Annotated in this window: 53 protein-coding genes, 1 tRNA gene and 2 pseudogenes (1 of these 56 running past the window's edge); 27 read left to right on the top strand and 29 right to left on the bottom strand. The window is 59.7% G+C overall.

Going from position 1 to position 56,144, the window contains the following annotated elements:
* Positions 1-709, bottom strand: partial view of an IS481 family transposase gene (locus tag ABIN98_RS01570; RefSeq protein WP_346906782.1) — the 5' portion only. 485 nt of this gene lie to the left of the window's left edge; 709 of the gene's 1,194 nt are visible here — the first part of the coding sequence; it begins with the start codon at positions 707-709; its stop codon lies off the left edge, out of view.
* Positions 710-885: 176 nt separating this feature from the next.
* Positions 886-2,067 (bottom strand): DNA recombination protein RmuC, encoded by a 1,182-nt coding sequence (locus ABIN98_RS01565; protein ID WP_346906780.1) that lies wholly within the window; start codon positions 2,065-2,067, stop codon positions 886-888.
* Between the two features lie 125 nt (positions 2,068-2,192).
* On the opposite strand from ABIN98_RS01565, the gene def reads away from it, so the two are divergent.
* Genes def through truA form a run of 5 tightly spaced genes read left to right on the top strand, consistent with a single transcriptional unit; the run spans position 2,193 to position 5,736 of the window.
* Complete coding sequence (gene def / locus ABIN98_RS01560; RefSeq protein ID WP_346906779.1) at positions 2,193-2,711, top strand: peptide deformylase; 519 nt, start codon at positions 2,193-2,195, stop codon at positions 2,709-2,711.
* A gap of 24 nt (positions 2,712-2,735) precedes the next feature.
* Complete coding sequence (locus tag ABIN98_RS01555; RefSeq protein WP_346906778.1) at positions 2,736-3,368, top strand: MarC family protein; 633 nt, start codon at positions 2,736-2,738, stop codon at positions 3,366-3,368.
* A 41-nt stretch (positions 3,369-3,409) separates the two neighbouring features.
* Positions 3,410-4,348: a methionyl-tRNA formyltransferase gene (gene fmt, locus ABIN98_RS01550; protein WP_346906777.1), complete on the top strand. Its 939-nt coding sequence runs from the start codon at positions 3,410-3,412 to the stop codon at positions 4,346-4,348.
* Between the two features lie 31 nt (positions 4,349-4,379).
* Positions 4,380-4,919, top strand: a complete 540-nt coding sequence (locus ABIN98_RS01545) for an N-acetyltransferase (protein WP_346906776.1) — start codon at positions 4,380-4,382, stop codon at positions 4,917-4,919.
* Positions 4,920-4,926: 7 nt separating this feature from the next.
* Positions 4,927-5,736 carry a tRNA pseudouridine(38-40) synthase TruA gene (gene truA, locus ABIN98_RS01540; RefSeq protein WP_346906775.1) on the top strand — a complete coding sequence of 270 codons (810 nt, stop codon included), beginning with the start codon at positions 4,927-4,929 and terminating at the stop codon, positions 5,734-5,736.
* A gap of 255 nt (positions 5,737-5,991) precedes the next feature.
* On the opposite strand, the pseudogene ABIN98_RS01535 reads toward truA, so the two are convergent.
* Positions 5,992-6,812 (bottom strand): annotated as a pseudogene (locus ABIN98_RS01535) (DUF2189 domain-containing protein).
* Positions 6,813-7,030: 218 nt separating this feature from the next.
* Between ABIN98_RS01535 and ABIN98_RS01530 the strand changes: the two are divergent.
* From ABIN98_RS01530 to ABIN98_RS01520, 3 genes are read left to right on the top strand one after another with little or no spacing between them, the layout of a single operon-like run.
* Positions 7,031-7,459, top strand: a complete 429-nt coding sequence (locus tag ABIN98_RS01530) for a DUF805 domain-containing protein (protein ID WP_394701396.1) — start codon at positions 7,031-7,033, stop codon at positions 7,457-7,459.
* Between the two features lie 37 nt (positions 7,460-7,496).
* Positions 7,497-8,678 carry a succinyl-diaminopimelate desuccinylase gene (gene dapE / locus ABIN98_RS01525; RefSeq protein WP_346906773.1) on the top strand — a complete coding sequence of 394 codons (1,182 nt, stop codon included), beginning with the start codon at positions 7,497-7,499 and terminating at the stop codon, positions 8,676-8,678.
* A gap of 3 nt (positions 8,679-8,681) precedes the next feature.
* Entirely contained in the window at positions 8,682-9,272 is a 591-nt protein-coding gene (locus tag ABIN98_RS01520) for a hypothetical protein (protein WP_346906772.1), read from the top strand.
* On the opposite strand, the gene ABIN98_RS01515 is transcribed toward ABIN98_RS01520, so the two are convergent.
* Positions 9,261-10,118: a LysR family transcriptional regulator gene (locus ABIN98_RS01515; RefSeq protein ID WP_346906771.1), complete on the bottom strand. Its 858-nt coding sequence runs from the start codon at positions 10,116-10,118 to the stop codon at positions 9,261-9,263. The genes ABIN98_RS01520 and ABIN98_RS01515 overlap by 12 nt on opposite strands.
* A gap of 92 nt (positions 10,119-10,210) precedes the next feature.
* Here ABIN98_RS01515 and ABIN98_RS01510 point away from each other — a divergent pair, with 92 nt between their 5' ends.
* Positions 10,211-10,822: a cysteine hydrolase family protein gene (locus ABIN98_RS01510; RefSeq protein ID WP_346906770.1), complete on the top strand. Its 612-nt coding sequence runs from the start codon at positions 10,211-10,213 to the stop codon at positions 10,820-10,822.
* Between the two features lie 54 nt (positions 10,823-10,876).
* On the opposite strand, the gene dapD is transcribed toward ABIN98_RS01510, so the two are convergent.
* Complete coding sequence (dapD, locus tag ABIN98_RS01505) at positions 10,877-11,725, bottom strand: 2,3,4,5-tetrahydropyridine-2,6-dicarboxylate N-succinyltransferase (protein WP_346906769.1); 849 nt, start codon at positions 11,723-11,725, stop codon at positions 10,877-10,879.
* A 222-nt stretch (positions 11,726-11,947) separates the two neighbouring features.
* On the opposite strand from dapD, the gene ABIN98_RS01500 reads away from it, so the two are divergent.
* The gene (locus ABIN98_RS01500) at positions 11,948-12,853 is read left to right on the top strand and encodes an EamA family transporter (protein WP_346906767.1); all 906 of its coding nucleotides are present in this window, start codon (positions 11,948-11,950) and stop codon (positions 12,851-12,853) included.
* A 10-nt stretch (positions 12,854-12,863) separates the two neighbouring features.
* Here ABIN98_RS01500 and ABIN98_RS01495 read toward each other — a convergent pair whose 3' ends face one another.
* From ABIN98_RS01495 to rpmH, 10 genes are all read right to left on the bottom strand, one after another.
* On the bottom strand, positions 12,864-13,199 hold the full coding sequence (locus tag ABIN98_RS01495; protein WP_346906765.1) for a hypothetical protein: 336 nt from the start codon (positions 13,197-13,199) through the stop codon (positions 12,864-12,866).
* A gap of 155 nt (positions 13,200-13,354) precedes the next feature.
* The gene (locus ABIN98_RS01490; protein WP_346906764.1) at positions 13,355-14,242 is read right to left on the bottom strand and encodes a LysR substrate-binding domain-containing protein; all 888 of its coding nucleotides are present in this window, start codon (positions 14,240-14,242) and stop codon (positions 13,355-13,357) included.
* Positions 14,243-14,374: 132 nt separating this feature from the next.
* Positions 14,375-15,280 carry a DUF817 domain-containing protein gene (locus ABIN98_RS01485; protein ID WP_394701395.1) on the bottom strand — a complete coding sequence of 302 codons (906 nt, stop codon included), beginning with the start codon at positions 15,278-15,280 and terminating at the stop codon, positions 14,375-14,377.
* Between the two features lie 21 nt (positions 15,281-15,301).
* Entirely contained in the window at positions 15,302-16,045 is a 744-nt protein-coding gene (locus tag ABIN98_RS01480) for a pyrimidine 5'-nucleotidase (RefSeq protein WP_394701394.1), read from the bottom strand.
* Positions 16,042-16,929, bottom strand: a complete 888-nt coding sequence (gene argB / locus ABIN98_RS01475) for an acetylglutamate kinase (protein WP_346906763.1) — start codon at positions 16,927-16,929, stop codon at positions 16,042-16,044. Before argB ends, ABIN98_RS01480 begins: the two co-directional genes overlap by 4 nt.
* A gap of 88 nt (positions 16,930-17,017) precedes the next feature.
* Complete coding sequence (gene yihA / locus ABIN98_RS01470) at positions 17,018-17,665, bottom strand: ribosome biogenesis GTP-binding protein YihA/YsxC (RefSeq protein ID WP_346906762.1); 648 nt, start codon at positions 17,663-17,665, stop codon at positions 17,018-17,020.
* A gap of 41 nt (positions 17,666-17,706) precedes the next feature.
* Positions 17,707-18,360, bottom strand: a complete 654-nt coding sequence (locus tag ABIN98_RS01465; protein ID WP_346906760.1) for a CatB-related O-acetyltransferase — start codon at positions 18,358-18,360, stop codon at positions 17,707-17,709.
* Positions 18,361-18,428: 68 nt separating this feature from the next.
* Positions 18,429-20,264, bottom strand: a complete 1,836-nt coding sequence (gene yidC, locus ABIN98_RS01460) for a membrane protein insertase YidC (protein WP_346906758.1) — start codon at positions 20,262-20,264, stop codon at positions 18,429-18,431.
* 5 nt (positions 20,265-20,269) lie between these two features.
* Positions 20,270-20,677, bottom strand: coding sequence for a ribonuclease P protein component (gene rnpA, locus ABIN98_RS01455; protein WP_394701393.1), 408 nt, complete (start codon positions 20,675-20,677; stop codon positions 20,270-20,272).
* A gap of 65 nt (positions 20,678-20,742) precedes the next feature.
* A complete protein-coding gene (gene rpmH, locus ABIN98_RS01450) occupies positions 20,743-20,877 on the bottom strand; it encodes a 50S ribosomal protein L34 (protein ID WP_067220180.1) in 135 nt (44 codons plus the stop codon).
* Positions 20,878-21,253: 376 nt separating this feature from the next.
* On the opposite strand from rpmH, the gene ABIN98_RS01445 reads away from it, so the two are divergent.
* The 4 genes from ABIN98_RS01445 to ABIN98_RS01430 all read left to right on the top strand — a co-directional run bounded on the left by ABIN98_RS01445 (position 21,254) and on the right by ABIN98_RS01430 (position 25,354).
* A complete protein-coding gene (locus tag ABIN98_RS01445; RefSeq protein ID WP_346906754.1) occupies positions 21,254-22,060 on the top strand; it encodes a VTT domain-containing protein in 807 nt (268 codons plus the stop codon).
* A gap of 41 nt (positions 22,061-22,101) precedes the next feature.
* On the top strand, positions 22,102-23,532 hold the full coding sequence (locus tag ABIN98_RS01440) for an FAD-dependent oxidoreductase (protein WP_346906752.1): 1,431 nt from the start codon (positions 22,102-22,104) through the stop codon (positions 23,530-23,532).
* A gap of 47 nt (positions 23,533-23,579) precedes the next feature.
* Positions 23,580-25,046, top strand: a complete 1,467-nt coding sequence (locus ABIN98_RS01435) for a HAMP domain-containing sensor histidine kinase (protein WP_346906750.1) — start codon at positions 23,580-23,582, stop codon at positions 25,044-25,046.
* Positions 25,047-25,277: 231 nt separating this feature from the next.
* Positions 25,278-25,354, top strand: a tRNA-Arg gene (locus ABIN98_RS01430).
* A 112-nt stretch (positions 25,355-25,466) separates the two neighbouring features.
* Here the strand turns inward: ABIN98_RS01430 and ABIN98_RS01425 are convergent.
* Positions 25,467-25,742, bottom strand: coding sequence for a hypothetical protein (locus tag ABIN98_RS01425; RefSeq protein WP_346906748.1), 276 nt, complete (start codon positions 25,740-25,742; stop codon positions 25,467-25,469).
* Between the two features lie 427 nt (positions 25,743-26,169).
* Between ABIN98_RS01425 and ABIN98_RS01420 the strand changes: the two genes are divergently transcribed.
* Together ABIN98_RS01420 and ABIN98_RS01415 are read left to right on the top strand one after the other, a co-directional pair.
* Positions 26,170-27,729 (top strand): hypothetical protein, encoded by a 1,560-nt coding sequence (locus tag ABIN98_RS01420; RefSeq protein WP_346906746.1) that lies wholly within the window; start codon positions 26,170-26,172, stop codon positions 27,727-27,729.
* A gap of 852 nt (positions 27,730-28,581) precedes the next feature.
* The gene (locus ABIN98_RS01415) at positions 28,582-29,187 is read left to right on the top strand and encodes a recombinase family protein (RefSeq protein WP_346906745.1); all 606 of its coding nucleotides are present in this window, start codon (positions 28,582-28,584) and stop codon (positions 29,185-29,187) included.
* A gap of 503 nt (positions 29,188-29,690) precedes the next feature.
* Here the strand turns inward: ABIN98_RS01415 and ABIN98_RS01410 are convergent.
* The 7 genes and pseudogenes from ABIN98_RS01410 to ABIN98_RS01380 all read right to left on the bottom strand — a co-directional run.
* Positions 29,691-30,824, bottom strand: coding sequence for an AAA family ATPase (locus tag ABIN98_RS01410; RefSeq protein WP_346906743.1), 1,134 nt, complete (start codon positions 30,822-30,824; stop codon positions 29,691-29,693).
* On the bottom strand, positions 30,814-31,758 hold the full coding sequence (locus ABIN98_RS01405) for a CHC2 zinc finger domain-containing protein (protein ID WP_346906741.1): 945 nt from the start codon (positions 31,756-31,758) through the stop codon (positions 30,814-30,816). The genes ABIN98_RS01410 and ABIN98_RS01405 overlap by 11 nt, the downstream gene beginning before the upstream one ends.
* A gap of 4 nt (positions 31,759-31,762) precedes the next feature.
* The gene (locus ABIN98_RS01400) at positions 31,763-32,536 is read right to left on the bottom strand and encodes a hypothetical protein (RefSeq protein WP_346906740.1); all 774 of its coding nucleotides are present in this window, start codon (positions 32,534-32,536) and stop codon (positions 31,763-31,765) included.
* Positions 32,533-32,787: a helix-turn-helix domain-containing protein gene (locus ABIN98_RS01395; RefSeq protein WP_346906738.1), complete on the bottom strand. Its 255-nt coding sequence runs from the start codon at positions 32,785-32,787 to the stop codon at positions 32,533-32,535. The genes ABIN98_RS01400 and ABIN98_RS01395 overlap by 4 nt, the downstream gene beginning before the upstream one ends.
* A 92-nt stretch (positions 32,788-32,879) precedes the next feature.
* A complete protein-coding gene (locus ABIN98_RS01390; protein WP_346906736.1) occupies positions 32,880-33,563 on the bottom strand; it encodes a hypothetical protein in 684 nt (227 codons plus the stop codon).
* Positions 33,564-33,659: 96 nt separating this feature from the next.
* The gene (locus tag ABIN98_RS01385; protein ID WP_346906734.1) at positions 33,660-34,931 is read right to left on the bottom strand and encodes a tyrosine-type recombinase/integrase; all 1,272 of its coding nucleotides are present in this window, start codon (positions 34,929-34,931) and stop codon (positions 33,660-33,662) included.
* Between the two features lie 288 nt (positions 34,932-35,219).
* A pseudogene (locus ABIN98_RS01380) lies at positions 35,220-35,420 on the bottom strand (IS481 family transposase); the annotation flags it as partial.
* Positions 35,421-36,150: 730 nt separating this feature from the next.
* Here ABIN98_RS01380 and ABIN98_RS01375 point away from each other — a divergent pair.
* The 3 genes from ABIN98_RS01375 to ABIN98_RS01365 all read left to right on the top strand — a co-directional run bounded on the left by ABIN98_RS01375 (position 36,151) and on the right by ABIN98_RS01365 (position 39,146).
* Positions 36,151-37,188 (top strand): TRAP transporter substrate-binding protein, encoded by a 1,038-nt coding sequence (locus tag ABIN98_RS01375; protein ID WP_346906730.1) that lies wholly within the window; start codon positions 36,151-36,153, stop codon positions 37,186-37,188.
* A 249-nt stretch (positions 37,189-37,437) separates the two neighbouring features.
* On the top strand, positions 37,438-37,863 hold the full coding sequence (locus ABIN98_RS01370) for a TRAP transporter small permease (RefSeq protein WP_346906728.1): 426 nt from the start codon (positions 37,438-37,440) through the stop codon (positions 37,861-37,863).
* Positions 37,860-39,146 carry a TRAP transporter large permease gene (locus ABIN98_RS01365; protein ID WP_346906726.1) on the top strand — a complete coding sequence of 429 codons (1,287 nt, stop codon included), beginning with the start codon at positions 37,860-37,862 and terminating at the stop codon, positions 39,144-39,146. Before ABIN98_RS01370 ends, ABIN98_RS01365 begins: the two co-directional genes overlap by 4 nt.
* An 84-nt stretch (positions 39,147-39,230) precedes the next feature.
* Here the strand turns inward: ABIN98_RS01365 and ABIN98_RS01360 are convergent, their stop codons facing one another.
* Genes ABIN98_RS01360 through ABIN98_RS01350 form a run of 3 tightly spaced genes read right to left on the bottom strand, consistent with a single transcriptional unit; the run spans position 39,231 to position 42,867 of the window.
* Complete coding sequence (locus ABIN98_RS01360) at positions 39,231-41,285, bottom strand: 3-hydroxyacyl-CoA dehydrogenase NAD-binding domain-containing protein (protein WP_346906724.1); 2,055 nt, start codon at positions 41,283-41,285, stop codon at positions 39,231-39,233.
* Between the two features lie 20 nt (positions 41,286-41,305).
* Positions 41,306-42,469: a thiolase gene (locus tag ABIN98_RS01355; protein ID WP_346906722.1), complete on the bottom strand. Its 1,164-nt coding sequence runs from the start codon at positions 42,467-42,469 to the stop codon at positions 41,306-41,308.
* Positions 42,466-42,867: a Zn-ribbon domain-containing OB-fold protein gene (locus ABIN98_RS01350; RefSeq protein WP_346906721.1), complete on the bottom strand. Its 402-nt coding sequence runs from the start codon at positions 42,865-42,867 to the stop codon at positions 42,466-42,468. The genes ABIN98_RS01355 and ABIN98_RS01350 overlap by 4 nt, the downstream gene beginning before the upstream one ends.
* 224 nt (positions 42,868-43,091) lie before the next feature.
* On the opposite strand from ABIN98_RS01350, the gene ABIN98_RS01345 reads away from it, so the two are divergent.
* The 4 genes from ABIN98_RS01345 to ABIN98_RS01330 all read left to right on the top strand — a co-directional run bounded on the left by ABIN98_RS01345 (position 43,092) and on the right by ABIN98_RS01330 (position 48,482).
* Entirely contained in the window at positions 43,092-43,889 is a 798-nt protein-coding gene (locus ABIN98_RS01345; protein WP_346906719.1) for an IclR family transcriptional regulator, read from the top strand.
* Between the two features lie 130 nt (positions 43,890-44,019).
* A complete protein-coding gene (locus ABIN98_RS01340) occupies positions 44,020-46,227 on the top strand; it encodes an acetate--CoA ligase family protein (protein ID WP_346906717.1) in 2,208 nt (735 codons plus the stop codon).
* Positions 46,224-47,384, top strand: coding sequence for an acyl-CoA dehydrogenase family protein (locus tag ABIN98_RS01335; RefSeq protein WP_346906715.1), 1,161 nt, complete (start codon positions 46,224-46,226; stop codon positions 47,382-47,384). The genes ABIN98_RS01340 and ABIN98_RS01335 overlap by 4 nt, the downstream gene beginning before the upstream one ends.
* A gap of 12 nt (positions 47,385-47,396) precedes the next feature.
* On the top strand, positions 47,397-48,482 hold the full coding sequence (locus ABIN98_RS01330; protein ID WP_346906714.1) for an acyl-CoA dehydrogenase family protein: 1,086 nt from the start codon (positions 47,397-47,399) through the stop codon (positions 48,480-48,482).
* Between the two features lie 61 nt (positions 48,483-48,543).
* Here the strand turns inward: ABIN98_RS01330 and ABIN98_RS01325 are convergent, their stop codons facing one another.
* From ABIN98_RS01325 to ABIN98_RS01315, 3 genes are read right to left on the bottom strand one after another with little or no spacing between them, the layout of a single operon-like run.
* On the bottom strand, positions 48,544-49,305 hold the full coding sequence (locus ABIN98_RS01325; protein ID WP_346906712.1) for an SDR family oxidoreductase: 762 nt from the start codon (positions 49,303-49,305) through the stop codon (positions 48,544-48,546).
* Positions 49,302-50,252, bottom strand: a complete 951-nt coding sequence (locus ABIN98_RS01320; RefSeq protein WP_346906710.1) for a 3-hydroxyacyl-CoA dehydrogenase family protein — start codon at positions 50,250-50,252, stop codon at positions 49,302-49,304. The genes ABIN98_RS01325 and ABIN98_RS01320 overlap by 4 nt, the downstream gene beginning before the upstream one ends.
* Positions 50,253-50,278: 26 nt before the next feature.
* Complete coding sequence (locus tag ABIN98_RS01315) at positions 50,279-51,259, bottom strand: LacI family DNA-binding transcriptional regulator (RefSeq protein ID WP_346906708.1); 981 nt, start codon at positions 51,257-51,259, stop codon at positions 50,279-50,281.
* Positions 51,260-51,494: 235 nt separating this feature from the next.
* Here ABIN98_RS01315 and ABIN98_RS01310 point away from each other — a divergent pair, with 235 nt between their 5' ends.
* From ABIN98_RS01310 to ABIN98_RS01295, 4 genes are all read left to right on the top strand, one after another.
* A complete protein-coding gene (locus ABIN98_RS01310; protein WP_346906706.1) occupies positions 51,495-53,192 on the top strand; it encodes a thiamine pyrophosphate-binding protein in 1,698 nt (565 codons plus the stop codon).
* A gap of 397 nt (positions 53,193-53,589) precedes the next feature.
* On the top strand, positions 53,590-54,510 hold the full coding sequence (locus ABIN98_RS01305; RefSeq protein ID WP_346906704.1) for an NAD(P)-dependent oxidoreductase: 921 nt from the start codon (positions 53,590-53,592) through the stop codon (positions 54,508-54,510).
* A 135-nt stretch (positions 54,511-54,645) separates the two neighbouring features.
* Positions 54,646-55,455 carry an IclR family transcriptional regulator gene (locus ABIN98_RS01300; protein WP_346906702.1) on the top strand — a complete coding sequence of 270 codons (810 nt, stop codon included), beginning with the start codon at positions 54,646-54,648 and terminating at the stop codon, positions 55,453-55,455.
* Positions 55,456-55,773: 318 nt separating this feature from the next.
* On the top strand, positions 55,774-56,144 hold a 371-nt coding region (locus ABIN98_RS01295), incomplete at its 3' end, for a thiamine pyrophosphate-binding protein (protein WP_346906701.1).

Genomic DNA, 56,144 nt, shown 5'->3' with positions numbered 1-56,144 from the left:
GAACGCCAGCCTTGATGAGCTGGACTGACAGACCCGACAGGCCGGCAGCTCCGGCCGAGGCGAAGGGCGCCCCATTGTCGGAACGGATGGCCCGTGGCAGGCCGAACTCGCGGAAGGCTGCCTCCAGAACGGACCAGACATGGGTCGTGTCGGGACGGGGGACGGCAACCACCCGCAAGAGATAGCGGCTCGCCTGGTCCTGCAGCGTGAAGGGATCGCAGCGGCGACCGTCACCGGTCCGGAACCAGCCCTTGAAGTCCATGCTCCACACGTCGTTGGGCTGGGCCTGGGCAAAGGGAGACACCGAACAAGGCGGCGCGCGGCGGCGGCGTTTGCGTGCAACGCTCAAGCCTTCCCGGCGCAGCAACTCGCCGATCGTCGAAGCAGCCGGAACCACAATCACCGGATCGGCATGCGCCTGAAGAAAGGCGCGCAGTTTTTTCGGACCCCAGCTTGGATATCGCCGGCGCAACGCAAGCACCGCCTCCCGGGATGTCTCCGCAAGCGCATGCGGACAATGATGCGGGGCGTGACTGCGCGGTGCCAAAGCTGCCGCGCCACCCGAACGCCAGCGCCTCAGTACCTCATAACCGGTCTTCCGGCTGATCCCGAACTGACGGCAAAGCTCCGACATCGACACCTCTCCGCTTTCAACCGAAACGCAGAACCGGACACGCTCTTCCATCGCACAGGTCTCCCGAAATCCCATACCCCGAACCTCCCTCGTTCGGCGTAAGTCTGACCTGTTACCCATCCTCCCGGATAGAACTGTTACCCATCATACCGGTTCATACCGAGACATCTCCCCCTCAAGGGGGGGAGACGAAAACAAGCGGAAAAGCAGGGGTTTCAACACATACGCTGGTAAACCGGACTGCAGTGAATCTAACCCTGCAGCGACAGGTTCGGACGCGGCAGGTCTTCTTTCTTCTCCGCTTCCGGAAGCTCGCCCAGTTCCAGGTCCTCGATCTTCTGGCCGCGCTTGGTGATTTTGTCCGTCGAGATCAGGATCTGGTCGATGTCCTTGTTGGCCTGGCCGAAATGGGTCTGCAGTTTAACGACCCGGTCGTTCAGCCGGCCGACGTCGTCCATCAGGTGGGCGACTTCCGCCTGGATGAGGTGGGCCTGCTCGCGCATCTTGGCGTCGCGCAACACAGCCTGGATCACCTGGATCGACAACAGGAGCAGCGACGGCGAAACGATCACCACCCGGGCCCGGTGCGACTTCTGGACGAGGTCCTCGAAATTCTCGTTGAGCTCCGCGAACACGCTTTCCGACGGCACGAACAGGAACGCCGTGTCCTGGGTTTCCCCCGGGACCAGATATTTTTCCCGGATGTCCTGAATGTGCTTGGTGAAGTCCCTGCGGAACTGGGCCTGCGCGTATTTGAGATCCTCGTCCGACTTGGCATTGCGAATGAGGTTGAACGCCTCCAGCGGGAACTTGGCGTCGATGGCCAGCGACGGAGCGCCGTTGGGCATGTGCACCAGGCAGTCCGGCCGGACACCGCTGGAGAGGGTGGCCTGGAAATCATAGGCCGTTGGCGGAAGCTGGTCCTGGATGATCGCTTCCATGCGCCCCTGGCCGAAGGCGCCGCGGGTCTGCTTGTTGGACAGGATCGCCTGCAGTTCCACCACCTGACCCGACAGGTCTGTGATGGTTTTCTGGGCCCGGTCGATCACCGCCAGCCTTTCGTGCAGCTGGCGCAGGCCCTCGTGGGTGCGCTTGGTGGTGTCGGCCATGGACAGGCCGAGCTTGTGCCCCATGCCGTCGAGCCGTTCGTTGACGGCGCGCATCATGTCCGACTGGCGGGAGCCGAACACCTCGGCCATGGTCTGCATCCGGCCGGTCATTTCCCCTTGCGACTTCAAGAGCAGGGACAGATGGCTTTCCAGCTCGTGGATCCGCTCCGCGGCGGCGCTGTCGGCCTCCGCCCGGAGCCGAACCTGGCGCATCGTGCCCCAGATCATCCAGACGATCAGGATAAGCAGGAAGAAACCGCCGGCGATTCCAACCTCAAGGACCGTGAACGGACGGCCACCATAGACAAAGAGAACTTGCTGCATGAAACAAACATAGAACGATTCGGTTCGGAATGCAGCGTTTGCCTGCATTTACGAAGCACTGCAAAATCCGGTTCCAGGTGGGCTTTCACGTTGACCGGGGCGCGGCCATTCACTATTTGAAACCCATGACGAAGCGAGACATCATCATCATTCCCGATCCCGTGCTGCGCGAGGTCTGCGAGCCGGTCGCCAAGGTGGACGACGCCGTGCGCGCATTGGCCGACGACATGCTGGAAACCATGTACGAAGCACCGGGCATCGGCCTTGCCGCCAGCCAGATCGGCATCCTGCAGCGCCTTTTCGTGCTCGATGTGGCCAAGGAAGACGAACCGAAGAACCCGATCGTCTTCATCAATCCGAAGATCGTCTGGTCGAGCGAGGAAACCTCCGTCTACCAGGAAGGCTGCCTGTCGATCCCCGAGTATTACGAGGATGTGGAGCGGCCGGCCCGGGTTAAGGTCCAGTTCCAGAACCGGGAAGGGTCGGAGCAGGAAATCGATGCGGACGGCCTGCTGGCCACCTGCATTCAGCATGAACTCGATCATCTGAACGGCAAGCTGTTCATCGACTACCTGTCGAAGCTGAAGCGCGACCGGGTCATGAAGAAATTCGTCAAACAGGCGAAGCAGTCCGCCAAGGGCTAACGGAAGGGCTCAGGGGCAGGCTGCATGGATCTGGCATTTTTCCTGAAGATGTTTGCAGCGCTGTTCGCAATCATGAGCCCGATTGCGAACCTGCCCGTGTTCCTGTCGCTGACCTCCGATCGCGACGCGGCCTCCCAGCGCAACGTGGCGATCACGGTGATCATCGGCCTCTTGGTCGGCGGGGCGATCGTTGCCTTGTCCGGGCCTGCCATCCTGAAGATTTTCGGCATCAGTCTGGATTCCTTCCGGCTTGCCGGCGGGTTCCTGATCCTTCTGATCGCGCTCAAGCTTCTGTCCGGTGAACAGAGCTCCACCCATGGCGGCACCGAAAAGGAACAGGTCCATCATGCGGAGCAGGATAATCCGGCGATCTATCCGCTGACCGTGCCGATCCTGCTCGGACCGGGCACGATTTCCACACTGATCATCTTCCGCGGACAGGCGGAAACCCTCTCCCAGGAGATCGCCTATGTGGCCGCCCTCGGCGGAGCGATCGCCCTGCTGGGCGGAACTTTCATCGCCGCGCCCCTGCTGAACAAGGTGCTGGGTCAGACCGCGACCAGCGTGATGAGCCGGATCATGGGCATGATCCTTGCCGCCATCTCCATGGAAATGATGGTCGGCAGCCTGAAAGCGCTGTTGCCCGGACTGGCTTGAGCGTCCATAAGGGCGGAAACGTTTAACCGGTCCGAGGCATCATGTCATTACGCGTCGTTTTCATGGGAACACCGGACTTCTCCGTCCCCACGCTGATGGAAATCGTCGGACAGGGATATGAGGTCGTTGCCTGCTATTCCCAGCCGCCGCGCAAGGCGGGCCGGGGAATGGAAGTGAAAAAGTCCCCGGTGCATGAAGCCGCCGAAACCTTCGGCATTCCGGTCTTTACGCCGGTCTCACTCAGGGACGTGCAAGAGCAGGAGGCGTTCCGGGAACTGGACGCCGATGTCGCGGTGGTGGTGGCCTACGGCCTGCTTCTGCCGAAAGCGGTTCTGGACGCCCCGCGCGAGGGTTGCCTCAACCTGCATGCCTCGCTCCTGCCGCGCTGGCGGGGCGCCGCCCCGATCAACCGCGCCATCATGGCGGGCGACAAGGAAACCGCCGTGCAGGTGATGCGCATGGAAGAGGGCCTCGACACCGGTCCCGTCTGCATGTCTGAGACGGTCGAGATCGGCCCGGACATGACCGCCGGTGAACTCCATGACCGCCTGTCGGGCCTCGGCGGCGACCTGATGGTGCGCGCGCTGGCCGCCCTGTCGCGCGGCGCCCTGACCGAGACGCCCCAGGCGGAAGAAGGCGTGACCTATGCGTCCAAACTGTCGAAAGAGGAAACCCGGATCGACTGGACGGCTCCGGCAAAGACCGTGCATGATCATATCCGTGGCCTGTCGCCCTTTCCCGGCGCCTGGTGCGAGATGACGATCTCCGGCAAGGCGGAGCGGGTCAAGGTCCTGCGCAGCGCCCTGTTGGAGGCTGCAGGCGAGCCCGGCACGGTCTCAAGTGTCGACGACAGCCCGGTCATTGCCTGCGGCCAGGGCGGCATCCGGCTGGTTCAGGTTCAGCGGGCCGGCAAGAAGCCGATGACGGGCGAAGAATTTCAGCGTGGCGCCAAGCTTGCTGCCGGTGACAAGCTGGCATGAGCGCGGATCGCATAAGACGGGAATTGATGGGATGAATGCCGCGATTGATAGTTCGACCTTGGAAATCCGGCCGTTCGAGCCTGCCGACGAAGCCGTCGTAAAGGCTCTGGTTACCGCCGCATTCAACCAGGACACCGAGGCCCGGCTGGTGCATACGCTGCGCCATTGCGGGGCGCTAGTGCTGGAACAGGTGGCTGTGACCCCGGAAGGCAAGGTCGTCGGGCATATCGCCTACAGCCGTGTCACGCCGGCGGGCGTCGGCCCCGGTCAGGACCTTTCGGTTGCCTGCCTTGCGCCGGTGTCCGTCTGGCCGGAACTGCAGCGCCAGGGCATAGGCTCCGCACTGATCCGGGCGTCGCTGGAAACGATGAAGGAGAAGGGTGAGGACCTGGTTCTGGTGCTCGGGCATCCGGCCTACTATCCCCGGTTCGGCTTCGATGCGGAACTGGCGAAAAAGGTTCAGGGGCCTTATGCGGGCGCGGCCTTCATGGCGTGCGCACTGACGGAGGCGGGCGCGCGGGACCTGCCGGTCGAGGTGGCCTTCGCCACGCCTTTCCAGGAATTCGAGTAAGGCCGGAATGCCACGCTACAAGCTGACAGTGGAATATGATGGCCGGCCGTTCGTCGGCTGGCAGCGTCAGGCGAACGGACTTGCTGTCCAGGCGGTAATCGAACGGGCGGTCAAGGCTTTCTGCGGCGAGGAGATCACCGTCGGCGGCGCCGGCCGCACGGACACCGGCGTGCATGCCCTGGGGCAGGTGGCTCATGCGGACCTGGCAAAGGACTGGCCGGCCAAAACGGTCATGGGCGCGCTGAATTTCCACTGCCAGCCCGACCCGATCGCCATCCTGGCCTGCGAGAAAATGCACGAAGGCTTCGATGCCCGCTTTTCCGCGATCCGCCGGTCCTACCGCTACCGTATCTACAACCGGGTGCCGCCGCTGACCCATGAACTGGGGCTGGCCTGGCATGTGAAAGCGGACCTCGACGCCGACGCCATGCACGAGGCCGCCCAGGTGTTCGTCGGTCACCACGACTTCACCACCTTCCGCCACACCCGGTGTCAGGCCAAGAGCCCGGAAAAGACGCTGGAAACCTTCACGGTGCGTAGGGAAGGGCAGATGGTGATCGCGGAGTGCGCCTCCCGCTCCTTCCTGCACAATCAGGTCCGCTCCATGGTCGGCACTCTGCGCCTTGTGGGCGACGGGCGCTGGACCGTGGACGATGTCCGTGCCGCCCTGGCCGCCCGCGATCGCATGGCCTGCGGCCCCGTCGCGCCCGCCGACGGCCTGTACCTGACGTGCGTCGACTATCGCAGCCCCGAAGAGGACATCGCCCGCGCCCGACAGAAGAAACGGGCCGAAGCGGAAACCGCACCAGAGGCCTGAAGTATCTCGGTTTTCAAGGGAATTTATCGACCTCGTCCATTCGTCAACAGGGAGAGAGGCCCGGCAGCAACGCCCCTTGTTCCCGTCTCCCCCCTTGAGGGGGAGATGTCCGCGCTAGCGGACAGAGGGGGGTGTCAGCCTCTCGGACAATCAGAGCGCCGGAATGTAATGCCGCCGTCGTTACCCCCCTCTGTCACCTGCGGTGACATCTCCCCCTCAAGGGGGGAGACGGGAGCAGGCGGAAAGGCTCTGCCTTCAGGCAGCGTCCTCCGGCGGGGCGACGCATTTCTTGTAGAGATGCCAGGTGGTGTGTCCGAGCACAGGCAAGGTGATCACGAGACCGGCGAAGGCTGGCGCCATCGAGATGATCAGGGTCACGGTGACCACCAGCGCCCAGCCGATCATCGGCACCGGAGACGTCACGACCGCCCGAACGCTGGTGATCATGGCGGTGATGAAGTCCCGGTCATCCTCCAGAAGCAGCGGGAAGGAGATCACGGTCAGCGAGAACAGGATGAGCGACAGGATCGCGCCGACCGCGTGACCGACGGCGAGAAACAGAAGCCCTTCCGGCGTGCTGATCACCTCGGTGATGAATTCGTTGAAGGAGGCGAACGAGCGCAGCCCCATTAGAACAGGGCCAGCAGCAGGCGCACCTGATACATCCACATGATCATGATGAAGAGCACGACGAAGGCCATCCAGGAAATCTCGCGGCCCTTCTGCTGCCACATGACGCCCAGGAAGGACGACCAGCTCAACGGTTCGTTGGCCGCGAGCCTTCGGCTGACTTCGTAGAGACCGATGGCGGTGAATGGCCCGACCAGGGCAAATCCGGCGGCCAGTGGATAGGAAAGGTAGCTCATTTGGAGCGCCGACGCGGTCAGGATGACCAGCAGACCCCCGACGGCGAAAAAGATGCCGATCGCCAGTCCGTATTGCGGCGCGGCCTTGAAATCGCGCAGGCCTGCGGCGAGCGCGTCGATAACGTCATTTGCGGTGATCTGCCGTACGACAGGTTCCTTGCGCAGCACCGGACGCGCCGATACCGCAGTATTTTGCGTATTTTCCGTCATTTTTGTCCTCCCAGGCTTTCTTCCCACGGAAAGCCTGAGACATCATGACGCGTGAAATCGATCTGTCCAATCGTAAAAACCATTACGCAACGGAAAGATTTGACGGGGATTTTGTGGATTCACGCGGCATATCGACGGCTTGATCCGGAGCCCGGATACCACTAACTCGTAGGTCTGAAATGAAAGCCGCATCCAAGACGGACAACCACGGAGCCTTCATGGCGATCAACGACCGCCCCGCCAATCTGACCCCAGGTATCGCCTGGGCGTTGCTGAGCCCGATCGGGCGTATCTCCCGGCAGGCCTACTGGCATGGTGTGTTCCTGGTCTGGGTTGTTTCCCTCATTCCCTTGCACATGTGGTGGAAAACCCTCGACCCGTCCCTGCCTTTGAGCGAATTGAGTCCCAGCGATTTCGCCGGATCCAATCCGCTGTTTCGCCCGCTCTTTTTCGCACTGACCTGGATTGTGCTGGCGCTGGTGATCAAGCGTTGTCAGGATATCGGTGTGACCGGGTTCGTGGCGCTGTTGGTCCTGATTCCAGGTGTCGATTTTATCGCTGTCATCGTTCTGGGATTCATTCGAAGCGCGCCCGGGCCGAACCGCTACGGTCCCGCACCGGACAGTTACTACCGGCGGAACGTCTGACGATCCTGCCTCACGTATTCCAACGACAAAGACATCCATGACCGACCAGCTTTCCTCCGCCACCGCCATTGCCCGTGACCTCATCCGCTGTCCTTCCGTGACACCCGCAGAAGGCGGCGCGCTGGCGGCGCTGGAAACACTCCTCAAGGCGTCCGGGTTCAGGGTCGAACGGGTCGTGTTTTCCGATGAAGACACGCCGGACGTGGAAAACCTGTTTGCGTCCATCGGGTCCGGTCGACCCCATTTCGTCTTTGCCGGCCACACGGACGTGGTGCCTCCCGGAAACGAGGGCGACTGGGCCCATGGCCCCTTCGAGGGGACGATCGCGGACGGCGTGCTTTATGGCCGCGGCGCCGTCGACATGAAGGGCGGCATCGCCTCCTTTGCCGCAGCCGCACTCGATTTCGTCAGGGAGAGGGGCACTGACTTCGGCGGGACGATCTCGTTACTGATCACCGGCGACGAGGAAGGCCCGGCGGTTAACGGCACGGTCAAGCTGCTGGAATGGGCAAAAGCGAACGGCGAAAATTTCGATGCCTGTATCGTTGGCGAGCCGACCAATCCGGACCGGCTGGGCGATGCGATCAAGGTCGGCCGCCGCGGGTCGCTGTCCGGAACCGTGACGGTGAAGGGCATCCAGGGCCATGTCGCCTATCCGCACCTGGCCGACAATCCGATTTCCGGCCTGCTTAAGCTTCTGGCCGCGCTCGATGCCCTTGTCCTCGATCAGGGCAACGACCGGTTTCAGCCGTCCAATCTTGAGATCGTTACGGTCGATGTCGGCAATCCGGCCTTCAACGTCATCCCGGCGCGCGCAGAGGCGCGTTTCAACATCCGCTTCAACGACGAATGGACGCTTGAAACTCTCCGGGAGAAGATCCTGGAAACGCTTGAAGCCGCGGCACCCGAAGGACTGGACTGGTCGATCGAATTCAAGCGCGATGCGAGCGAATCCTTTCTGACCCGCGACGATACCCTGATCGAGACTTTGAAAGCGGCCGTCGAAGCCGCGACCGGCCGGGTGCCGGAACTTTCCACCGGCGGCGGCACCTCCGATGCGCGCTTCATCAAGAATTATTGCCCCGTGGTGGAATTCGGGCTTGTCGGCCAGACCATGCACAAGGTCGACGAATGCGTCGCCACCGACGATCTGGACCGGCTTGCCATCATCTACCGCCGCTTTCTGGACAGGTATTTTTCCAATGCCGGGACGCTCTGAACCATGATCAGCGGGCAGGAAATCGCGCGGTCCCTGACCGGATCGTGGCTCTTTTTGCAGAACCGGCCTGAAGGCCTGCGCTGGTTCGACCGGAGCATCGAGGGCTTCTGGCGTTCCTTCGGCGTGTTTTTCCTGCTGCTGCCGTTTTTCTGGATCAGCGGGATGGCGGAAAAGAAGCTGATCTTGGAAGAGACCGAACTGGTGTTGGAGCTCTTTCCGAACGGCAGCTTCTGGGGGGCTCAGCTGACCACCTTCGGCCTCGACTGGATTCTTCTGCCCATCGTGTTGGGATTCCTCGCTCGCCCGATCGGGATCTCCCGGGGCTATGTGGATTTCATAATCGTACGGAACTGGAGCAGTCTGCTGGCGGCGTTTCCGTATGTGGTTGCCGGCCTGCTGTATCTTGCAGGTATCATCCCCGCGGGCATCATGGTTTTGATGTCGCTCTGCGTTCTGGCTGTTGTCCTATGGTACCGGTTCAACATTACCCGCATCACGCTTCAAACCGGCATCAGCCTGACCCTCGGCATCATCGTTCTGGATACAGTTCTGTCGCTGCTGATCAGTGAAGTGGTCGGCCGGCTATGGAACTGATTGCGGGACGGGTCCGATTATGGACCGGCCCAGAACATCTGAGAGCCAAGTCAGCACGGTCCGGATCACGGGCCGGTCGTTAAGGTCCTCGTGAACGACGATCCAAAGTTCGCGCGTGGCGCGAACGGGCGGATCGATTTCTATGAGATCCGGGTCTCCGCTGATCAGCCAGTCCGGCAGCATTGCCGCCCCCGCGCCTGCCTTCACCGCCTGCAACACGGCGGAAAGGGTGCCGAGCCGGAGACGCGGTTCACCCTTGAAGTGGGACCTGATAGCGGCGATTTCCGGCAGAGTGTCGAGTGCGCTGTCATAGGTGATGAAGTCGGCGATGGGGCTTTGGGCTGAGTAATGGCGGCTGACGGCAAGACGGAGGCCGATATCCATTGCCTTGCGGATGATGAGCTTGCCGTCCGTCGGGCGGGCGAGGCGCAAGCTGATATCCGTCTCCCGTTGGGCAAGGCTTGCGGTTCCCGTCGCTGCCGCGCATTCAAGGGTGATACCCGGAAAGCGCTCGCAGAAGTCCGGCAGCCGCGGAGCGATCAGGTAATCCAGCACGAAGGGAACCATGCTGAGGCGCACATGCCCCGTCTGCGTGTTGCGATCGGAGGACTGTTTGAGAAGGGCGGTTTCCATGGCCTGAGCCGCCTGCAGCAGAACCCGTCCGGCCTCGGTCGGGACCAGCTTGCGTCCATCCCGTCGAAACAGGGTTGCGCCTTCATCGCTTTCGGCCGCGGCAAGGCGGCGCGACACCGTCGTCTCATTGACCCGAAGGTCACGTGCTGCGGCGCCAAGCGTTTCCGCCCGGCTTAGTGTCAGGACAAGATGATAGGTGTTCCAGTCACTCATTCCTGCGATTATGCAGATTTATCCTGCAATAACGAGCGTTTTTGCAAGGTTCGGAGTCGGCTATTGTCCTTGTCAAACGATAGGAGACACGCATGACCGACCCGGATCTGAACCGCCCGAAGACCCTGATGGAACTCGCCGGAGCGCCCGGATGGACGACGCCGGCTGCCGGCGAAGCCGCCGTCATTCTGATTGACGCCCAGCAGGAATATCTCACCGGAGCCCTTCCTCTTGAGGGGATCGACAACGCACTGGCAGAAGTGGGCCGTCTCCGCGTGCGGGCGGAGGAACTCGGCTTCCCCGTGATTCACGTCCGCCATGTCGGCCGGCCCGGCGGGCTGTTTGATATCGAGGCGGAAGGCGGAAAATTCTGCGGTGTCGCAGAGCCGGGAGACGGGGAGATCGTCATCGGCAAGGCGCTGCCGAACGCGTTTGCGGGCACGGACCTTCAGGACAGGCTTTCCGGACTGGGCGTGCGCAAACTGATCGTCGCCGGGTTCATGACCCACATGTGCGTTTCAAGCACGGTCCGGGCCGCTCTCGACCTGGGTTATTCCTCCGCTGTGGTCGCCAACGCCTGCACCAGCCGGGCGCTGCCCGTTCCGGGCGGCGGGGTTTTAAGCGGAACGGAGGTCCACCGCGCGGCCCTGACAGCCCTCGCCGACCGTTTCGCGCTCGTGCTGCAAGACGCCGGGGCGATCTGATGAAAAAAAGCCCGCTCCGGGGGAGCGGGCTTTTGCATTTTTGCTGCGGATTAATCAGTCGCGCAGGAGGTCGTTGATCGAGGTCTTGGAGCGGGTCTGTTCGTCGACGCGCTTGACGATGACCGCGCAGTAGAGGCTCGGGCCCGGAGTGCCGTCCGGCAGCGGCTTGCCGGGCATGCTGCCGGGAACCACGACCGAATAGGCGGGAACCTCGCCGATGAAGATCTCGCCGGTGTTGCGGTCGATGATCTTGGTGGAGGCGCCGATATAGACGCCCATGGACAGCACGGCGCCTTCGCGAATGACGACGCCTTCCACGACTTCCGAGCGCGCACCGATGAAGCAGTTGTCCTCGATGATCACCGGGCCGGCCTGCAGAGGCTCCAGCACGCCGCCGATGCCGACGCCGCCGGACAGATGCACGTTCTTGCCGATCTGCGCACAGGAGCCCACCGTCGCCCAGGTGTCGACCATGGTGCCTTCATCCACATAGGCGCCGAGATTGACGAAAGACGGCATCAGCACCACGCCCTTGCCGATGAAGGCGGAGCGGCGCACGGTGCAGTTCGGGACGGCGCGGAAGCCGGATTTCTCGAAATCGATGGCGCTCCAGCCGTCGAACTTGGACGGAACCTTGTCCCACCAGGAGGCACTGCCGGGGCCGCCCTTGATCACTTCCATCGCATTGAGGCGGAAGGACAGGAGCACGGCCTTCTTGGCCCACTGGTTGACGACCCAGTCCCCGCCCTTCTTTTCGGCGACACGGATCTGGCCGTTGTCGAGCAGGTTCAGCGTTCTTTCGACAGCGTTGCGGACATCGCCGGTCGTTTTCGTGTCGATGTTGGCGCGATCCTCGAATGCCGCGTCGATGGTTTCGGCGAGTTTGGCAAGATCGATGGTCATCTTAGGTCTTGTCTCCGGCAAAGGCAGTTGAAACGGTTGCCGGACCTAAGCCGCGAGACGGCGGAGTGTCAAGCTTGGCGATGCCGAAAACCGCTGTGACCGATTGGTAGAACGTCTTCGATCGGTTGAGCACAAGTCAATTGCGCCGATCGCGCGGGCGGCTAAACCTTTGACCAATCGATCACACCGGACAAGGCGCCGGCACAAAGGTAAGGCCACGCAATGGAACTCTGGATCCCGATTACCATCTTTGCCGCCTTCTGCCAGAACCTGCGCTCGGCCTTGCAAAAACACCTCAAGGGGGCACTGGGAACCACCGGCGCGACCTTTGTCCGGTTCGGTTACGGCTTTCCCTTCGCGCTCCTCTACGTGGCAGGCCTGTATTTTGTTGCCGGATACGATCTGCCGGACATCAACGGGCCTTTCCTGTTGGCGGCGGCGTTCGGCGGTCTGGCTCAGATTGTCGCGACCTTTCTGCTCGTCCACCTGTTTTCCTACCGCAACTTCACGGTCGGCACCGCCTATTCGAAGACGGAGCCGGTTCAGGCGGCCCTGTTCGGCTTGATCATGCTGGGCGAAACCGTGACGCCCGCGGCGGCGGTCGCGATTGCCGTCGGGGTTCTCGGGGTGGTGATGATCTCTCTGGCCAAGACGCCGTCGAACCTTCGTGAACTCGCATCCGCGTTGGTCGGGAAGCCGGCGTTGATCGGTCTGGCATCGGCCGCTTGTTTCGGCGCCTCCGCGGCCGCTGTCCGGGTTGCGTCCCTGTCTCTCGGCGGTCCGGGGTTCCTGATGCAGGCAGCCTTTTCGCTGGCCTGCGTGACCCTGTTCCAGACCGTGGTCATGGCGCTGTGGATGGCCTGGCGGGATCCGCTGCAACTTGTGGCCAGCCTGCGGAGCTGGAAGATTTCGATCTGGGTCGGCCTTTCAGGGGCGGCAGGGTCCGCCGGCTGGTTCACCGCCATGACCCTGCAGCAGGTCGCCTATGTCCGCGCGCTGGCCCAGATCGAACTGGTCTTCACGCTTGCCGCATCCTGGTTCGTCTTCCGCGAAAAGGTCAACCGCGCCGAACTGGCCGGTTGCCTGCTGATCGTCGGCGCGATCTTGCTGTTGTTGCTCGGGCGCTAGGGTCGGTACCCTATGGATTCAGGACGATGATCTTCGTCTGTCCGCCGTTGCACGTGTAGCAGCAGCTCCGGCAGCTGTTTCGGTTGTTGTAGCCGACGCCCCAATAGGAGCGTTGCCGGTTGCGTACCCAGGCACCGTAGCAGACCTTTTCCCCGGACCTGCAGGAAATCCGGATCGTCTTGGTGCTGTAGTCGTTCAGCACATAGACCTTATTGTTGCCCGGCCAGACGTGCCCCCGTCTGGAATGGGAGTATAGCTCGACATCCACGACTTTCGGATGCTCGCTCCGGAATTGCCATTCCAGGGTTTCGGCATGAGAGACCGTGATCGGCCCTGTATAAAACAAGGCAGCAATCACTATTAAGAGCCAACGGCTCAGGAAACATTTCATGGTTCGCCCCCGCGATGGATCGGAAGCGGTCATTTGTTTTGGTGAGTTACGCTTCCACTACGGAAGACTATGAAATCAAAAAGAGTTTTGTGCAACATCGGCCGGAATGATTATTCGGATCCCGGTTGTCCCTCCAGCGCGGCCGTGCGCAGCCAGTCCCGGAAAGCGGCGACCGGCCGGGACAGGGGCCGCACCGGCGAACGGACGAACCAGTAGCCGGTTTCAAGCTCGATCACCGGCCAGTCGGGCATGACCAGATGGCCGGCGTCCAGTTCCGACATCACGAACCGCTTGTCGATGACGATCGCGCCCATACCGGCAATCGCCGCCTGGATGGCGAGGTCGCGGCTTTCCAGCAAGGTGCCGGAGGTCGTGTCCGGATGGGTGAGGCCGGCCTTGGACATCCACAAGGGCCAGTCGCCGCGCCGGGCGGCGCTGTGTAGCAGGCGCAGCCGGGAGAAACTTTCCTGGCTGAGTGCACCGCCTTCAGGCAGCAGTCCCGGCGCCATCGCGACCGCCAGGTGCTCCTGCCACAGGAGGGCGCTTTCCACGCCCTGCCAGTTGCCCTTGCCCAGCCGGATCGCGCAGTCGTAATTCTCCCGGTCCAGGTCGACCATGCGCGTCGATGCGGACAGGAGGATCTCAACGTCCGGCTGGATCGACTGGAACTCCGGCAGGCGCGGAATCAGCCATCGGGTGGCGAAGGTGGAGACCGTGCTGATCCTGAGTTCCGTGCGGCTCCGGCGCTTGAAGCTGTCGACCGCGTCCTCGATGCGCTCGAAGGAGTCTCCCAGTCCAAGCGCGAGCCGCTGGCCTTCCTCGGTCAGGGTCAATCCGCGACCGTCCCTCAACACAAGTGTCGCCCCCAGTTCCGCCTCCAGCTTGCGCATCAGATGCGACAGGGCGGAGGGCGACACGCCCAGGACCTCGGCTGCCAGCGAAGCCCGGCCGTGGCGAGCGAGAAGCGAAAAGGCGTGAAGGGCGCGCAGGGAGACCATGGTGCGGTTCCTCGATAGTTGAGCTTCCTTCAATAAAGCCAACCGGCCTTCCGGTCCAGCGAATCGAGCTTGCTCTTTGCGTCCCGCTTGCGGCGTCAGGTGATGAATATTGAACTCAAGCCATCAGGGCCCTCAGGCCTGGTCGACCTTTGCCGGGGGCGCCTCCACCCGTGGGCGGTTGACCAGGGACACCAGGACGAAGGAGATGATCATCAAGAGAACCCAGGCATTCAGCTTCGCCAGGGACACCATCCGCCAGCCATCGGCCTGATCGGGATAGCGCCACGCTCGCGAGAAGGTGCCGATGTTCTCCCCGATCCAGATGAAAAGGCCGACCAGGAAAAAGCCCAGGATCAGGGGCATCCGGTGCCGGTAGCGATAGACCGAATAATGGATCCAGGTGCGGCCGAAGAGGAGGACGAGAACCCCAAACAGGAGGAGGCGGAAATCGGTGATGTAATGATGGGAGAAGAAGTTCACGTAGATCGCCAGCGCGAACAGCCAGGTGGTCCACAGCGGCGGGTAGGCCGTGTAGCGGAAGTCGAAAATGCGTGACACGCGCGCAAGATAACTGCCGACCGCCGCATACATGAACCCGGAAAACAGCGGGACGCCGCCGATGCGGAAGAAACTGTCTTCAGGGTAGATCCAGGATCCGGCGGCGGTCTTGAACACTTCCATCGCGGTGCCGACGATATGGAAGATGATGATCACCTTGGCTTCGTCCAAGGTCTCGTAGCGGGCGGCGAGAAGCCAGATCTGGATCGCGACCGCTGCGAGAAAGAGGAAGTCGTACCGCGCCAGTGCAACGTCATCTGGATACAGGAACCTGGTGCCCATGATCAGCGCCAGCAGGAGCCCGCCGTAGATGCAGGCATAGGCCTGTTTGACGCCGAAGGCGACAAACTCCACGGCCGCCCTGGCGAACCACGTCTTGCCGAGGACGCGATAAAGCCGCGGCAGCGAGCGGTAGAGCGCGCGCTCCGTTCGCGAGTCGGCCTGGGGCGAACGGCCGAGACGGTGAAAAAGGCGCGCCAATTCGGGATTGCCTCGCCGTACTTACGAGCGCAAGGCGCCGTTCACGGCAGTCAGGAAACCGGCGAGATCGTCGGTGACGAAATCCACGTGGGCGGCCTTGTCGCCTTCCAGTTCCCAGTCGTCGCGGAAGATATCCCGTGTGCCCTTCGGCACGATCAGCGCGGTACGCATGCCCAGGTGATGCGGCACTTCCAGGTTCCGCTGCAGGTCCTCGAACATGGCGGCCCGGACCGGCGAGACCCCGGTCCGCTCCAGGAAGCGGTCGTAGGTTTCCCGGTTCGGCTTCGGCATCAGGTCCGCCGCGACGATATCGAAGATATCCTCGAAATGATCGGAGATGCCGAGCGCCGCGGCGGTTCGCTCCGCATGCGGCCGGTCGCCGTTGGTGAAGATGTACTTGCGTCCGGGAAGCGCTTCAATGGCTTTGCCAAGGGCGGGATCCGGTTGAACGTTGGAATAGTCGATGTCGTGGACGTAGCGCAGGTAGTCATCCGGATCGATCTTGTGTTCCATCATGAGCCCGCGCAGGGTCGTGCCATATTTCTGGTAATAGTCCCGGCGCTGGGCAATGGCGTCTTCCGCGCCGATGTTCAGCGCCCGGGCGATATAATCCGCGATCTGCTGGTTGATCTGGCTGAACAGGTCGACATGGGCCGGATAGAGTGTGTTGTCGAGGTCGAAGATCCAGGCTTCGACCCCCTTGAACACTCTCAGGTCCTGGCTGTGCGCGTGCGGACCTTCCATGGCAACGGGACGGTCGGTCACGGACGGATCAGGGTCCCGGCGCCGCGGTCGGTGAAGAGCTCCAGAAGCACCGCGTGGGGCACCTTGCCGTCCAGGATGACGACGCCTTCCACGCCCTGGTCGAGCGCTTCGATACAGGTTTCCACCTTCGGGATCATGCCGCCGGAAATGGTGCCGTCCGCGATCAGTTCGCGCGCCTTGGCAACGGTGAGCTGCTTGATCAGGTTGCCGTCCTTGTCGAGAACCCCGGGCACATCGGTCAGGAACAGGAGCCGTTTCGCGTTGAGCGACCCGGCAATCGCGCCCGCAAAGGTGTCGGCATTGACGTTGTAGGTCTCGCCGTCCGCGCCCGGTGCGACCGGCGCCACGACCGGGATCAGGTCTTCCTTGAGGACGAGCTTCAGAACGGTCGGATTGACGTCCGCGGGTTCGCCGACGAAGCCCAGGTCGACCACCTTTTCGATATTGGAATCCGGATCGACCATGGTGCGCTGGACCTTTTCCGCGGTGACCATGTTGCCGTCCTTGCCGCACAGGCCAACCGCGCGTCCGCCTTCGGCGTTGATTGCCTGGACGATTTCCTTGTTGATCGATCCGGCAAGCACCATTTCGACGATCTCGACCGTCGCCTTGTCAGTGACCCTGAGGCCGCCCTTGAACTCGCTGACAATCCCGAGCCGGGTGAGCATCTTGCCGATCTGGGGACCGCCGCCATGGACCACCACCGGGTGCACCCCGGACTGGCGCAGCAGCGTGATGTCGCGGGCAAACGCCTGGGAGAGGGCGGTATCACCCATGGCATGGCCACCGTATTTCACGACCACTGTCCGATCGTCGTAGCGCTGCATGTAGGGCAGGGCCTGGGCAATCACATGGGCGCGGCTGGAATGGTCCGGAGTGGTCATGATGGTACTTCTACTCGCTCTTGGCTCGATCGTGCGGAAATGAGCCTATACCCTTTTCGGCAGGCCCGCTCAATCATCGACAGTAAGATCAGTAGCTGGTGAGCCGATGGATTTCGGCGCGCAACTCGTCGAGGCCGATGCCTTTTTCCGATGACGTGGCAAGGATTTCGGGGAAGGCCGCAGGCCGCCGCGACAGGGTCTTGGAGGTTTCCTCCATCAGGCGCGTAAGCTGGCCGGGCTTGATCTTGTCCGACTTGGTCAGCACCACCTGATAAATCACGGCCGCCTTGTCGAGCAGGTCCATGGCTTCAAGGTCATTGGCCTTGATGCCGTGGCGGCTGTCGATCAGAAGGAACACGCGGCGCAGGGTCGGTCGGCCGCGCAGATAGGCAAAGACCAGCTCGGTCCAGGCTGCGACCAGTTCCTTCGGCGCCTGGGCATAGCCGTATCCGGGCATGTCGACGATGGTCAGCTCCGTCTCCGGCGCGACGAAGAAGTTGAGCATCTGGGTCCGTCCGGGCGTGCTCGATGTCCGCGCCAGTCCCTTGCGGCCGGTCAGTGCGTTGATCAGGCTGGACTTGCCCACGTTGGATCGCCCGGCAAAGGCGATTTCCGTGCGCGTGGCATCCGGCAGGTTGGACATGTCGGTGACGCTGGTCAGGAAGGTCCATGGCCTGGCAAAAAGCAGGCGCCCGGCTTCCAGTTCGTCTTCGGAGAATTTTTCTTCGTCGCTCATGGCTGGCTTTTATCCCGCATCTTAGTCCGCGTCGAGGGGCGTTAGCCCTGTTCGCGCCCCGCCGACAGCAGCTCTTCAAGGTCCGCGCCGCGAATGGCGTTGAGCTGTTTGACGATCCTGCCGATCGGCCAGTCCCACCAGGCGATCTCCAGAAGGGCATCGATCGTGGCCGGGTCGAACCGGCGGCGAATGACGCGCGCCGGGTTGCCGGCGACGATCGCATAGTCGGGAACGTCGGATGCGACCACCGCCTTGGAGCCGACAATTGCGCCATGTCCGATCGTGACACCGGGCATGATCGTGGCGCCGGTTCCGATCCAGACGTCGTTGCCGACAACCGTGTCGCCGCGCAGGCCCTGTGCGATCGTGTCGAAGTCGAAGCCTTCCTCCCATCCGTTGCCGAATATGTGAAACGGATAGGTCGAAAACCCGGTCATGGCGTGATTGGCACCGTTCATGATGAACTCCACACCGGTCGCAAGGGCGCAGAACTTACCGATGACGAGCCGGTCGCCAATGAACTCGAAATGGTAACGGACACACTTATCCTGGAACCGTTCCGGTTCATGGGTGTCGTTGTAATAGCTGTAGTCCCCGGCACTGATGTTGGTGCCCGAGATCACGTTCTTGATGAAAACGGTGTGCGTGGCGGCACCCGGAAACGGAAAGCGGGCGTCGGGGTCGGGGCCGTGCATGGGAAGCTCCTCAAAGAAAAGGCCCCGCGGTTCGGCGGGGCCTTTGTTATTTCGCTCTGGCAGGGCGGTTAGCCCTTGCTTTCGGTCGTCGCCTTTTTGCGCTTGAACATGCCTCTCAGGTTGTCCCAGAGCTCGATCTTCACGCCCTGGCGGCGCATGATCACGTACTGCTGGGTGACCGACAGGGTGTTGTTCCACGCCCAGTAGATCACGAGGCCGGCCGGGAACGATGCCAGCATGAAGGTGAAGATCACCGGCATCCAGGTGAAGATCATCTGCTGGGTCGGATCGGGCGGCGCCGGGTTCATCTTCATCTGGACGAACATGGTGATGCCCATGATCAGCGGCCACACGCCCAGCATGAGCATCTGCGGCGGATCCCAGGGAATGAGCCCGAACAGGTTGAAGATGGTCGTCGGGTCCGGCGCGGAAAGGTCCTGGATCCAGCCGAAGAACGGCGCGTGACGCATTTCGATGGTAACGAACAGCACCTTGTAGAGCGAGAAGAAGACCGGGATCTGAATGAGCACCGGCAGACAGCCTGCCAGCGGATTGATCTTTTCCTTCTTGTACAGCTCCATCAGCGCCTGCTGCTGTTTCTGCCGGTCGTCGCCGTACTTCTCCTTGATCTCGGTCATCTGTGGCTGCACGAGCTTCATCTTGCTCATGGAGACATAGGATTTGTTGGCGAGCGGGAAGAACACCAGCTTCACCAGAACGGTGACCGCCAGGATGGCGAGGCCGAAGTTGCCGACCAGGTGGTACAGGTAGTCGATCACCCAGAACATCGGCTTGGTCAGGAAGAAGAACCAGCCCCAGTCGATCATCAGGTTGAACTGCTTGATCGACAGGCCGTCCTGATAGGCGTCGAGGAGCGACTTCTGTTTCGCCCCGGCAAACAGATAGGAGCTGGTGTCCGCGCTGCCGCCTGCGGGAACGGTCACGCCGGTGCCGAGGAAATCTGACTGAAAGTTGTTGGACGTTTGCGTGTAGGTGAAGTTCGGCTGAAAGCTCGAACCCGGCACCGGAATGAGCGCCGTCGCCCAGTACTTGTCGGTGAAGCCGAGCCAGCCCTGGTCAACCTGCGGTGGACGCACCTGGTGATCTTCTTCCAGGTCGGAGTACTTGATCTCCTTGAGGCCGTCTTCGCCGAAGACGCCCAGCAGGCCTTCATGCAGGATGTAGAAGCCTTCCGTGTTCGGTGTGCCGTTGCGAACGATCAGGCCGTACGGATAGAGCTTGACCTCGGCCCCGGTGTTGTTCTCCACCGACTGCTCGATGGTAAACATGTAATTCTCGTCGATCGAGAACGTCCGCTTGAAGATGAGGCCGGCGCCGTTGTCGTAGGTCAGCGTCACCGGGGTTGCCGGCGTCAGCTTGGCACCCTCCGGCTTTGTCCAGGCGGTATCGGTCCCGGGCAGGGTGAGATTGGTTCCCGGATCGGCGACCCAGCCGTAGTCCGTGTAATAGGCCTTCGGCGCGCCCTTCGGCGACAGCAGCACGACCAGCGGGCTGCTCTTGTCGACGGTCTCGTGATAGTCCTTCAGGCGCAGATCGTCGAGACGGCCGCCGGTAAGATTGATCGAGCCGGAAACCCGGGGTGTATCGATCTCGATCCGCTCGCTTTTGGCAAGGGCTGCCTCGCGGGTCATTACGGCCGTCTGGGCCGTCGTCTGGCCGGGGGCTCCCGCCGTCGGCGCATTTGCCTGTCCCGGAGTCGTGCCGGCCGGCGCCGGCGTGTTCGCATCCTGGTTGCCACCCGTCGGTGCGGCTTTTTCCTGCTGCGCCTGGAGTTCCGCCTGCTGGCGCTCCAGTTGGGGCTTTGCAATGAAGTACTGCCATCCCAGCAGAACGACCAGGGACAGGACGATTGCAAGAATCGTATTGCGATTTTCGGAGAACAACTGGATTACCCCTGTTTTCTGCGCGGAGCGGTATCTGTCTGGGCTGCGTCCTTCGCCCGCTTAGGTTTCCCGCGGCGATGTGGCGAACCGGGCTTCAGCGCCTGCGGCAGCCCCGATTTAAGGTCCGAGACCAGATTTTGGAAGGGAAGCGTGAGGGCTGCCTCGCGGCCGATCAGCACAAAGTCCGCGAACTCGGGGATATCCTCCCGGCGAAGAGCCGCGACGGCGGCGCGCAGGCGCCGCTTGATTCGGCTGCGCACGACGGAGTTGCCGGTCTTTTTCGTGACGGTGTAGCCGACGCGCGGATCGCCGTCATGGGGACGCTTCAGGCCTTGCAACACAAAAGCGCGCCGATTCACCCGTCCGCCTTTGGCAACGGCAAGGAATTCGGAGCGCTTTTTAAGTGTGTTCATGAGCGGCGGCGTGGGCTGAGTTTCAAGACCAGACATCACGGGCAGCGCCGCATGCGTTGGCCCGATCAGGCGCTGAGACGCTTGCGACCCTTGGCCCGGCGGCGGGCGAGGACCTGACGGCCGTTCTTCGTCGCCATGCGCGAACGGAAGCCGTGACGGCGCTTGCGGACAAGACGGCTCGGTTGATACGTACGCTTCATTGTTCCTAATCCGCGCAACGGGGCGCGGCCCTTGTTCTTAAAATTCTTTTGGTGGAAGCATCCGAAGCGCCACCAGAGCGCACCTATTCATAGGCTTGGGTTCGAATGCGTGTCCCGGTCGAGCGCGCTTATAAGGGGGACGGGCGTGCAAGTCAACGATACCAAGCCGCATTTCTCACATGTCCCGACTTCGCTTCGCCCAGCTTATCACATCGAAGTGAGGCCGCACGCAGACCGGGTCACTTGTCGGTGAGACCGGCTTCTTCTTAACTGCAATCGTGTACACCTGAAGATCAGCCGGTCGGATCCGGACCTGATACACGAACATTACGGGTCTGACGGCACGCAAAAACAGGGTGTGGGCGGTGGGAATGCCATGAAGGATAACGGCCAGGACGGGCCGGCCGGTACGCCGGTGGAGTCGTCCGCTGAGAATACCCGGGCAGCAGAATTCAGGCGCTGGATTCCGATCGGTCTGTTGGTGGCGATCATGGCCGTCGGCTATGTCGAAGGCTGGTACGAACATCTGTCGCTGGCCAATCTGATCCGGGAACGGCAGCACCTGACGGAGTTTGTCGGCACCTATCTGCTCCTGGCTCTTGCCGCCTATGTCGCCATTTACGCTGTCTCCGTGGCGCTGTCGTTTCCGGGCGCATCCTTTCTGACCATCGCCGGCGGTTTCCTGTTCGGATGGCTCCTTGCCGGCCTTGCGACCGTTTTTGCCGCCACCCTTGGCGCCACCGTCGTGTTCCTGGCCGCGCGCAGTTCGCTTGGATCCGCCTTGAAGGCCCGCGCCGGACCGTTCCTTGCCCGCCTGTCGTGCGGCTTCCGGGAAAACGCTATGAGCTACCTGTTGTTCCTGCGGCTCACGCCGATCTTCCCGTTCTGGCTCGTCAACATCGCGCCGGCGATCTTCCACGTCCCCGTCGGCACCTATGTGTTTTCCACGCTCGTGGGCATCATTCCGGGAACCTTCGCCTTCGCCTTTATCGGTTCGGGCCTCGACAGCGTGATTGCCGCCCAGGAGGCCGCCAATCCGGGTTGCGCCGCCGCCGGCAGTTGTGAAGTGGACATAGGGGCCTTCGTGACCCCGGAACTGCTCGCCGCGTTCTTCGTCCTCGGGTTCGCAAGCCTCATTCCCGTCGTCCTGAAACGGCTGCGGAAAAAACCCGCTCCCGAGTAACCTGCCTCCCATGAACACGATCCCACGCTCAAGAGCTTGACATGACAACAGTTTTGAAACCGGACATTTGCGTAATCGGAGCCGGTTCCGGCGGTCTGTCCGTGGCCGCGGCCGCCGCTGCCTTCGGGGTCGAGGTGGTTCTGGTCGAGCAGGGCAAAATGGGCGGCGACTGCCTGAACACCGGATGCGTGCCGTCAAAGGCGCTGCTCGCTTCGGCAAAAGCGGCCCTGGCGGAAGCGGCGGGCAAGAAGCTTGGCGTCGACCTTGGCCCCGCTCGCGTAGATTTCGCCCGGGCCAACGATCATGTGCATCAGGTCATCGCCGCCATCGCCCCTCATGATTCGGAAGAACGCTTCGAAGGTCTGGGGGTCACTGTCCTCAAGGAGCATGCCCGTTTCACCGGACCGGACTGCGTGCTGGCAGGCGATACGGAAATCCGGGCGCGCCGGTTCGTCATCGCAACAGGATCGCGCGCGGCCGTGCCACCGATCCCCGGTCTCGACACGGTGCCTTATCTGACCAACGAAACCCTGTTCGACCTCAGAAAGGCACCGGAACACCTGATCGTCATCGGCGGCGGGCCGATCGGTATGGAAATGGCCCAGGCGCACAGCCGCCTCGGCAGCAGGGTCACCGTCATCGAGGCGCAGAAGGCGCTCGGCAAGGACGATTCGGAACTGGCGGCGATCGTGATCGATGCGTTGCGGTCCGAAGGGGTAACGATCCTGGAAGAGACTAAGGTCGCCGGTGTTGAAAAGACGGCTACCGGGGTGAGCGTCAATGTCGAAACGGCCAACGGTGACCGTAACTCGGTGGAGGGATCGCATCTGCTTGTGGCAACAGGCAGGACCCCCACCGTCGACGGTCTGGACCTGGAAAAGGCAGGCGTTGCCTACAGCCGAAAAGGCATCGAGGTCGACCCCGGCTTACGCACCAGCAATCGCAGGATCTATGCGATCGGCGACGTCACCGGCGGCCTGCAGTTTACCCATGTGGCGGGGTATCACGCGGGGCTGGTGATCCGATCCATCCTGTTCCGCCTGCCTGCGAAGGAAAACCGGGATCTGATTCCCTGGGTCACCTATACCTCGCCCGAACTCGGCCATGTCGGCCTCACCGAGGCAGAAGCTCGCCGTCGCCACGGGGATAAGGTCAAGGTTCTGCGGGCGCAGTATTCCGGCAACGACCGGGCGCAGGCGGAAGGCAAGACGGTCGGCTGTCTCAAGCTGATCGCCGGGCCGGGCGGCAGGCTGCTCGGCGCGGACATCGTCGGCACCCAGGCCGGCGAGATCGTCAATCTCCTGTCCCTGGCGGTCTCGCAGAAGATGACGATGAAGGCGCTCGCTGGATTTGTGGCGCCTTACCCGACACTCGGGGAACTGGTGCGCCGGGCCGCGATTTCCTATTATGGCGAAGCGCCGAATAACCCCTGGGTCCGCAGGGTCGTGCAATTTTTGAGAATTTTCGGTTAGATAGCACGTGCTACCGTCTAGCCAGAGGCCGATTGGAAGTTAGCCAGATGAAGCATGAAGGCGTGCCGCAAGGCAAAGCCGAACCGTCTGAAGCGCGCACCGGGGGCGTTCGTTCCTTCTGGGGCAGGGGATACCGTCTGGGCGGCCTGTCGGGAAAGCTGCTGCTCCTGACCATCGTCTTCGTCATGCTGGCGGAAGTCAGCATCTATGTGCCCTCTGTCGCCAACTTCCGTAACAACTGGCTGCAGGACCGGCTGACCACGGCCGGTGTGGCCGCCTCCGTGCTTGCCGAAACCAACACCATCGCGCCGCGCCTACAGCAGGAACTATTGCGCACCACCGGTGCCGTCGCCATTTCGCTCGACCAGGGAAGCCGGCGCAGCCTGATTGCCATGGAAGATACGATTCCGGTGGTCGACTTCGTCGTCGACATGGGCGAGATGTCGCCGCTGCGCTCGATCCTGGAAAGCTTCCGTACGCTTGCCTATTCCGGAGATGGCCTGATGCGCGTGGTCGGCAAGGGGCAGATGGGCTACGTCAAGCGCGTCGATATCGTCTTGCCCGTCAAGCTTCTCCAGGCCGACATGATGGCCTTCTCCTGGCGCATCCTCGGGCTGTCGCTGGTCATTTCGATCATCACCGCCACGCTTGTCTATGTCAGCCTGCGGGCCCTGTTCGTGCGCCCGCTGCAGCGGCTGACCGAATCGATGGACCGGTTTGCCGAAACCCCGGAAGACACCTCAAGGGTCATCAAGGTCTCCGGGCGCCAGGACGAGCTCGGCGATGCCGAAGTCCGTCTTGCGGCCATGGAGGAGGCACTGTCGCGCGCCCTGAACCAGAAGCAGCGGCTGGCCGATCTCGGTCTGGCCGTGTCGAAGATCAACCACGACCTGCGCAATCTGCTTGCCTCCGCCCAGCTCTTCCTGGAGCGCCTGGAACACGTGCCCGACCCGACCGTGACCCGGCTCGCCCCGAAAATCCTGGCGACCCTCGACCGGGCCGTCGGCTATACCCAGGCGGTCATGTCCTACGGCAAGGCCCAGGAGGAGGCGCCCAAGCGCAGGCTGATCGAACTGCGCCGGGTCGGCGAGGACATTGCCGATGTCCTCGGTCTGTCCGAACACTCCGCCGTCGCCTTCGAGAACCGGGTGCCGGAAGGCCTGGAAATCGATGCGGATCCGGAGCAGATCTTCCGCGTCCTTTTGAACCTCTGCCGCAACGCGCTGCAGGCGCTTGAATCGGAAAAGGATGCGACCCTCGTCCGGCGCATCATCTTCGATGCGGAACGGCAGGGAACGACGGTCCAAATCACCGTGGCCGACACCGGCCCCGGCATTCCGGCGAATATCAGGAAGGCCCTGTTCAAGGCCTTCCACAGCGGCTCCAAACAGGGCGGTGTCGGCCTCGGTCTGGCGATTGCCGCCGAACTGCTGAAGGCCCACGGCGGCAGCATCGAACTGGACGAAACCCGGCCCGGCGCCTGCTTCTGCATCGACCTGCCAGACCGGAGCTGAGTGAACGATGTCAACAGGCGGGATCGGCGCGTTTCGCCGGTTTTCCGGACTTACTCTGCGGGGCAATCAAAAAAAATGAAATTGCCCTTGCATTCCAAATCGGACGGCATTAGGAGTAGCGCCCTGTTCGGGAGCGCACTCCACGCGGCCCGCACATGACCCAGCCAGGTCAGGCACGACAGACTGCGCGGCACGCCCGCAAGACCGTCCCCGCCCGATCGCAGGCCTTAAGCACCGGTAGCTCAGCTGGATAGAGCACCAGACTACGAATCTGGGGGTCGGGGGTTCGAATCCTCCCCGGTGCGCCATTATCACATTGAAATAGCTGGTGAAAATCGATTGCGGAAAGCGCGCCGAAGCTCGCTATTCCGCCGTATCGGCACCGTGTCGGCACGGTGCAATTCTTTGTGAATTCCACATTTAGGTATTCGATGTGTCCTTAGTCATCAGTTCGTACTGGTAAGCCTTTTCCTCCAGGTCACTGATATGGCTTTGCACTGCCCGTAGCCGACGACTTTGTTGGCGTGCTAGCTCGATTATGGCATAAGCGTTTTCGTCCCACTTTTCTTTGTCGGTGTTTTCCAAAAAACAGCCGATCATTTCCAACACAACGGCTGTGGTTTCCGTTGCGGTAAGAATCTCATTAAATTGGCCGTGATCGGCTTCGGCAAAGCAATTTGGATGATGTGCTGTCATGACGTTTCCCTCTCAAGGTAACGAATGACCACCATGATTGGTGGCCAGGCGATGACGGGTTGACAGACCGGCTAGAGGACCGGCAGAGCAAAGCTCTCCCATCACGCCCGACCATAAAAAACGCGCATGCGGAAAGCCGCTGCGCTTCGGGTGCGCCTCTAGTTCAACCGGCTGTCAATCCAGGCTCCACATTTGGGTGGAACAATAGGAATGCTGCTACCAACTCCTGCACCTGTCAAGAAAACGGCTCCGGCATTTTTCCAAGCCAGTTATCACACTGCCAATTGTTGTTTCATTGCAGTAGCGAGGAAAATCTACCAACGAGTGACAACGTGGGAAGACCAAAGCTCCAATTAGCGGATTTGACCAGGGTGCATTAAATGGAATAGTTGCAAGTTCATTTTTTATCTTCGGCAGGTGGAAATAGATGGAAGGCCAATCGAAAGACACCGAAAAAGGAAAGGGACTTTCCAAAAAAGGTCGAAAAACGAAAGAAAGTAAAAATCAAGCATCAATTGCTATTAGAAGGCTTTGGTGGAAAATACATGCGAGATTACCTAATATTATTCCCTCGCCTTTTCCGGATGATAGAGAGTATGTAATCGAGAGAGATGAAAAAGAAAATATTGAAACTAGGGTCTCGCCTAATGAGCAATTAGAACTAGCTTGCATGTGGGGCGCAGAGGTATACGGCCCTTCGGAGATCGAATCTCTTTACTGCGGTTTACAAAATCTAAATTGGGACAAGGATCGCTGGCGAAGCAAAGATCGCGCGGTCATTGACTGGATACGTGAGCAACGTAGTTATGGAGCTGAGGGGTCATATAGCATTGGGGTGGTAAGCCGGCCCGGTGATGCGAATTGGATCAGCTACGATCATCAAGGCCCCTTACCAATTGGCGTCGAGTATTTGATCGTGAAGATCTACCAAATTTCGCCGTCCCTAACATGTGTGTTGATCGCGTTCGTCTTCGATGAAGAAGCCGCAAGGCAATATGAAAAGGCGATTAACACCGACAGAAGAACAACAAACAAGCGCATTAAGGGGATGCGAGGTTATAGCATCCTAGGTGTCGAACAGTTAAAGCGGGCTGCGGTAGACGATCTTCAAATTCACTATCGTGAGAGCATCGTGAACTGGTTTGAAAAAAACCTGCCAGGCTTTTTCTGTAACTCAACAAATGGAAATCGACTTCCCACGGCAGAGTTGATCACCACAAAATGCGAGAAGTTGTTCTCGGAGATAGAAGAGCGAAAGAAAGAGACTAACAGGTGGCGCGAGTTATTTTCACTCGGCACTAATCCTTACGTTTGGGCTTGCCGGACAAATCCGGAATTACGTTTTGTCGAAAAACGCTCGGCAGACGACATGCGATTTCATGTTATTGCGTCAATTCCTACCGAAGCGCTTAGCGAAAATGACCTCGAACATTGTGGGGGGAAATGCAGGGCCGCATATATTTCATATTGTAATAGCCACTTGTCGGGCGTCCTTAGCAGATTTGCCGCTCTTTCATTGCTCAGAGAAACGCGCAGGGAATTAAGTTTACAACGTGAAAACTTGAAAGCTTCGGAGAGTGTTAGAAATAATGCTCTTAAAATATTGCGAGACGCAGAAGGTTTTTTTGGAAGAGCTGGCAGCGTTCCAATAATTGCAGATGAGCTAGCCATTCTTTCAAATAGTTCTCACTCATTTAGATTTTATTGTTCCGAGTTTCTTGAGTTATATCTATTCGGAGGAGATTTGCAGCGTAGAAAATATAAACTTAGTTATAGCTTTAAGCGATTAATTTCTAATAACACGAAAAAATTAATAGTAGAAGAAAGAGCGACTAGGGATATTTTCATTCAGCTATCCAATGCAATGAGTACGCGAGAAAGTATTCGTACTCAAGTGAGAATGGAAAGATTTACGAAAGTCGCAATAGCGATCGGAATGTTTTCAGCTCTCGTCGCTTTGGCTGCACTGCTTCGCCCTGGTAGCTAGTGGAACCCTTTTGAATATTGTAAACGACCGCTTTTGAGAATTCGGCAGTGTCCCAGATTGAAAAATAGCAGGCGGGTTTCCCTGCCTGCTATTTCGTCGTGGCGGAACTGTAATCCCATCCACGCTCGTCAGTGGCCGACCTATTGCCGATTCCACCCCTCGCTCATTGCGAAGTTCGTTTACTTTGAGATGGTGTCTGGATGCCGCTTTTTGTAGTGCCTGCGAAGTCCAGACTTGGGAGGTCGACCAGCGGAGTACGGGCAGCAAATTCAGCCCGAATCGCGAAGCATTTCTGTCGTATTTAGGCACCAATTCGAACCTTAATCCATAGCCGCACCAATTTTCCAAATAAGTTGGACGGTGGTTTCGTGCACGCGCCAAAGACGCCCACTGGCATGTGTTTCCGACCTAGCAACCTCTTCGTCAAAAACACTCGTGTGTGTGAGGCGGGATACCCAGGGAGGGGGTGTCTGTTCCAATTTTTAAAGGCTGCGATTTAGGATTCTGTGCCGCCAAGAAGAGGCACCCCCTCTCGAACATCGACACGCCAAATGTTTTCCTGGTCAAAGCCCGCTGGGATCAAAACACGTCGGCAACGGACCGCCATTTGAATGTGGTCCTTCGGCCGGGGCGCGGCGTCTGGATCGCGGTTGGCATTGCGGCAAAGTAGCCTTCGCCAGCGGGAACGGATGGTCTGTTACGACGGTGTTCAAAAAACCCTCCCGGAAATTGCTAGGTTGAACGCTTGTTTTTCCGAGACTTTTTCGCTCAGTTTCAACTGTTCAAATAACACTTGTTTTTTGAACAAATAGTTATATCGTCTGTCCGTCGATTTCATCAGGAGGATGGACCATGCGCCGTGCCGCTCTGTATCTTCGCGTCTCGACTGACCAGCAAACCACCGACAACCAGGAACGCGAACTTCGCGAGATAGCCGAGCGCTCCGGCTGGGAGGTTGTTGAAGTCTATAAAGACCATGGAATTAGCGGAGCGAAGGGACGTGATAAACGGCCAGCCTTCGACGCTCTCTGCAAGGATTCCTCACGTCGTCGCTTCGATATCGTCATGGCCTGGTCGGTCGACAGGTTGGGTCGGTCACTTCAAGACCTGATCGGCTTTCTCTCCGAATTGCATGCTTTGGGTATCGACCTGTTTTTACATCAGCAGGGCATCGACACCACGACGCCAGCAGGCAAGGCGATGTTCCAGATGATGGGCGTATTCGCGGAGTTTGAGAGGGCAATGATCCGGGACAGAGTGAATTCGGGCCTAGCACGTGCGCGGGCCGAAGGAAAAACCCTCGGTCGCCCGAAGCTGGACGAACGCTCTACAAACGCAATCCGGTCAGCTCTTGCGAACGGAGACAGCATTCGCAAGGTTGCGACGGCCTACAAGGTAAGCGTCGGAACGGTCCACCGTATCAAGGCCGAAATCACCGAAGCGGGTCAATCTGCATAGCGGTCGCAAAATCCGAAACGACATCGCCAGGAGGCTAGAATTTTATTCTCAGTCTGGACTGTAACCAATGAATGCCGGAGATCGAAAGGAGCCATGCACAAATCGCAAGTCTATGAAATCATTATAGAAAAGCAAGGTGTGTGTGCCTATTAGATCCCCTTTATTGTATTCCTTTCGTCCTATTTTTCCGGACCCTAATCACCGCTAAAGTATTGAAAGTAAATACACATATTTACTTTGCCGCTTCAAATTTCCCCCCATCCTTCCACGTTTGCCAGGTGCGGAAGGTTTCCACCCCCTCCCCCTATAGGGGGAGGGGGTGGAATACCACCGTACGACCGCGCAAGACATGCCCCGGAACCACCCAAGCGCAGGTGGCTGTTTTTGAGGCACGCGCACGATTTCCCAATTCGCTCATAAATGACCGCTGGCAAGCGTTTTGAGGTCGCGATAGGGGAAGGGTGGGCAAGGGGGCTGTATCGCGCTCCACGGCGAGCGCAGAGTCAAATGCCGGGAATGTCGGGGGCAGTTTCACGCAGGTACGAGCGACGGCGCGACGCGGGACCTTCCTCGACGCTCTCAATGCGGCTGTCGCGCATCAGCCGTTTCATTGCCGCTTCCAGCTCGGAAATCTCAAAGCCATTTCCTGAATTCGTCATATCGCGAATTGCTTTCGGAGCATAATTCGCCTGCCCCTTATGGATATTGCAACGGAAGTTGGATTTCGTCAGCTCTGATAGTCCCGCAAGAAAGGCACGGTTTACGGCGTCGATCCGATCCGCTGGACTGTTGAATGTTTGCGCCTCACTTGTTCCGTCGCTCTCGAAAGCGCCGCTCTCCCAACGCAGATCGACGCGATCACCAGTACGCGCATAGTTGGCTTTCAAGCGGCTCAGAATTCGCCTGTCCGGATCTTCCGGGTCACCGTTCTTTTCTTCCGGCCGGGAGAGGTAAAGGCGAGACCTAACCGAATTGCTCCATGCAGTAGAGCCGCCATCACCAGAACCACTGCTTTTACCGGTCTGAGAGGGATGGGCCAGGAGCACCACCGCACCATTGATCTCGATAGCAAGGCGATTGAGCATGGAAATAAACTGTCTCACCTGAGGCCGGATGTTCTCATTCCCGCCAAATGTGTCCGCAGCGGTATCTATAACGACAAGGCGCGCGCCGATGCTTTTCGCAGCCGTCACGATCTGCTGAAACAATGGGGTAGGTTCGCCCCTGCCTTCACCGCTGAATGTCATCAGGAGGTTTTCATCGCCAACACGGGAAACCCAATGCATGTTTCCAAGGCTTCGGAAATCCAAATTGAGCTTTGAATTTATTCGATCCTGTCGCCTGTGAAGCTCGGTTTCATCATCTTCGCAGAACACTCCGAACACCGGGCATTCAAGAACGTCGTACCCCAGAAACGGCAAGCCGGTTGCGCAGGCGGTCATGAGCTGTTGAGACATCAGTGATTTACCGGTTCCGCCGTCACCATAAAACGCAGTGGTCGAGTTCATGGGGATCCAGTCCGGCCAAAGCCATTCGCGGTCCGGAACGTCTTTGCCATGAAGCGAAATCGGGTTGACGATGCGCAGGGCGGCGAATGCGAAATCATCACCCGCCTGTATCGGTGGGTTATGTTGCATTCCGGATAGCCCTTAATTCGTCGTTGAAATCCTCCCCGATTTCGGGAAACCGAACGACCACTTTCCGGCCTTGGGATCGGAATGCATATCTCGCTTTTGCTGCCGCATCTTCGCCGGCTCTTCCTCTATCGGCGAAGACGACAACGCGCCCCACCGAATTCGGTAACTCGACGCGGGCGAGGTTCGAACCAAGCACACACCAGACCGGTACGCTGAAAAGCTCCATTGCGGAGAGACCGGTTTCGACACCTTCGGCAATACCCAAGATTGTTTCGGCTGATGCCAGACGAACCACCCCTTGACCGACGGGGCCAAGGCTCCGTTTCGGTGCGGAGAATGCTGCCTTTCCACTACCGTCGAGCCTGAGAAACGTGCGCTGTATCGCAACGAGTTTCCCATGGGAGTTGGTTACGCCGGTAATCATTGCAGGGCACCGCTCGGAATGTCGTGGATCCGGCATGAGGCCTGGATGAAAACGAAGGCAATTTGGCAGCGCATCAATTCCAATTTGGCGGGCATGCCGCAAATACCGCTCACCAATGGTGCCAGGCAACGGCTGGCTTTCCCTCCAGATTGTCCGTGCTTCCTTCTGTTTTTGAAGTGCACTTTCATCGATGGAAGGTGATGGAATCTCCGTGTGGCGAACAAAGTTCGTTGTCAGCTCGCCAGCTTCATTACGGAGGCGGTCGCGGGCCTCATTGAAATTGAGACCCTCAGCCTTTTGCCACCAATCAAGAATGTCGCCGTGTACATGACATCCAAAGCAATGGAAGAAACCTTTGGCGTCATTGACCGTGAAACTCGGCGTTTTTTCCTGATGAAAGGGGCAGCAGCCAGTCCATTCCGGACCCTGCCTGGTGAGTTTGACCTTCAGCCTGATGTGGTCTGAAAGGCGCACTCGTGCCTTGAGTTCGTGCAGATTGTCGCCAGCCATGGTTTCATGACTTTCGGTTGGTTGGCGTTTTAGGTCTCCGGGAACGGGTAGGAGACGAGCCGTCGGATGGCGGGATATCAGAGGGAAGTGAACGTCCCGGATAGATACCGTGTTTCCCGAGCAGGTTCAGAGTTTCACTATGCCGCCTGATAAATTCCCCTTCAGATGAGATGGTCGAATCTCCCTCCATCGGTGGATACGGGTTGTTCCACCGCAGCTCACCTTCGCTTAGGGTCGCATTATTCAGAAAAATTTCCCCATTGTGGGCGAAGTCCCTTGCAGGGAAAAAAAGCTTCTGAGGCTTTCCGCAAATCCGATGTGCATTGAACGCCAACCGTTCAATTTCTGAGATCGCTGACCAATAGAGCTGCCGCCGATCTTCAGCGGCGGAATGGAGGATGTGTTCGGTTTGGATGAATGCTCTCGCAGGCGAGGGGAATTCGACTATCACACCATCACAATCGACAGGGATCATATGTTGATTGCTAGGTACACCAAGTCGCGCGATCGTGGCGTGCTTGAAGATCTCCAGAGGATCGATACCAGCCCGGCGAAACGGCTCAAGAAAATTAGCCACCAAGAGCTGAACAACCCTTACCTGTCCGCCCGAGACTAAAAAGTCGTGAGCGTGCCGCAGGCCATCTTTCGCCTCACTCAAATAAGCATCTTCTATGGTGCCCTTTGGCAGGTGGTGGAGCCCACTGCCAAGTGTTAGAAGCATGATGCGAAGGGCAAATCTCGATATTTCTGATGGCTTGTAGTTTTTATCGGAGGTCACTGTTGATCCTCCGAGTTTGAAGATTTGAAATCAGAATACCGGTATTGCGATGTCGATTTCCTTCTGCGTGCCGCAAGCCAGCGATCCAGATCCTTGAGATCGTAGACAACGCGTCTTGGCCCTAGCTTAAGGAAGTCGGGACCACTCCCCGTCAGGCGCATTTTGTTTAAAGTTGAAGCCGCAAGTCTTAGGTAGTCGGCCGCTTCGTGTGTCGTCAGCAAATTGGAGGCGGCGTCAGGTTTCGTAGTCATGGCATCCCTCATCAAATGTGGTGAGGGATTGGTCTACGAACCACTCTCATTTTTCAGCCGGTTTTAGCCGGTTTTAGAATTTGACAATGATTTCAGATAGCTGGTCTTTTTTTGCAAACAGCCTCATGGATGGCATAGGCCTTATCTACGATACGTAAGCAAGTATCGTGATTATGCGGGACGGTCAGACTATGTTCTTGAGCAAGCTCGCGGACACATCTCTGAGCCTCGGCCTTTGACGCAAAATGCCGGCCGTGTTCGAGCATTTCAGTAAGGAGTAGGGAAACCAAAGCTTGGTTTTCCGGGTCTTGCTGACGCGGTGGCTCTCGTCTTGGTTTGCTGGATTCTGGGGATGCACTAGCATCGTCTTCTCGAGGCCGGACCTCGAGAGGAAATCCGTAGTGCTTCATATACATTTGCTTGAGAAACTGTTCGGATTGCTGAAGGCTGACTTTCACACCAGGTCGCTTGAGAAAATCCTCTAGTGTCTCATGTAGGTTGGCGGATGTTTGCCTAGGTTTCTCAAAGTCCAGCCCTGACCAACCGCTTTCGGCTAAGCTGGACATTCGTTGTTGGTTGTGAATTCTCCGTTGCGTCAACATCGAAAGGTTGAAAGCAACCGGATCCGGGTCTTCAGGTCGAGTGATCTGGATGTGGCCTTCATGAATGCCAGTAAAGGTTATCCCGTGGACTTCGTGAGAAGCCGCAGCACATCTTGATTCTAGGCTGGAAATTACATCATCAAAGCTCAGATAGTTCTTGTCTCCATGAAGCATTTCACGCCCCTCGTCAGCGTCGAATCGATCTGGGTTGACACATCATAGTCATTTACACGCTCAGTCAGATACGGACTGCGTTTAATGAAATGAAAATCAGGCTTCTTTGGCTTTCTGCCGCACAACTTTCCCTTCAAGCGCAGCGGCAAGTTTGCCCCCGATCTTTTCCGAAGCCCGCCGAACTGGATCATTTTCAAGATGCGCGTATCGTTCGGTCGTGCTGCTTTGCGAATGGCCTAGAAGCTTCCCGACAATCGGTAATCCCATTCCGGCATTGACGCCGAAACTCGCATGAGTGTGTCGCAGGTCATGGAGGCGGGCACTGCTTACTCCCGCTCTTCGCAAGACCGCAGCCCAAGGCTTTTTGAGATCGTGGCGCGGTTTGTCGGGCAACCGACCAGCAATTACATAATTTCCGGCTTTCGGCAGTGCTGCCAACACCTGTCTGGCCGCTGCATTTATGACGATTGTTTTCTTGCCTGTCTTGCTGTCGGGCAGGTGGAGTAGCCCGCGCTCCAGGTCGACACTTTTCCATTCCAACGCCAAAATCTCGCCACGTCGCGCGCCGGTCAACAGTAGGAGCCGGATTGCAGCCGCAGCGTACCGATCCAATATGGTGAACCTGTTTTCTGGTTTTGAGACATGCTTGCTGTTGGCTTTTGTTTCATCCACTACCCATGGAATACCAGTGGTTTCGCCTTCGCGAATGGCTTCGCCGATGCGTCGAATTTCATCGCTGGTCAGAAACCGTTCCATATGGTTTTCAGGGAACTTTTCGATTTTGCGAGTTGGGTTAAAACCGTCGGGAACCAGCTCTTTGATAGAGGCGAAGCCAAGCATGCTGGAAAGCGTGGACAGCATTCTATTCGCGATGCCCGGTGTCTTTTGGCCGATTTTCGAATGAAGAGCCGATACCTGTCTGCGCGTTAATTGATCGAGTTTCACCGACCCGATCTCCGGCACGATAAGCCTTTCGATGTGATCTCGATAAGTTGCTCCCGTTGAGGCTTTGAGTTTCACGTCAACATGATCTCTCAGGAAGGTTTCGGCGAACTGCGCGACCGTCGGCATTTTGCGCGCTTCTGACTTTTCAGACGCCGGATCGCCTCCAAGAAGGACAGAAGCTAGAATTTCACGGGCTTTGCGACGGGCTTCGTCAGGTGTAAGTGTGCCGGTGCTGCCGAGTGTCATGCGTTTGGTGGCGACATTCCGGCCACCGCCTGGCCGATATTCGACGACCCAAGCCTTGTAGCCCGAAGGCGTAACCCGGACACCAAAGCCCTTGAGGTCACTATCGTAGTGAACGACTGTTTTGGCAGAGGGGCATAGAGCATCAATGGTGCGCTTGGTGAGCTTACAGACAGGCATAGCGATAAATCACCTATGTAGGAGTCGGGCCAATCGAATTCCTGTCATGTATCGGCACTATGTCGGCACCAAAAATGGAAATCACAGGACAGTTAACGAATCCCATTGCTCCATAAATTTTTATAAATCAATAGCTTGTCACACTTGCGGACACTTGGGGAAACATAATGAATACTAAAAAATTGGACTACGAATCTGGGGGTCGGGGGTTCGAATCCTCCCCGGTGCGCCATTTCCCCAATTGTCCGACCCGGAGACATAGGTAACAGTTTGTACCGGAGACATGGGTTACAACCTCGTGCCGAACGGGTTGTCGATTGTCTGTAGTGTTCTCTGCTCCAGGTCGATGTATCCCAGATCATAGCTCATGAAGCTGATGAGCCAAATCCCATCGTTCATCTCCTTGATGCTGAGCTTCTGACCGGCGGGCGCGGTAGAGATGTTGATCTTCTTGCGGTGCATGCAGATCTGCCCGCATGCGGTCACCAGCGATCCACCGCCTGCGCTATTAGAGGTGGCTGTCGGCATGATTGGGGAATCCGATACCCTTGCGGCGGGTAAGGTGGAGGTGGACGATCTCAACGGCTCGACTTCACGGGCCTTGAACTCGTCCAATGCTCGGGCGGTTCCGAAAGCCTTCGCGTGTGCCGGGCCGCGATCTGGCTCCAGCTTGCGCCGGATCTCTTGAGTTCCGCGAAAAATTTGAAATGTGAGGCGGCCACTTCTGTACTCGCGCCCTTTGGCTGTCTTTAATTGTAGCCCTTCCTTTCTGCGGTTCTGCTCGTGACACCTTCTTTCCAGGGGGCATGGATCGAGCTCATGCAATAAGACTTTTAGATCGATCCCCGGCGGAAACGGCTACCGGCCAACAAGACAGTTTGTTTTGTTTGTTTTCCACACGGCTTAGTCCGGCAGGCCGAAACAACCCCCGGTTTGGATAACTGCATATTGAATTTTAACAGGTGTGGTTTGTGCGGAAGGTCGTAAATTGAACACCCTTTCCATCTTGTTGAATTATAAGCGGAATTTTTCCTTCCTAACGCGAAAATTCAATCTGTCGAACTTCGGTTTAAGGGCTTTGAAATTGCAAAAAGGCGCTGCCAAACAAGAAAGCTGTCGACATAAAAATAAAATTGAAATAGATTTTCAAAAATAAGAAATGGGCAGCGAGAGGAGTCGTGAGCCCGTTGTTTAATGATGGAAAGGGAGGTTTCATCGAATGAAGAAGTTGAAAGCTGGTGTTCTGGGTTTGGCTTTGGCCGCAATGACAATGGCGGGTGCCGCGACAGCGGAACCGATCGTCATCAAGGTCGGACATTCCTCGGAGGCCGATACAGTATTGCCGGGCGCTGGCCGTACCGCCGGTGTCAATGCATTCAAGCACTACATTGAAAGCCAGTCTCATGGCGAAATCGTTGTAGAAGTCTATCCCAATGGTGAACTCGGCAATGGCCGCGCCATTGTCGAGCAGGCGCAGCTTGGCGTCATTCAGGTGGCCGGTGCCTACACGTCGATCATGGTGCCGTTCGCACCCGAGATCGCGATCACACAGATCCCTTATGTCTTCGACAGCAACCTGACTGCCTGGAAAGTGATGGAAGGACCCGTCGGTCAGGAATTGGCCGATGCGTTCCTGAAGAACACCGGCCTGCGCGTGCTCGGCTGGGCCGATGGCGCGGGCTTCCGTAACATCTACGCCGAAAAGCCGGTTCACAGCCCGAAAGACCTGGAAGGCATGACCATGCGCGTGCCGGAAAACCCGGGCCTGTTGGCAATGTTTCGCGCATGGGGCAGCAAGACGGTCACGATCACCTGGAGCGAACTCTACACCGCTCTGCAGTCGGGCATGGCTGAAGGTCACGACACCGAGCTTTATTCGATGTACTCGAAAAAGCTCTACGAGGTGAACCCGTATGTGACGGTCACGCGTCACAGCTATAACCTTCATCCGCTGATGATCAACGAGAAATTCTTCCAGTCGTTGTCACTTGAGCATCAGAACATCGTTCTTCAGGCTGCGGATCTCTACACCCGTGTCGGCAATGCTCACTCCTATCTCAGCTCCCTCGTCGTTAAGGAAGCCATGGAGAAGGAGGGCGCCGAATTTTACTATCCGACAGCGGAAGAAATGGAGCAGTTCCGCGCTCTGGGACAGCAGCCGTATATCGACACCATCGTTCGCAAGATTGGTGAAAACGGTCAGGCCTGGGTCGACAAGATCCTTGCAGCCGCTGAAGCTGCCCGTGAAGGCTCCTGATTTAAGTCGATTACCTGGGCGGCCAGACTATGGCCGCCCTTTTTGTTTTCTGTCAGGTTGGCGAATAAGGGCCTTTGTCGGCTCCATGCCGGTTATAAACCGCCATGGGGAGGCTGCGTGCCTGCATCGTCACAGGATTACTTGGATCGCTCTACATGAAACGGGGTCGCGGAGCTCTACCAGCTCTTTCTCGATTACCTCGAACGGGGCACACTCCTCGTTGCGATGATCCTGGCCGCCGCGTTGTTCTTGATCAACGCTACGGGGATCCTAGCCGAACAGGTCACGGGAAATTCCCTGGTCTGGGTGGAAGAAGTCAGCAATCTCCTGTTCGCCTGGGTGGTGTTTCTGGGGGCCGGAGCGATCGCCCGTCGCGGCGGTCATATCGGGGTGGACTTTTTTCACGAATTCTTCGGGCCGAAACTGATGGCTGCCCTGCGCGTTTTGTTTGCGGCGCTCACGCTGATCGTCGTCTGGGTGATGGTCTACTACGGTTACAAGATGGCGGTCTTCGTCGGACGCTCTCAGACCTCGCTCTATCTCGATATCAGCCTTTACTACTTTTACCTCTCGGTCCCCGCAGGTGGCGTCATTCTCGGACTGAACGCCATAGGTGCCGCTCTGCCGGGTGCCCCAGACCAGGAAAAACTGAAGATTGAGGAGGCGGAGCTATGATTGGCATCGTTGTTGGCAGTTTCATCCCGATGCTCCTGATCGGGGTGCCGATCGCACTCTGCCTCGTGTTGATGACGATTTTCGCCTTCATCGAGGTGGGAAATCCGCTGCTCTTCCTGCAGATCCCGCAGCGCATGTTCACCAGCACGGAGAACCTGCTGCTTCTGGCTATACCCTTCTTCATCATGGCCGGCGAGATCATGAACCGGGCCAAGATTACCGACCGGCTCATGAATCTTTCCGGGGCGCTGGTCGGCTGGATTCGCGGCGGGCTTGCCCATACCAATATCATCGCCAGCATGTTCTTTGCGGGCATTACCGGTTCGGCGGTCTCGGACACAGTGGCGGTCGGCGGGATCATGATCCCCGCGATGAAGGAAAACGGCTACGATGAGGAATACAGCGCCGCCGTCACCGCATCGAGCTCGGTGATCGGCCCGATCATCCCGCCCTCAATTCCGATGCTGCTCTACGCGTCGGTCATGCATGTTTCGATCGCGGGCCTGTTTCTGGGCGGTCTGATCCCGGGGATCCTTGTGGCGCTCTTTCTGATGGGAACCGCCTATCTGGTCGCGGTCAGGAAGGGGATCGGCGAACGCAAGCCGTTCGTGGGTGTTGTCAATCTCTTCGTCATTATCCTGCGCAGCATTCCGGCACTGCTTCTGCCGGCGATCATCATGGGCGGTATTCTGGGCGGTTTCTTCAGTCCGACCCAGGCATCCGCAGTCGCCGTCATGTACGGATTGCTGATGGGGGTGGTCTTCTACCGGTCGCTTGGTTGGGACGATATCGTTCATATCCTGAAGCACACGGTCACGGCGACCGCCATGATCATGTTCCTGCTTGCCTGCGCCAAGTGCTTCAGCTGGCTGGTGAGTTATTACAATCTGGTCGAGCACGTGACGCTGGTTTTCCTGCATCTGACCGAGAACAAGTATGTCTTTCTGCTGCTGGTCAACATCCTGTTCCTGGCGCTCGGCATGTTCCTCGACATGGGGTTTGCCATCATCGTGCTGGGGCCGCTGATCGCGCCGATCGCCTATCAGTACGGTGTGGATCCGATCCACTTCGGCCTGATCACATGCGTCAACTTGACGATTGGCCTGGCGACACCGCCATTTGGACTGGTGCTGTTTGCGGCCTGCGGGGTCTCGAACGTCAAATTGGCGCGCCTCAGTGTGGCGATCATGCCTTTTCTTGCAGCCGAACTCCTGGTCCTGATGCTGATCACCTACGTGCCTTTCATCACGATGTACTTCCCGCGCCTGTTCGGCTTCGCCTGACGCGGGAGAGCAACCAAACAAAAAAGCGGCCGCCCATGCATGGGGCGGCCGCTTTTCGTTTCGAAGCCTGTCTTCAGTGCCGTGTCAGGCGGAGGCGGATTTCGCCTCTTCCAGCAGAAGGGCAGAGGGTTTCCAGTGCGGGCCGATTTCTTCGTAATAGCGGCTCACGTCGGCGGCGACCCTGGCAAGGCCTGTCTCCCGGGCGTAGAACATCGGGCCGCCCCGGGTCCGGGGCCAGCCGTAACCGTTGACGAAGATGACATCGAGGTCGCTGGTACGCTGGGCGATGCCCTCCTCGACGATCTGATATCCGGTGTTCACGAGTTGCCAGAGGCACCGGTGCAGGATCTCCTCGTCCGACACGGGGCGGCGGGTGATGCCTTTCTCGCGCGAGACGTCCTCGATCAGCTTTTCCACCTCCGGGTCCGGAGAACCGCGGCGGGCGCCTTCCGGATAGAGATACCAGCCACGACCCGTCTTCTGACCGTATCTTCCCGCTTCTGCCAAGCGGTCGGCGGTGGTGAAGGGGTAGGGGGTCTGGGATCCGCGCGCCTGACGGATGCGGTAGCCGACGTCGAGACCGGCAAGATCCATTACCGACAGCGGTCCCATGGCCAGGCCCCAATCGGTGAACACCTTGTCGACCTGCCAGGGCAGTGCGCCTTCCTCGATCAGGATCTGGGCTTCGCGGTTGAAGTTGATGAATATGCGGTTGCCCGCAAAGCCGTCACAGACACCGACCAGCACAGGGATCTTGCCGATGTGCTGGCCAAGGGCCATCGCGGTGGCAATCACGTCCTTTCCGGTCTCGTCCGCACGCACCACTTCCAGAAGCTTCATGATATGCGCGGGCGAGAAGAAATGCAGGCCGATGACGTCCTGCGGCCGGTCGGTCGCCGCGGCGATCTTGTTGATATCCAGCGTCGATGTGTTGGTGGCCAGGATCGCGCCCGGCTTGCAGACCGCGTCCAGCCTGGCAAACACGTCGCGCTTCACATCCATTGCCTCGAACACCGCCTCGACGACAATATCCGCACGGGCCACGGCCGCGAGATCGACGGCGCCGGTGACGAGCCGGATCCGCTCTTCGGCGTCTTCCGCCGAAATGCGTCCCCTGTCACGCATCGTCTCGTAGGTCTGGCGGACACGGGCCAGGCCCTGGTCCAGCCGGTCCTGTTCCTGTTCGATCACGCAGACGGGAATCCCCGCATTGGCGAAACACATGGCAATGCCGGTTCCCATGGTGCCGGCCCCGATGATACCTGCGTTTTCCATTGGCCGAAGCGGCGTATTCGCAGGCACATCCTCGATCTTTCGGGCCGACCGCTCGGCAAAGAAAATGTGTCGCTGCGCACGCGCCTGCGATGAGGCGTTGAGTTCCTGAAAAGTTTCGCGTTCCCAGGCGAGCGCCTCGTCGATCGGTTCCGAATAGGACATGCGTACCGCATCAATGCCTTTCAGCACGGCCAGGGCACAGCGTGAACGACGCAGGTGGGGCTCTGCCGCGATATCCAGTTCGTCCGGCGCGCCCGGAACGCTGAGGTCGCGAATGCGGCGGCGGGGCATGCCCGCTTCTACGGCTTCCGTTATCCCGACAAGCGCTTCTTCTTCATCGGCGACGATGGCTTCCGCGATGCCGAGCTCAAGCGCCGTCGAGGCATCGATGGGCGTGCCGGTCAGGATGATGTCCAGCGCCTTCGGCCCGCCGATCAGGCGCGGCAGTTTCTGCGTGCCGCCGGCGCCCGGAATATTGCCGAGGTTGATTTCGGGAAAGGCGAGCTTCGCGCCCGGCAGCAGGTAGATGTAATCGCAGCCGAGCGACAGTTCGAAGCCGCCGCCATAGGCAATGCCGTTGATGACGACGACGACCGGCTTGGTGCCTTCTTCAAGCTGGGCGATCAGGTCCGTCAGGTAGGGCTTCTTGCGGCCGGTGTCGAATTCCGTGATATCGGCACCGGCAGAGAAGAACCTGCCATTGCCGGTAAGCACCGTGGCCTTGATCTCCGGATCCGCCTCGAAGGCGCGGTGCGCCTCGGAAATGGCGCTGCGCAAGGCAAACCCCAGCGCATTAACAGGCGGGCGTTGCATGCGGATAATCCCGAGCGGACCGCGGGTTTCCGTATCGATGAGGTGTTCCATGATGTCTTGTGTTCCTGCGGTCAAAGCGTTGTCTCGGCGCCGAGGATGGCCGTTGCCTGATGCGACAGCGTGATGCCGTTGCCATGACAAAGCACGGTCTCGACGTTGTCGACCTGACGATCGCCGGCCTCGCCGCGCAACTGACGGGTGGCCTCGATCAGGGTGAAGACGCCGTACATTCCCGGATGGCAGAAGGACAACCCGCCGCCATTGGTGTTGACCGGCAGCGCGCCGCCGGGCGCGATACGTCCGCCGGAGACGAAGGCGCCGCCTTCCCCTTTCGGGCAGAAGCCGAGATCTTCCAGAAACAGGATCACGTTGATGGTGAAGGCGTCGTAGAGCTGCAGGATGTCCATGTCCGAGGGTTTCATGCCGGCCATGGCATAGGCCCGCGCGCCGGAATCCTTCGCAGCCGTGCTGGTAAGGTCAGGCATTTCGGATACGGCGCGGTTATAGGAGGCCGTGCCGCCGCCGAGGAAATAGGCGGGCGTCTTTTTGAGGTCGCGTGCCCGGTCGGCGCGGGTCATCACGACGGCGCCGGCGCCGTCGGTCAGGAGACAGCAGTCCCGGACGGTCAAAGGGTCCATGACCATGCGCGCACCGAGAACATCCTCGATGGACAGAGGCCCGCGTTCAAAGGCTTCCGGGTTTTTCTGCGCCCACAGACGCGCGGAGACGGCCACTTCGGCCAGTTGCTCGCGCGTGGTGCCGAATTGCGTCATGTGCCTTGCGGCGGACATGGCGTATGCGGTCATCGGATAGCGCGGTTTGTGGGGGACTTCGTAGGTCGGCTGTTCGGTCGCCGGGACCATCCGGCCCGCTCCCGAACGCATGGTGGCGCCGTAGCAGATCAGGGCCACGTCGCAGAGCCCGGCCTGCAGCGCCAGGGTCGCGGCCATCGCATGGGCCACGAAGCTGGAGCCGCCGGTGTTGGTGCCATCGATCCAGCGCGGCTGAAGGCCCAGATATTCGATGGTCGAGATAACCGGAAAAGTATGGCTCATGTTGGCGCAGAAGATGCCGTCCACGTCGGACAGCTTCAGGCCCGCGTCGTCCAGCGCCTCACGCACGGCGAGCCCCTGAATATCCATGGCGTTGAAGCCCGGGGCTTCGCCGAGACCGGCGGTACCGACGCCGACAATCGCCGCGCCTCCGCGCAGGGAAGATCCGTTCGGAGTGCTCATCGGGCATCCTCCTCGGGATCGAAGACAACGGCACGGGCTCCGTCCTCACCCTCGGTCCGTGCGCGGACACGCATGCCGATGCGGATATCTTCGGGCGCCGTATCCGGCAGGTGGCTCATCAATCTCGGGCCTTCGTCGAGGTCGACGAGGACGATGGCGTGGTTCTGCTTTTCCGGTTCGCCAGGTTTGGAGCGTTTGTGCAGCACGGTCAGCGTGTGGATGGTGCCGCGTCCCGAAGCAGGGCGCCACTGAAGCGAGAGCGAGGAGCAATGCGGGCAGAGAATGCGCGGCATGAACACCGCCTCACCGCAGTCGTCGCAGTATTGAAGCCAGAGACGTCCGTCGGCGACGTGCTCCTGAAAAGCCTGATCGGGCCCGGCTTGGGGTAAGCTGGCCATGTTTCCTCCCTTTCGTATGCCGGCCTGGTATGGCGGCCGTAGCGATTCGTCTTTTCTGAATCGTGCTATTGAAATGTCCGCTATGCGAAATCATGTTCCAATATAAATTAGCATTCTGAATCCGTGCTGGCAACCGGAGCATGGCTGGCGCGTACGTCCTGTCCGCTTGTGTGGCGGCGAGATGTTTTCTATCAAGAAGCGCAATGCGCGATGGAGGGTGCGGAATGAGCGACGGCGAAAAAGACGGCAAGGCAGACCGCCAATTCATTGCGTCCCTTGAGCGCGGGCTGAGGGTGATGTCTGCCTTCCGGCCGGATGATCGGGCGCTCAGCAACCAGGATCTGGCGGACCGCACTGGCCTGCCGAGGCCGACCGTTTCGCGCTTTACCCACACGCTGCGCCGGCTCAATTATCTTGCCTATCACGCGGATACCGGGCGCTACAGTCTGACGCCAAGGGTGATGGAGATGGGGCGTGCGGCTTTCGTGGCGACTGAAATCCGCGATATTGCCTGCCCGGTTATGGAAACCCTGGCCGAACTGGGGCCCTTTTCCGTGGCGCTCGGTGTCCCGAGCGGGCTCAATATCCGTTATCTGGAGCTCCGCCGGCGGCCGGAGGCCATCGTTCTGAACCTGGATGCCGGCGCCCTGGTGCCGATGCTGCAAACGGCGATAGGACGGGCTTATCTTGCCAGCCTCGCCCCGGGGAAACGGCAGGAGCTGCTGGCTCAGCTCAGGGAAGACGATCCCGACCTTTATGCTGCCCAGGAAGAAGGCGTGAAGGCCGAAATTGCCGCTTATGACACGCAGGGGTTCGTCTGTTCGTTCGGCGGCTGGTGGCCCGAGCTGAGCGCGGTGGCAACGGTCATTCGCATTGTAGACGACGGCGATCCGCTGCTTTTGTCGATTTCCGGCCTGTCTTCAGCACTGACGGTCGAGCGTCTGAAGGGGGAATATGCGGCGGCGCTCTTGAATTCGGCGCAGGTGATCCAGAACCGCATGCGCAGAGCCTTTCACCGATAAGAGAATCTGTTGAGCTTTCCGAGCAAAAAATTTTTTAATTTCGCAGTGCGGACAAATGTTTTAAAAAATGTTGACCTGATCGCTCGTCTGACGGATAAAGGCCGCAACGACAGGCCGGGAGGAAATTTGAATGGCTGGGAATATCCAGGGAGCGGCCGGGGGAGTGGCGCGCCTTTCCGACGAGACAAATGACAAAAGCGATCTCTTCGACCGTCTGACAGGCCTCATGGCGCCGCGCAGCGTTGCGGTCATCGGTGCCAGCGCAAATGCGCAAGGCTGGAGTGGCGGTGCGATACCGGTTTTGCGGCGCCTCGGTTACAGCGGTAAAATCTTTCCGGTGAACCCGAAATACGACGACCTGAACGGGATGCGGTGCTATCCGTCGGTCTCGGCGATCCCCGAACCGGTCGACGCCGTCCTGATGTTCGTGCCGCAGCGTGCCCTGCCGGATATTTTAGAGGAATGCGGCCGGAAGGGCGTTCGCGGTGCCGTTATCCTGGCGTCCGGTTTTTCCGAAACCGGCGAAGAAGGCAAGCAGCTGGAGGACACGCTGCGCGAGATCGCCAATCGCAACAAGATCGCGATCTGCGGGCCGAATTGCCTCGGACTCGCCAATCTGGACAGCGGCTTCATGGGGCTGACGGCCGCGACATTTCCCGAAGACATGTCCGCCGGTCACACGGCCCTGATTTCCCAGAGTGGGCAGTTGCTGATGGTCATGTTGTCGCGGGCGCACGACCAGGGCGTTCATATGCGCTATCTGGTTTCGACCGGCAATGAGCTGAACGTCGAGGCGGCCGACTACGCCCGGTGGGCACTCGAGGATCCCGAAATCAAATCCGTCTGCTTGGCGCTCGAAGGTCTGCGCAGTCCGGACCGTTTCCTGGATCTGGCCAAACGGGCGCAGGAAGTGGAAAAGCCCCTGGTCGTTTTGAAGCTCGGCCGCAGCCAGAGGGCGGCGCGCACCGCGCTTGCCCATACCGGCAAGATGGCGGGCGCCTTCCGGACCTACGAGGCCGTTTTCCGCCAGAACAACGTTATTTCGGTCGACGACCCGCTGGAACTTGCGGATGTCGCAGCCCTGTTCGAAAAATGTCCGGCACCGCGTGGCGAACGCATTTCCGTGGTCACCTTTTCCGGCGGCTGGAGCGGCGTCATGGCCGACCAGTCGGAGGCTCTTGGCTTGCCAATGGCGGATTTCACCGAGGAGACCGTCGAGAAACTGAAGCCGCTGCTCGACTTCACCCCGCCGGTCAATCCGCTCGACCTGTCCGGCAACGTCAACAATCACCCCGAACGCTGGGGTGCCAGCATCGAGGCGGTGCTGGCGGATGAAAACACCGACATCGTGGTCGTCTTCATCCATCAGGTGCGTGAAGCCTGGCGCGGCCGGCTGATCGGGCCGGTTCTGGAACTGGCGAAGACCGCCGACAAGCCGATTGTGATCGTCTACGACGGCGGCAAGATCGTTGAGGCCGGCTGGGACTTCCTGGCCGCCGACAAGTCGCTGCCGATCTATCGCGGCAGCCAGCAAATGCTGAAGGCGTTGAAGCGCTTTGTGGAGTACCACAGGCGAAAAGCCGGGGCGCAGGGCGACAATGACGGGAACCTGCTGGATATCGACGGTACCGCGAAAGAGACGGTCGAGCGGCTGCTTGCGCAGTCCGGGCGCAGCCTTTCCGAATACGCGGCCAAGGAAGCACTGAAGTCCTACGGACTGCCGATGGTCGGCGAAACACTGGTGCGAACCGAAGCCGATGCTCTGGCAGTGGCCCGGCAAATCGGCTTCCCGGTCGTCATGAAAGGACTGGCCGACGGCATGGAGCACAAGACAGAAGCGGGGCTGGTGCATCTCAACCTTGCCGATGCCGACGCAGTCAGGGCCGCGTTTGCCGATCTGAGCGCGAAAATCGACGGTTACAAACTCGGCGATGCGCCGGCAGCCTGCCTGGTTCAGAAGATGGTCAAAGGCGGTGTCGAGGCGATCGTCGGCATGCAGAACGATCCCGATTTCGGGCCGATGATCCTTCTGGGTGTCGGCGGCATCATGACCGAACTCATGAACGATGTCGCTCTCCGCCGGGCCCCGCTCAGTCCGGCGGACGTTGCCGAAATGATCGACGAAACCCGCCTGAACCTGCTGTTGAAAGGGTATCGGGGCGCGGAACCGGCGGACCGGGCCGCGCTGGAAGAGGCCGTGTTGCGGCTCTCTGCCTTTGCGGTCGCCCATGCCGACAGCATCGAAAGCATCGATATCAATCCGTTGCTCGTCCTGCCTGAAGGCGAGGGCTGCATTGCCGTCGATGCGCTGATCATCAAGCCGGAGAACCAGGAATGACCGACCTTCTGAACAGTCCCGAGGATCAGGTCTTCCGTCAGGAGATCCGCGATTATGTCGCCGCCGAACTGCATCCGGAGACCCGGGCCAAGGTTTCGCGCGGTGCGCCGCTGACCCGCGAGGATTTTTCTCGCTGGCACAAGAGCCTCCACGCCAGGGGTTGGGTCGCGCCGGGCTGGCCGAAGGAGCATGGCGGGCCGGGCTGGACCGCGCGCGAGCGCATTATCGCGGATGAGGAAATGTTCCGCCTGCATACGCCGCCCCTGCCGGGATTCGGGCTGAAGATGATCGGGCCGATCCTGATCCAGTTCGGTTCGCCCGAACAGCAGCAGCGCTTCCTGCCGCGCATCCTGTCGGGCGAAGACTGGTGGTGCCAGGGCTTTTCGGAGCCAGGTGCCGGCTCCGACCTCGCATCCCTCAAGACAAAGGCGGTGCGCACGGAGGGCGGGTGGCTCGTGTCCGGGTCGAAGACCTGGACCACCTATGCCCAATACGCCAACTGGATCTTCTGTCTCGTCCGCACCGATATGGAGGTGAAAAAACAGGAAGGCATTTCCATGATGCTGATCGACATGTCCCTGCCCGGCGTCTCCCGTCGTCCGATCAGCCTGATGGACGGAACCGAGGAGGTGAACGAGATCTTCCTCGATCAGGTCTTCGTGCCTGATGACCTCGTGGTAGGCGAGATCAACCAGGGCTGGACCTACGCCAAGGCCCTGCTGGAGCATGAGCGCTTCGGCATCGGCGGGATCGGCCGTTCGAAGCAGCTCCTGCAAAGAGTACGCGAGGCGGCCGAGTTTGCCGGTCGCGCGGACGAACCGGAAATTGCCAATGCGCTCGATACCCTGGAAATCGACATCATGGCAATCGAGGCCACGACGCTCCGCCTGCTCGCCGCGGTCGAGGCGGGTGTGAAGATCGGGGCGGAAACGTCCCTGCTGAAAGTAAGGGGTACGGAAATCCAGCAGGCCCTGACCGAGGTGATGCTGGATATTGCCGGTCCCGATGCTTTGCCGGCGCGCAACAGCGCGGGAGCCCGGGAGCCATTCGAGAACGCCACCTATCAGTTCCTGAACTGGCGCAAGCTGTCGATCTACGGCGGCAGCAATGAAATCCAGCGCAGCATCCTGGCGACCCAGGTCCTGGGCCTCAAATAAGCGGAACATGTGATGATAGATTTCAGACTTCCGGACGAGGAAACGCTGCTTTTGAAAGAAACGGCGGTGCGGTTCATCGCGGATCATTATGAGTTGGCGCAGCGTCATAAAATGCTTGCCGCTTCCGCCAGCCAGACGCCTGCCCATTGGGGTGAAATGGCCGAACTCGGCTGGCTTGCGGCTCCCGTAGGCGAGGAGGCCGGCGGATTGGGTCTGACACCGAAGCAGGTGGTGCCGTTCCTGAGCGTTCTGGGCGCTGGCCTGGTACTGGAGCCGATCGGTCCCGTCGCCATGCACTGCGCACCGACACTGGCCAGGGCCTTGCCGTCCGACAGGGCTGAGACCGCTTTGGCGCCGATCCTGTCCGGCGAAAGCATCGAGGTGATCGCCGCCGGTCCGGCCGGGGCGCCGATCCGGGCCACGCGCAAAGGGGATGACCTGATCCTGACCGGGTCCGTGCCTTTGCTGATCGGCGGTGCCCAGGCGGCGGCCTTCTGGGTCGTGGCGGATGTCGAGGGCGCGGCGCTTCTTGTAAGGGTTCCGGCAGCCGACGCCGTCGTCGAAGCGTTCCATGTGATTGACGGGCAATCGGCCGCCAGGGTTTCCTTCGACGACGTCCGCTGCGCGGCGCCGGAAGCCGTTACCGGATGCGAGGAGGCGCTTGCCTATGGCAACGATCTGGCGATGATTGGCAAGCTCGCGGAACTGTCCGGTTTGATCGACCGGCTCTACCGCGAGACGCTCGAATACATGAAACTGCGCGAACAGTTCGGCCGGCCGATCGGACGCTTCCAGGTCATCCAGCACCGCATGGCGGACATGTTCATCAAGCGTGAGGAAGCGCAGTCGATGGCGGAAATGGCTGCAGAGGCAATGGCAAGCGAAGACCCGGTCTTCCGGTCTAAGCTGGTTTCCGCAGCACAAGTCAAAATCTATGACAATGCCCGCGCAGTCCTGCGCGATGCAGTTCAACTTCACGGTGGCATGGGGGTCACCGACGAATTGCCGGTCGGTCATATGGTCAAGCGGCTGTTGCTGCTCACCCAGCTCGATGGCGGCCGCAGGACCGGTCTTAAGGGGTTCCGCGCCGCGGCCTGAAAGAATTAAAGAGCTCTTCCCAGAGAGCTGACTTGCCGGGGCATTTTGCCCCGGCTTTTTTTCAAAGCGTCATGCCGCCGTCGACGACGAGCACGTGGCCAGTCACCATGCGTGCCCCGGCACAGAGATAAAGCACTGCCTCTGCGATATCCTCCGGCGAGGAACGGCGCTTGAGAACGGCCTGGTCGCGCGCCCACTGCTTGCGTTCCTCCGGCCAGTTCTCGGTCCATGGCGTCTTGGTCTGCCCGGGGGCGACCGCATTGACCCGGACTTCGGGCGCAAGCCCGCGCGCGAGGCTGCGGGTGAGGCTGACCAGGCCGGACTTGCTGGCGGCATAGGCGATCGAGCTGCCCTGCTGGCCGATGCCGGCGATCGAGGCCATGTTGACGATCGCGCCCCGGCTTTCCTTCAGGGCGCCGGCCGCCGCATGGGCGCATCTGAACGGGCCGATCAGATTGGTGCCCAGGAGAAGCTGCCAGAAATCCTCGGTCATCTTGTCGAGTTCGGAAGGCGGGATCTTGTCCTGGGTTCCGGATGTGCCGGCATTGTTGATGAGATAATCCAGCCCACCCATTTCTTTGACGGCAGCCTGGACCATGGCCTCCGCATTGCCCGGGATGGAGACGTTGCCGGGCGCGGAGATTACCTTGAGGCCTTTTTCCGAAAGTTCCGCCAACTTTGCCGGGCCCGCCGGATCGTCCTCCAGATGATTGATGGCGACGGTTGCCCCCATCTCCGCCATCGTCATTGCGCAGGCAAGTCCGATGCCAGAGGCACCGCCCGTCACCAGAGCGCGTTTTCCCGTCAGATCAGCGCGGATCATTGTTCCTCCCCCATGGGTTCTTGAAGTTGTGTCTTGAGCTGCAGAAGACGCAGGTCGCGTTCGTGAAACAGGTCTTCGGCGGCCGCATCGCCGTAGGCATAAAAACCGGCGCCGGAACGCACACCGCTGCGCCCTGCCTCGATCAGCCGGTCGAGGACCGGGGTTTCTCCGGTGTTGACCGGAGGCTGATAAGTGCGCCCGGCTATGCCGTTGCGCACCATTTCCAGTCCCGTGTAATCCATCTTGCGCATGTGCCCGAGGACGGCGAGCCGCTCGACCAGTCCGTGGCGAATGGAAAAATCGATGTCTTCCGCCGAAACGCCGAACTCCCCGATCATGCGCAGGCATTCGAGATTGAGTGCCGCCTGCAGCCGGTTCGCGATGTAGCCGGGCACGAGATGCGTGAACACCAGCGGAGCCTTGCCGAAACCTTCGTAAAGGTCCTTCAGGGCCGGGATGACCTCGGGATTCGTCCGGGGCCCCGGAGCAAGGTCCACAAGATCAACGATGTAGGGCGGGGTATACCAATGCGCGACTGCCGCAAGAGGCTGCCGCGCCTGCGGGATCAGCGGGAAAATGTCGAGATAGGACGTGTTGCTGGCAATAATCGCCGTTGAAGGCGCATGCGCGTCGATTTCGGCGAAAACAATCCGTTTTATCTCCGCTTTTTCGACAACGGCCTCGACGATCAGGTCTGCGTCCCGGACGGCTTCCACCAGTGATCCGGCAGGAGTGATCATGTCGAGTGCGGCTTGTTCTTGTGTTGCCGTGATCGTCTTTGCCTCGCGAAGCGTGGCGCAGGCGGCCTTGATCATGCCGGTTGCGCCTTTCAGGACGTCCGCGTTGCTGTCGAACAGGCATACGCGGCAGCCGCCGAGCGCGTGAACGAGCGCCAGCGCATGGCCCATCGTTCCCGCGCCGATCACGGCTATACGCTCGATCTCCATTGGTTTCCTCCCGAAATCGCTTTTCCTCAGACCGTTTCCCTGAGGATGAGTTTCACGCCGAGATCAAGGTTGATGCCCGGGGTGTCCGGCCGGTCCAGTCTCTCCAGCACATGGCGGACGACGGCCTCGCCGATCTCGTTATGCGGCGGACGAATGGTGGTCAGCCGGGGGTTGGTATGGCGTGCAATATCGAGATCGCCATAGCCCAGGATCTTGAGATCACCCGGGATGGAAAGTCCTGCCCGGTCAGCCTCGAACATGGCGCCGACGGCCAGCATGTCTCCGGAAAAGGCAATTGCGGTGGTGTCCGGCTGCTGCGCCAGAACCCGTTTCAGCGCTGCCCCGCCTTCGCCCAGTTCACGGCTGCTGACGGTGACGGTCAGCGGTTCTGTTCCGGTGAGGCGCCGGAATGTTTCGGAAAAGCCATCCGCTCTTGCGCGGGCACGATCGTCCTTGTCCAGAATCGCGCCGACAAAAGCTGCCCTGGTCAGGCCCTGCTCGGCGAAAAAACGCGCGGCCAGTTCGCCGGCGCCGTGATTGGAGAAGCCGATGCCCGAATCCAGAGGCCGGTCGCCGTAATCCCACATTTCGACAACCGGACAGGCAGCCGAGGAGAGCGTGTTCAACGTTCCCCGTGCGTGGTTGCGTCCGGTAACGACCAGCGCAGAAGGGTTCCAGCTGGCGAAGGCGGCGACGATCCGTTCTTCCCGGTCCGTGTCGTATCCGTGCTGACCGATCATCAGCTGATAGCCTCTCGCCTCGAACAGCGTGGTCATTTGTTCCAGCGTGCTTGCGAAGAAGGAGTTCGTCAGGCTGGGCACGATCACGCCGATCAGGGGCGTGCGGGCACCCGCGAGACTGCCGGCTATCCTGTTGGGTGCGTAGCCGAGCCGTTGCGCGACCTCTTCGATACGGGTGCGTAACTTCTGCGAGACCGCTTCGGGCGTCCGCAGCGCGCGCGAGACGGTGGCGACCGAGACGCCGGCGACTTTTGCGACCTCTTCCATCCGGACTTTCCGGGGAGGGGATTGTGTCTTTTCCTGCTGGCTCACGCGCGAACGGTCTTCCAACTGCCGAGAATATGGTGGCGACTATAGGAGGGGGAGAAAATCTCTGCAAGCGATTTCATCATATAATATGAAACTGAATTCCAATTTTCATATTTTTATTGAAATCAGCTAGTTTTTTTGTAATCAAGCAAAATGAAAGCGCTTACATTATATTCAATTCGGGAGGTCTGCCTTGTCAACGAACCGCTGTGCGCCCAAAAACGGCGCGCGATATATCGCCGAGTCCTTCAAGGAGCTGGGTGTCAGTCATGTCTTCTTCATGGACGCGATCCTGCGGCCGACGCTTGTCGAGATGGAAGAGCTCGGCATCAATCGCATCCTTGCCCATTCGGAGAAGTCCGCGGCCTATATGGCGGACGGATATGCAAGGGTCAGCGGACGCGTGGGTGTCTGCATGGCGCAGTCGGTCGGAGCGGCCAATCTCGCAGCGGGGCTGCAGGATGCCTATCTGCACCGTGCGCCGGTCGTGGCGCTGACCGGCCGCAAGGAGCCGATGCTGCGGTATCGCAACGCCTATCAGGAAGTGCCGCATACGCCGCTTTATGCGTCGGTGACCAAAGCCTCCATGGATGTGGCGGAGGCGCGTGAACTGCCTCACCTCCTGGCACAGGCCTTCCGGCAGGCTTCCGACGGTTCGCCCCGTCCGGTTCATCTCGACCTGAACGGTCTGGGAGGCGAGGTTATCGAGAAGGGCGAAGTGACGAACCCCGTGCTTCCTCCGGCCGCGCTTGGCCGTCTGCCGGAGGACCGCCCCCTGGCGGCGCCGCGCGCGATTGCAGAGGCCTCCCACCGGCTGATGCAATCCGCGCGTCCGGTGCTTGTTGTCGGTGCCGGCGCCATCCAGGCCGAAGCCTACGCGGAAGTGCTCGCCTTCGCCGAGCAACTGAACATTCCCATCGCAACTTCTCTCGGCGGGCGGGGGATCATTCCAACCACGCATCCAAAGCATATCGGCACGGTCGGCACCTATTCGGCGCCTCCGGGCAACCGGCTGGTCTACGAGGCGGATCTGGTGATCTTCGTCGGTTGTCATGCAGGCGACCAGCCGACCAACAATTACAAGGTTCCCGCTCAGGGCACGCCAATTATCCAGATTGATCTCGACGGCCAGGAAATCGGCCGGAATTATGCGAATGTTTCAAAGGTCTGGGGCTGTCCGAAACAGGCTCTGGCGGACCTGGCCGAGAAGATCACCGCCCGTCCGGAATGGGCGGAGTGGGCTGATAGTGTGGCCGAAGTCGTTGGTTCATGGCGGGCGACTATGGAGCCGCTGAGCCAGTCGAATGCCGCGCCGATCCGTGTTGAACGGCTGTGCCGGGAAATCTCTCAGGCACTTCCCGAAAACGGCGTTCTGGTCGCCGATACGGGCTATTCGGGTATCTGGACGGCAACGATGCTCGACCTCCCGCATCCGGGTCAAAGCTACCTGCGTGCGGCAGGCTCTCTCGGTTGGGCCTTCCCGGCAGCGCTCGGTGCGCAGTGCGGTGCGCCGGATCGTCCGGTGGTCTGCTTCTCCGGGGATGGCGCCTTCTACTATCACCTGACCGAACTGGAGACCCAGAAACGCTGGAACATTCCGGTCGTGACCGTGATCAACAACAATTCCGGCTTCGGCCAGGGTACGCCGAAGGTGGCCTCCTTCTACGAAGGCCGCGAAGGCGGCAATCCGGCCGAGATCAACCGCTTCGGCCCGACGGATTTTGCTGCCGTGGCGCGCGACTTCGGTGTCGAGGGCATTCGCGTGGAAGACCCTGCCGAACTCGGTCCGGTGCTGAAAAACGCCATCGCCGCGCGCAAGCCGGTGCTGATCGATGTCGTCACGGATATTCATCCGCGCGCGCCGGAAGCCTGGGAGCCGCCGGCGGTCTGATCCGGATTTTCAGGCCCGTTTTCGCGGCCGCCTGAATTGAGGCATTCGCTTTTGGGCGCCAGGCCGGTTTGTCCGGTCTGGCGCCCTTTCCTTTTCAAGCTTTTCCCTTTTTCTGTCCTTGCGTTTTCAACTGGTTGTTTGGCGCCTTTCTCATTCGTCCAACGCCGGGAAAGCAGCGGGTTCCTCCGTGCGGGGAGTTATTTGTGCTCGGCGGATGCGGTTCCGGGCAGCGATTTCGATATCGCTTGCAATCATTTTTGAAATAGTGTTTTAAAAATGTTGATCCGCCTTGGCGGAGGGCAACGGAATGGGTTGCCCGGGACAATGAAAAGGGGCTTTCGGTTGATGAAGATCGGCGGAAGGGGCCGCTAAACCGTAGTGGTATGCGAGGTAGGGAATGAGCCGTTCGGCTGAAAAGATCTTCATAACGGGCGCAACGGGATTTCTCGGTTCCTGGATCATTTCGAGGCTGGTCGACCGGGGTATCCAGGTGGTTGCAACGGATATCAGCAACGATCACCGCCGGCTGGAGCTTCTGAAGTCGGATCTGCCCAGGGAGCTGATCGATTTCCGTAATTGCGATGTTACGGATGCGGAGACGCTGAACGCCCAGATCGCGGAAACGCGCCCGACCGGCATCATTCATCTTGCGGCCCTGCAGATCCCGCAGTGTCGGGCCAATCCGGCGCTCGGCGCAGCCATCAACATCGGCGGCCATATCAATATTTTCGAAGCGGCGCGCAAGCATGGTATCGACCGGATCATCTACACCAGTTCGATCGCGGCCAAGCCGCGTGGCCAGGCGAATGCGCCTTCGAATTTCTACGGCGTCTTCAAGAAGACCGACGAGGAAATCGCGCGGATCTACTGGGAGGATCACAAGCTGCCCAGCCTGGGGCTGCGGCCCTATGTCGTTTTCGGTGTCGGCCGGGATGATGGAGAGACCTCGGCCATAACCCGTGCCATAGAGGCGGCGGCGCTGGGCAAACCCTACGAGATCCCCTTCACCACCCGCAGCTGTTTTCAGTATGCGGCCGATGTCGCGGATGTCTTCGTGCGGGCCGCCATGTCGACCTGGGACGGGGCATTGCTGTCGGACGTCACCGATACCGTCCATTCCACCGACGATGTCCTTGCTGCGATTCGGCAGGTTGTCCCCGAAGCGTCCGTCAGTTGTGCGGATACTATTCGCGTTTCGCCCAGCGACGGCTTCGACACCAGCGCGCTCAAGAAGGTGGTTGGAGATTTCAAGGAGCTGCCGCTTGCGGAGGGAATCCGTGAAACGGTCAGTCTCTATCGCGAGATCGCAGCACGGTGAATTCAGTCCGACTGCGCCGGATTTGTCTGCGCCAGTACATGATTGCCTTTTGCAGGATTGGATTGTCGTCCGATTTCCGATAAATGCCAGTTTGTGCGATCATTAATTTACAACTATCGCAGGACGGGTATCGAATTGGTCAAACGTAAAGCCGCACCGCCAGAAGACAGTGGGCAGAAGGACTACAGGGTCAATTCAGGTCTCGCACGAGGCCTGGCTGTTCTTAAGGCTTTCGGCCCCGACAACCGACCCGTTGGCAACACGGAAATCGCATCGCGCGTAAAGCTGCCCAAACCCACCGTGTCGCGGCTGACCTTCACGCTGACCGAGCTTGGTTATCTCAACTACGATGAAGGCACCGGTCGTTATTCGCTCGGACCTGAGGTGCTGACGCTCGGCTATGACGTTCTGGCTCAGATGGAGATCCGGGACATTGCCCGTCCCTATATGCAGGAACTGGCCGAATACGCCGACGCCAGTGTTTATCTCGGCACTCCGAGCGGTATCGAAATTATTTATATCGAGGCCTGCCGGACACCGGCATCCATGGCGATCCGGCTGGGTGTCGGTTCTCGAATCCCGATGATCAGTACCGGCATGGGCCGTGCCTTTCTTGCCGCGCTTCCCGAAGCCGAGCGCGAACAGCGTATAGCTCAGATCCGCCAGGGATACAGCGAGGCGGAATGGCCCGCTGTTGAAGAAACGGCCCGCAAGGCCATTGCCTTTGCCTCGGAAAACGGCTTTGCGCTCAGCGGCGGCGACTGGATTGCCGAGGCGAATTCCGCAGGGGCTGCCGTACGACGTGCAGACGGCTACCCAGTCTATGCGGTCAACGTCGGTGGGCTGCGCTCGATCATCACGACGGACCGGCTCATGAATGATCTGGCCCCGCGTCTTCTGGGGGTCACCCGCAAGATCGAAATGGTCGCCCGGGGCATGCTCTAGAGTTTGGCCCCGTAAGGACGTTTCCTCGCAATTCAATTTAGATTCGTATCGACCTGCGTGCAGCAATGCGAATTGCTGTGCCGGGCTTTGTCTTGCCCAGTCTGTCGCCCTTCGCCTGGCCCGCGATCGCGCTCAGGGTGCCTTCTTTCAACATGACTTTCCGCTTTCGGAAGGCGTTTTCTTCCGCCTTCACAGATGATTTGCATTCTCCTTAAAAAATGCGTATTGCAAAATATAATTGCGCATAGCAGAATTAATTACCGCAACTACAAACATTGCGCGAGCACCCGCTGGCTCGCGGATTTGGAGGAAACTGGAATGAGAACGAATGAAGGCGTGATCTCGACATTCATCGAGGCAGGCATCACGCGCGGCTTTACACTGCCAGGTCTTGGTATCACCTGGTCGCTGCCGGCCTTTCACGACCGCAAGTCCGAATTTGATCTCGTTCTGGCGCGCACCGAGCAGTCGGCTTCGGTTATGGCGCAGGTGGCCGGCAAGCTGACGGGCAAGCCCGGCCTTCTCATGGCACAGGGGCCGTTCGCGACCACGACCGGCGCCTTCGGCATTCTGGAAGCCTATTTCTCCTCCACGCCCATGGTCATCATGACCGACACCTCCTGCTATGACGGCTTTGCCCAGCAAGGCGTCTACCAGACTATGACGGGAGATTATGGCGCGGGGGACGC

This window comes from uncultured Roseibium sp. (assembly GCF_963675095.2).
Taxonomy (GTDB): Bacteria; Pseudomonadota; Alphaproteobacteria; order Rhizobiales; family Stappiaceae; genus Roseibium.
This window is presented reverse-complemented; position numbering and strand designations above follow the sequence as displayed.

Excerpts from the sequence above, each read along its gene's own strand:
- ABIN98_RS01555 (WP_346906778.1), top strand. The coding sequence starts at position 2,736 with ATGGATCTGGCATTTTTCCTGAAGATGTTTGCAGCGCTGTTCGCAATC.
- ABIN98_RS01355 (WP_346906722.1), bottom strand. The coding sequence starts at position 42,469 with ATGAGCACTCCGAACGGATCTTCCCTGCGCGGAGGCGCGGCGATTGTC.
- ABIN98_RS01410 (WP_346906743.1), bottom strand. The coding sequence starts at position 30,824 with ATGCAACATAACCCACCGATACAGGCGGGTGATGATTTCGCATTCGCC.
- def (WP_346906779.1), top strand. The coding sequence starts at position 2,193 with ATGACGAAGCGAGACATCATCATCATTCCCGATCCCGTGCTGCGCGAG.
- ABIN98_RS01320 (WP_346906710.1), bottom strand. The coding sequence starts at position 50,252 with ATGGAGATCGAGCGTATAGCCGTGATCGGCGCGGGAACGATGGGCCAT.
- ABIN98_RS01365 (WP_346906726.1), top strand. The coding sequence starts at position 37,860 with ATGATTGGCATCGTTGTTGGCAGTTTCATCCCGATGCTCCTGATCGGG.
- ABIN98_RS01565 (WP_346906780.1), bottom strand. The coding sequence starts at position 2,067 with ATGCAGCAAGTTCTCTTTGTCTATGGTGGCCGTCCGTTCACGGTCCTT.
- ABIN98_RS01375 (WP_346906730.1), top strand. The coding sequence starts at position 36,151 with ATGAAGAAGTTGAAAGCTGGTGTTCTGGGTTTGGCTTTGGCCGCAATG.
- ABIN98_RS01545 (WP_346906776.1), top strand. The coding sequence starts at position 4,380 with ATGAATGCCGCGATTGATAGTTCGACCTTGGAAATCCGGCCGTTCGAG.
- ABIN98_RS01385 (WP_346906734.1), bottom strand. The coding sequence starts at position 34,931 with ATGCCTGTCTGTAAGCTCACCAAGCGCACCATTGATGCTCTATGCCCC.
- ABIN98_RS01515 (WP_346906771.1), bottom strand. The coding sequence starts at position 10,118 with ATGAGTGACTGGAACACCTATCATCTTGTCCTGACACTAAGCCGGGCG.
- ABIN98_RS01325 (WP_346906712.1), bottom strand. The coding sequence starts at position 49,305 with ATGATCCGCGCTGATCTGACGGGAAAACGCGCTCTGGTGACGGGCGGT.
- ABIN98_RS01405 (WP_346906741.1), bottom strand. The coding sequence starts at position 31,758 with ATGGCTGGCGACAATCTGCACGAACTCAAGGCACGAGTGCGCCTTTCA.
- ABIN98_RS01415 (WP_346906745.1), top strand. The coding sequence starts at position 28,582 with ATGCGCCGTGCCGCTCTGTATCTTCGCGTCTCGACTGACCAGCAAACC.
- ABIN98_RS01340 (WP_346906717.1), top strand. The coding sequence starts at position 44,020 with ATGGCTGGGAATATCCAGGGAGCGGCCGGGGGAGTGGCGCGCCTTTCC.
- ABIN98_RS01395 (WP_346906738.1), bottom strand. The coding sequence starts at position 32,787 with ATGACTACGAAACCTGACGCCGCCTCCAATTTGCTGACGACACACGAA.
- ABIN98_RS01335 (WP_346906715.1), top strand. The coding sequence starts at position 46,224 with ATGACCGACCTTCTGAACAGTCCCGAGGATCAGGTCTTCCGTCAGGAG.
- argB (WP_346906763.1), bottom strand. The coding sequence starts at position 16,929 with ATGACCACTCCGGACCATTCCAGCCGCGCCCATGTGATTGCCCAGGCC.
- ABIN98_RS01360 (WP_346906724.1), bottom strand. The coding sequence starts at position 41,285 with ATGGAACACCTCATCGATACGGAAACCCGCGGTCCGCTCGGGATTATC.
- ABIN98_RS01305 (WP_346906704.1), top strand. The coding sequence starts at position 53,590 with ATGAGCCGTTCGGCTGAAAAGATCTTCATAACGGGCGCAACGGGATTT.
- ABIN98_RS01445 (WP_346906754.1), top strand. The coding sequence starts at position 21,254 with ATGAAGGATAACGGCCAGGACGGGCCGGCCGGTACGCCGGTGGAGTCG.
- ABIN98_RS01425 (WP_346906748.1), bottom strand. The coding sequence starts at position 25,742 with ATGACAGCACATCATCCAAATTGCTTTGCCGAAGCCGATCACGGCCAA.
- rpmH (WP_067220180.1), bottom strand. The coding sequence starts at position 20,877 with ATGAAGCGTACGTATCAACCGAGCCGTCTTGTCCGCAAGCGCCGTCAC.
- truA (WP_346906775.1), top strand. The coding sequence starts at position 4,927 with ATGCCACGCTACAAGCTGACAGTGGAATATGATGGCCGGCCGTTCGTC.
- ABIN98_RS01315 (WP_346906708.1), bottom strand. The coding sequence starts at position 51,259 with ATGGAAGAGGTCGCAAAAGTCGCCGGCGTCTCGGTCGCCACCGTCTCG.
- ABIN98_RS01390 (WP_346906736.1), bottom strand. The coding sequence starts at position 33,563 with ATGCTTCATGGAGACAAGAACTATCTGAGCTTTGATGATGTAATTTCC.
- rnpA (WP_394701393.1), bottom strand. The coding sequence starts at position 20,677 with ATGAACACACTTAAAAAGCGCTCCGAATTCCTTGCCGTTGCCAAAGGC.
- ABIN98_RS01440 (WP_346906752.1), top strand. The coding sequence starts at position 22,102 with ATGACAACAGTTTTGAAACCGGACATTTGCGTAATCGGAGCCGGTTCC.
- ABIN98_RS01465 (WP_346906760.1), bottom strand. The coding sequence starts at position 18,360 with ATGCACGGCCCCGACCCCGACGCCCGCTTTCCGTTTCCGGGTGCCGCC.
- ABIN98_RS01490 (WP_346906764.1), bottom strand. The coding sequence starts at position 14,242 with ATGGTCTCCCTGCGCGCCCTTCACGCCTTTTCGCTTCTCGCTCGCCAC.
- fmt (WP_346906777.1), top strand. The coding sequence starts at position 3,410 with ATGTCATTACGCGTCGTTTTCATGGGAACACCGGACTTCTCCGTCCCC.
- ABIN98_RS01435 (WP_346906750.1), top strand. The coding sequence starts at position 23,580 with ATGAAGCATGAAGGCGTGCCGCAAGGCAAAGCCGAACCGTCTGAAGCG.
- ABIN98_RS01520 (WP_346906772.1), top strand. The coding sequence starts at position 8,682 with ATGATCAGCGGGCAGGAAATCGCGCGGTCCCTGACCGGATCGTGGCTC.
- ABIN98_RS01350 (WP_346906721.1), bottom strand. The coding sequence starts at position 42,867 with ATGGCCAGCTTACCCCAAGCCGGGCCCGATCAGGCTTTTCAGGAGCAC.
- ABIN98_RS01530 (WP_394701396.1), top strand. The coding sequence starts at position 7,031 with ATGGCGATCAACGACCGCCCCGCCAATCTGACCCCAGGTATCGCCTGG.
- dapE (WP_346906773.1), top strand. The coding sequence starts at position 7,497 with ATGACCGACCAGCTTTCCTCCGCCACCGCCATTGCCCGTGACCTCATC.
- yihA (WP_346906762.1), bottom strand. The coding sequence starts at position 17,665 with ATGAGCGACGAAGAAAAATTCTCCGAAGACGAACTGGAAGCCGGGCGC.
- ABIN98_RS01510 (WP_346906770.1), top strand. The coding sequence starts at position 10,211 with ATGACCGACCCGGATCTGAACCGCCCGAAGACCCTGATGGAACTCGCC.
- ABIN98_RS01500 (WP_346906767.1), top strand. The coding sequence starts at position 11,948 with ATGGAACTCTGGATCCCGATTACCATCTTTGCCGCCTTCTGCCAGAAC.
- dapD (WP_346906769.1), bottom strand. The coding sequence starts at position 11,725 with ATGACCATCGATCTTGCCAAACTCGCCGAAACCATCGACGCGGCATTC.
- ABIN98_RS01345 (WP_346906719.1), top strand. The coding sequence starts at position 43,092 with ATGAGCGACGGCGAAAAAGACGGCAAGGCAGACCGCCAATTCATTGCG.
- ABIN98_RS01330 (WP_346906714.1), top strand. The coding sequence starts at position 47,397 with ATGATAGATTTCAGACTTCCGGACGAGGAAACGCTGCTTTTGAAAGAA.
- ABIN98_RS01420 (WP_346906746.1), top strand. The coding sequence starts at position 26,170 with ATGGAAGGCCAATCGAAAGACACCGAAAAAGGAAAGGGACTTTCCAAA.